Source organism: Nocardiopsis sp. NPDC006938, from assembly GCF_042869555.1.
Lineage (GTDB): Bacteria > Actinomycetota > Actinomycetes > Streptosporangiales > Streptosporangiaceae > Nocardiopsis.
The window spans coordinates 1-57,671 of record NZ_JBIAGA010000021.1 but is presented as its reverse complement, the minus strand read 5'-3'; the positions used below and the strand labels follow the sequence as shown (position 1 = coordinate 57,671).

47 protein-coding genes (1 of these 47 running past the window's edge) are annotated in these 57,671 nt (G+C 71.8%); 7 read left to right on the top strand and 40 right to left on the bottom strand.

All coding sequences use genetic code 11. The features are described 5' to 3' along the window. From ACFYL4_RS24475 to ACFYL4_RS24380, 20 genes are all read right to left on the bottom strand, one after another. Positions 1 to 605, bottom strand: the 5' portion of a protein-coding gene (locus ACFYL4_RS24475) for a bifunctional ornithine acetyltransferase/N-acetylglutamate synthase (protein WP_387521401.1). It extends 199 nt beyond the left edge of the window; only the first 605 of its 804 coding nucleotides appear in the window; its start codon is at positions 603 to 605; its stop codon lies beyond the left edge, outside the window. Between the two features lie 15 nt (positions 606 to 620). After that, positions 621 to 1,649 (bottom strand): N-acetyl-gamma-glutamyl-phosphate reductase, encoded by a 1,029-nt coding sequence (gene argC / locus ACFYL4_RS24470; RefSeq protein ID WP_357766218.1) that lies wholly within the window; start codon positions 1,647 to 1,649, stop codon positions 621 to 623. A gap of 173 nt (positions 1,650 to 1,822) precedes the next feature. Continuing rightward, positions 1,823 to 3,244 (bottom strand): FAD-binding oxidoreductase, encoded by a 1,422-nt coding sequence (locus ACFYL4_RS24465; RefSeq protein ID WP_357766215.1) that lies wholly within the window; start codon positions 3,242 to 3,244, stop codon positions 1,823 to 1,825. Positions 3,245 to 3,441: 197 nt separating this feature from the next. Then, positions 3,442 to 3,954 (bottom strand): MarR family winged helix-turn-helix transcriptional regulator, encoded by a 513-nt coding sequence (locus tag ACFYL4_RS24460; RefSeq protein WP_387521399.1) that lies wholly within the window; start codon positions 3,952 to 3,954, stop codon positions 3,442 to 3,444. 223 nt (positions 3,955 to 4,177) lie between these two features. Further along, positions 4,178 to 5,404 carry an aminotransferase class III-fold pyridoxal phosphate-dependent enzyme gene (locus tag ACFYL4_RS24455; protein WP_357766278.1) on the bottom strand — a complete coding sequence of 409 codons (1,227 nt, stop codon included), beginning with the start codon at positions 5,402 to 5,404 and terminating at the stop codon, positions 4,178 to 4,180. A 478-nt stretch (positions 5,405 to 5,882) separates the two neighbouring features. Continuing rightward, entirely contained in the window at positions 5,883 to 8,372 is a 2,490-nt protein-coding gene (pheT, locus tag ACFYL4_RS24450; RefSeq protein ID WP_357766212.1) for a phenylalanine--tRNA ligase subunit beta, read from the bottom strand. Next, positions 8,372 to 9,490 (bottom strand): phenylalanine--tRNA ligase subunit alpha, encoded by a 1,119-nt coding sequence (gene pheS, locus ACFYL4_RS24445; RefSeq protein ID WP_357766211.1) that lies wholly within the window; start codon positions 9,488 to 9,490, stop codon positions 8,372 to 8,374. The genes pheT and pheS overlap by 1 nt, the downstream gene beginning before the upstream one ends. Positions 9,491 to 9,674: 184 nt before the next feature. Further along, on the bottom strand, positions 9,675 to 10,913 hold the full coding sequence (locus ACFYL4_RS24440; protein ID WP_387521396.1) for an ATP-binding protein: 1,239 nt from the start codon (positions 10,911 to 10,913) through the stop codon (positions 9,675 to 9,677). 667 nt (positions 10,914 to 11,580) lie between these two features. Then, positions 11,581 to 12,429, bottom strand: a complete 849-nt coding sequence (locus ACFYL4_RS24435) for an RNA methyltransferase (RefSeq protein WP_357766208.1) — start codon at positions 12,427 to 12,429, stop codon at positions 11,581 to 11,583. A 30-nt stretch (positions 12,430 to 12,459) separates the two neighbouring features. Further along, complete coding sequence (gene rplT / locus ACFYL4_RS24430) at positions 12,460 to 12,831, bottom strand: 50S ribosomal protein L20 (protein WP_357766205.1); 372 nt, start codon at positions 12,829 to 12,831, stop codon at positions 12,460 to 12,462. Between the two features lie 166 nt (positions 12,832 to 12,997). Further along, positions 12,998 to 13,192 (bottom strand): 50S ribosomal protein L35, encoded by a 195-nt coding sequence (gene rpmI, locus ACFYL4_RS24425; RefSeq protein ID WP_017583949.1) that lies wholly within the window; start codon positions 13,190 to 13,192, stop codon positions 12,998 to 13,000. A 185-nt stretch (positions 13,193 to 13,377) separates the two neighbouring features. Beyond that, complete coding sequence (gene infC, locus ACFYL4_RS24420) at positions 13,378 to 13,944, bottom strand: translation initiation factor IF-3 (RefSeq protein WP_357766274.1); 567 nt, start codon at positions 13,942 to 13,944, stop codon at positions 13,378 to 13,380. Between the two features lie 410 nt (positions 13,945 to 14,354). Next, positions 14,355 to 15,194 carry a shikimate dehydrogenase gene (locus ACFYL4_RS24415; RefSeq protein WP_357766202.1) on the bottom strand — a complete coding sequence of 280 codons (840 nt, stop codon included), beginning with the start codon at positions 15,192 to 15,194 and terminating at the stop codon, positions 14,355 to 14,357. After that, a complete protein-coding gene (gene mltG, locus ACFYL4_RS24410) occupies positions 15,191 to 17,500 on the bottom strand; it encodes an endolytic transglycosylase MltG (protein WP_387521393.1) in 2,310 nt (769 codons plus the stop codon). The genes ACFYL4_RS24415 and mltG overlap by 4 nt, the downstream gene beginning before the upstream one ends. Then, entirely contained in the window at positions 17,497 to 17,985 is a 489-nt protein-coding gene (gene ruvX, locus ACFYL4_RS24405; RefSeq protein WP_357766196.1) for a Holliday junction resolvase RuvX, read from the bottom strand. Before ruvX ends, mltG begins: the two co-directional genes overlap by 4 nt. A 528-nt stretch (positions 17,986 to 18,513) precedes the next feature. Further along, complete coding sequence (gene alaS / locus ACFYL4_RS24400) at positions 18,514 to 21,180, bottom strand: alanine--tRNA ligase (protein WP_387521391.1); 2,667 nt, start codon at positions 21,178 to 21,180, stop codon at positions 18,514 to 18,516. Between the two features lie 317 nt (positions 21,181 to 21,497). Then, positions 21,498 to 22,130 (bottom strand): hypothetical protein, encoded by a 633-nt coding sequence (locus ACFYL4_RS24395; protein WP_387521389.1) that lies wholly within the window; start codon positions 22,128 to 22,130, stop codon positions 21,498 to 21,500. A gap of 123 nt (positions 22,131 to 22,253) precedes the next feature. Continuing rightward, the gene (locus tag ACFYL4_RS24390; RefSeq protein ID WP_357766189.1) at positions 22,254 to 22,811 is read right to left on the bottom strand and encodes a hypothetical protein; all 558 of its coding nucleotides are present in this window, start codon (positions 22,809 to 22,811) and stop codon (positions 22,254 to 22,256) included. A 147-nt stretch (positions 22,812 to 22,958) separates the two neighbouring features. Continuing rightward, positions 22,959 to 23,237 (bottom strand): DUF6167 family protein, encoded by a 279-nt coding sequence (locus tag ACFYL4_RS24385; RefSeq protein ID WP_387521386.1) that lies wholly within the window; start codon positions 23,235 to 23,237, stop codon positions 22,959 to 22,961. After that, on the bottom strand, positions 23,234 to 23,626 hold the full coding sequence (locus tag ACFYL4_RS24380; protein WP_357766184.1) for a DUF948 domain-containing protein: 393 nt from the start codon (positions 23,624 to 23,626) through the stop codon (positions 23,234 to 23,236). The genes ACFYL4_RS24385 and ACFYL4_RS24380 overlap by 4 nt, the downstream gene beginning before the upstream one ends. A gap of 410 nt (positions 23,627 to 24,036) precedes the next feature. On the opposite strand from ACFYL4_RS24380, the gene ACFYL4_RS24375 reads away from it, so the two are divergent. Continuing rightward, the gene (locus tag ACFYL4_RS24375; protein ID WP_357766181.1) at positions 24,037 to 25,608 is read left to right on the top strand and encodes a serine/threonine-protein kinase; all 1,572 of its coding nucleotides are present in this window, start codon (positions 24,037 to 24,039) and stop codon (positions 25,606 to 25,608) included. A gap of 31 nt (positions 25,609 to 25,639) precedes the next feature. Here the strand turns inward: ACFYL4_RS24375 and ACFYL4_RS24370 are convergent, their stop codons facing one another. Continuing rightward, positions 25,640 to 26,977 carry a replication-associated recombination protein A gene (locus ACFYL4_RS24370; protein WP_357766179.1) on the bottom strand — a complete coding sequence of 446 codons (1,338 nt, stop codon included), beginning with the start codon at positions 26,975 to 26,977 and terminating at the stop codon, positions 25,640 to 25,642. 97 nt (positions 26,978 to 27,074) lie between these two features. Further along, positions 27,075 to 29,123 (bottom strand): SpoIIE family protein phosphatase, encoded by a 2,049-nt coding sequence (locus ACFYL4_RS24365; protein ID WP_357766177.1) that lies wholly within the window; start codon positions 29,121 to 29,123, stop codon positions 27,075 to 27,077. Between the two features lie 579 nt (positions 29,124 to 29,702). On the opposite strand from ACFYL4_RS24365, the gene ACFYL4_RS24360 reads away from it, so the two are divergent. Then, complete coding sequence (locus ACFYL4_RS24360) at positions 29,703 to 29,843, top strand: hypothetical protein (protein WP_357766174.1); 141 nt, start codon at positions 29,703 to 29,705, stop codon at positions 29,841 to 29,843. Positions 29,844 to 29,903: 60 nt separating this feature from the next. Here ACFYL4_RS24360 and ACFYL4_RS24355 read toward each other — a convergent pair whose 3' ends face one another. From ACFYL4_RS24355 to ACFYL4_RS24345, 3 genes are all read right to left on the bottom strand, one after another. Continuing rightward, a complete protein-coding gene (locus ACFYL4_RS24355) occupies positions 29,904 to 31,571 on the bottom strand; it encodes an ATP-binding cassette domain-containing protein (protein WP_387521383.1) in 1,668 nt (555 codons plus the stop codon). 308 nt (positions 31,572 to 31,879) lie between these two features. Continuing rightward, entirely contained in the window at positions 31,880 to 33,646 is a 1,767-nt protein-coding gene (gene aspS / locus ACFYL4_RS24350; protein ID WP_387521381.1) for an aspartate--tRNA ligase, read from the bottom strand. A 152-nt stretch (positions 33,647 to 33,798) separates the two neighbouring features. Then, positions 33,799 to 34,476: an MBL fold metallo-hydrolase gene (locus ACFYL4_RS24345; protein WP_387521379.1), complete on the bottom strand. Its 678-nt coding sequence runs from the start codon at positions 34,474 to 34,476 to the stop codon at positions 33,799 to 33,801. A 460-nt stretch (positions 34,477 to 34,936) separates the two neighbouring features. Between ACFYL4_RS24345 and ACFYL4_RS24340 the strand changes: the two genes are divergently transcribed. Beyond that, positions 34,937 to 36,169 carry a DUF349 domain-containing protein gene (locus ACFYL4_RS24340; protein WP_387521377.1) on the top strand — a complete coding sequence of 411 codons (1,233 nt, stop codon included), beginning with the start codon at positions 34,937 to 34,939 and terminating at the stop codon, positions 36,167 to 36,169. Between the two features lie 128 nt (positions 36,170 to 36,297). Next, complete coding sequence (locus tag ACFYL4_RS24335; protein WP_387521375.1) at positions 36,298 to 37,215, top strand: hypothetical protein; 918 nt, start codon at positions 36,298 to 36,300, stop codon at positions 37,213 to 37,215. Between the two features lie 54 nt (positions 37,216 to 37,269). Here ACFYL4_RS24335 and ACFYL4_RS24330 read toward each other — a convergent pair whose 3' ends face one another. From ACFYL4_RS24330 to pyrR, 14 genes are all read right to left on the bottom strand, one after another. Then, entirely contained in the window at positions 37,270 to 37,929 is a 660-nt protein-coding gene (locus tag ACFYL4_RS24330) for a hypothetical protein (RefSeq protein WP_387521373.1), read from the bottom strand. A 153-nt stretch (positions 37,930 to 38,082) separates the two neighbouring features. Next, positions 38,083 to 39,276, bottom strand: a complete 1,194-nt coding sequence (metK, locus tag ACFYL4_RS24325) for a methionine adenosyltransferase (protein WP_357769653.1) — start codon at positions 39,274 to 39,276, stop codon at positions 38,083 to 38,085. Between the two features lie 265 nt (positions 39,277 to 39,541). Then, entirely contained in the window at positions 39,542 to 40,735 is a 1,194-nt protein-coding gene (gene coaBC / locus ACFYL4_RS24320) for a bifunctional phosphopantothenoylcysteine decarboxylase/phosphopantothenate--cysteine ligase CoaBC (protein ID WP_387521425.1), read from the bottom strand. Positions 40,736 to 40,862: 127 nt separating this feature from the next. Continuing rightward, complete coding sequence (gene rpoZ, locus ACFYL4_RS24315; protein WP_017614384.1) at positions 40,863 to 41,129, bottom strand: DNA-directed RNA polymerase subunit omega; 267 nt, start codon at positions 41,127 to 41,129, stop codon at positions 40,863 to 40,865. Between the two features lie 133 nt (positions 41,130 to 41,262). Further along, positions 41,263 to 41,853, bottom strand: a complete 591-nt coding sequence (gene gmk, locus ACFYL4_RS24310; protein ID WP_387521370.1) for a guanylate kinase — start codon at positions 41,851 to 41,853, stop codon at positions 41,263 to 41,265. A gap of 330 nt (positions 41,854 to 42,183) precedes the next feature. Then, positions 42,184 to 42,507 (bottom strand): integration host factor, actinobacterial type, encoded by a 324-nt coding sequence (mihF, locus tag ACFYL4_RS24305; protein ID WP_017546565.1) that lies wholly within the window; start codon positions 42,505 to 42,507, stop codon positions 42,184 to 42,186. Between the two features lie 393 nt (positions 42,508 to 42,900). Beyond that, positions 42,901 to 43,608 (bottom strand): orotidine-5'-phosphate decarboxylase, encoded by a 708-nt coding sequence (gene pyrF, locus ACFYL4_RS24300; protein WP_387521367.1) that lies wholly within the window; start codon positions 43,606 to 43,608, stop codon positions 42,901 to 42,903. Between the two features lie 333 nt (positions 43,609 to 43,941). After that, entirely contained in the window at positions 43,942 to 44,883 is a 942-nt protein-coding gene (locus ACFYL4_RS24295) for a dihydroorotate dehydrogenase (RefSeq protein ID WP_387521364.1), read from the bottom strand. Between the two features lie 65 nt (positions 44,884 to 44,948). Continuing rightward, positions 44,949 to 45,848: a dihydroorotate dehydrogenase electron transfer subunit gene (locus tag ACFYL4_RS24290; RefSeq protein ID WP_387521361.1), complete on the bottom strand. Its 900-nt coding sequence runs from the start codon at positions 45,846 to 45,848 to the stop codon at positions 44,949 to 44,951. Positions 45,849 to 45,933: 85 nt separating this feature from the next. After that, on the bottom strand, positions 45,934 to 49,242 hold the full coding sequence (gene carB / locus ACFYL4_RS24285) for a carbamoyl-phosphate synthase large subunit (RefSeq protein ID WP_387521358.1): 3,309 nt from the start codon (positions 49,240 to 49,242) through the stop codon (positions 45,934 to 45,936). 15 nt (positions 49,243 to 49,257) lie between these two features. Continuing rightward, positions 49,258 to 50,400: a glutamine-hydrolyzing carbamoyl-phosphate synthase small subunit gene (gene carA / locus ACFYL4_RS24280; protein WP_387521423.1), complete on the bottom strand. Its 1,143-nt coding sequence runs from the start codon at positions 50,398 to 50,400 to the stop codon at positions 49,258 to 49,260. Positions 50,401 to 50,456: 56 nt separating this feature from the next. Continuing rightward, positions 50,457 to 51,758 carry a dihydroorotase gene (locus ACFYL4_RS24275; protein ID WP_387521355.1) on the bottom strand — a complete coding sequence of 434 codons (1,302 nt, stop codon included), beginning with the start codon at positions 51,756 to 51,758 and terminating at the stop codon, positions 50,457 to 50,459. A 109-nt stretch (positions 51,759 to 51,867) separates the two neighbouring features. Next, positions 51,868 to 52,776 carry an aspartate carbamoyltransferase catalytic subunit gene (locus ACFYL4_RS24270; protein ID WP_357769638.1) on the bottom strand — a complete coding sequence of 303 codons (909 nt, stop codon included), beginning with the start codon at positions 52,774 to 52,776 and terminating at the stop codon, positions 51,868 to 51,870. Next, the gene (pyrR, locus tag ACFYL4_RS24265; protein WP_387521352.1) at positions 52,776 to 53,447 is read right to left on the bottom strand and encodes a bifunctional pyr operon transcriptional regulator/uracil phosphoribosyltransferase PyrR; all 672 of its coding nucleotides are present in this window, start codon (positions 53,445 to 53,447) and stop codon (positions 52,776 to 52,778) included. The genes ACFYL4_RS24270 and pyrR overlap by 1 nt, the downstream gene beginning before the upstream one ends. 501 nt (positions 53,448 to 53,948) lie before the next feature. Here pyrR and ACFYL4_RS24260 point away from each other — a divergent pair. After that, the gene (locus ACFYL4_RS24260; RefSeq protein WP_013154123.1) at positions 53,949 to 54,443 is read left to right on the top strand and encodes a transcriptional regulator; all 495 of its coding nucleotides are present in this window, start codon (positions 53,949 to 53,951) and stop codon (positions 54,441 to 54,443) included. 280 nt (positions 54,444 to 54,723) lie between these two features. After that, positions 54,724 to 55,332: a GNAT family N-acetyltransferase gene (locus ACFYL4_RS24255; RefSeq protein ID WP_387521347.1), complete on the top strand. Its 609-nt coding sequence runs from the start codon at positions 54,724 to 54,726 to the stop codon at positions 55,330 to 55,332. On the opposite strand, the gene metF is transcribed toward ACFYL4_RS24255, so the two are convergent. Further along, positions 55,250 to 56,113, bottom strand: a complete 864-nt coding sequence (gene metF / locus ACFYL4_RS24250) for a methylenetetrahydrofolate reductase [NAD(P)H] (RefSeq protein WP_387521421.1) — start codon at positions 56,111 to 56,113, stop codon at positions 55,250 to 55,252. The two genes, ACFYL4_RS24255 and metF, sit on opposite strands and share 83 nt — an antisense overlap. Before the next feature lie 322 nt (positions 56,114 to 56,435). Here metF and ACFYL4_RS24245 point away from each other — a divergent pair, with 322 nt between their 5' ends. Further along, the gene (locus tag ACFYL4_RS24245; RefSeq protein ID WP_357770064.1) at positions 56,436 to 57,521 is read left to right on the top strand and encodes a polyprenyl synthetase family protein; all 1,086 of its coding nucleotides are present in this window, start codon (positions 56,436 to 56,438) and stop codon (positions 57,519 to 57,521) included. The last annotated feature ends 150 nt before the right edge of the window (positions 57,522 to 57,671 follow it).

Sequence of the window (57,671 nt, the reverse complement as noted above, 5' to 3'; positions counted from 1 at the left end):
TCGGTAGCGGCGTCGGCGACCAGGCGCTGGCACTGGGCCGCGCTGAGGTCGGCGTCCGTGGTCAGGACGCACAGGGCTCCGCCCACGGAGGTGTCGGGCCCCTTGGCCATGCCGCCGACGGTGACGCCGCCGCCTCTCCGGAAGGCGAACTTGGCGACGGTGTCGTCGGTGCGGATGGCGTCGGCGGCGGAGAGCCCGCCGCCGCGTGCCGCTTCGGCGAGCGCGTTCGCCACGCCGGTGGAGAGCGCTTCGGCCGGTGGGACCGTGCCGGTGGCGCCCGCGGCGCAGAGCACGATCTCGGCGGCGGAGTCGGAGAGCAGGTCGGCGGTGTGCTCGGCCCCGGCGTGGACGGCCAGGAAGTCGGCCGGGCCGGGGGCGGTGTCGGTGTCCCCGGTGGTCAGGACGACGGCGCGGACGCGCCCGCCCGAGACGACCTGCCGGGACCACAGGACGGCGGCGGCGGGTTCGGGGTGGTCGGTGAAGACGGCCCCGGCCGCGCGCGAGGGGCCGTCGTTGACGACGACGGCGGTGTCGCGGACGCGGTCCGCGCCGGTTCCCGCGGTGACTCCGGCGGCGCGGAACCCCTGGGGTGCGGTGACGCTCATGTGGGTCCCCTCCCCCTAGGGCGCGACCGCGGCGAGCGGGAGGCCGGTGGTCTCGGGCAGGCCGAGGGCGAGGTTCGTGCTCTGGACGGCGCCGCCCGCGGTGCCCTTGGTGAGGTTGTCGAGGGCGGCGACCGCGACCATGCGGCCCGCGTCGGCGTCCACGGTGACCTGCACGAGGGTGGTGTTGGCGGCGAGGGTCATGGCGGTGTTGGGCCAGGTGCCCTCGGGGAGCAGGTGGACGAAGGGTTCGTCGGCGTAGGCGGTCTCGTAGGCGGCGCGTACCCGCTCCGCGGTGACTCCCGGCTTCAGGGGCGCGGTGCAGGTGGCGAGGATGCCCCGGGGCAGGGGCGCGAGGACGGGGGTGAAGGAGAGCCGCACGGGTTCGCCGGTGACGGAGGTGAGGTTCTGGATGATCTCGGGGTTGTGCCGGTGGGCGCCGCCGACGCCGTAGGGGCTGAGGGCGCCCATGATCTCGCTGCTGACGAGATGGGGTTTGGCGGCCTTGCCCGCACCCGAGGTGCCGGTGACAGCGACGACGGTGAGGTCGGGCTCGACCAGCTGCTGTGCCAGGCCGGGGAAGAGGCCGAGGGTGGCGACGGTGACGTGGCAGCCGGGAACGGCGACGCGGCGCGCCCCGGTGAGGCGCTCGCGCTGTCCGGGGAGTTCGGGCAGGCCGTAGGGCCAGGTCCCGGCGTGGGGGGTTCCGTAGAAGCGTTCCCAGGCGGCGGCGTCGTCGAGGCGGAAGTCCGCGCCGCAGTCCACGACGAGGACGTCGTCGCCGAGCTGCTGGGCGATGTCGGCGGACTGCCCGTGGGGGAGGGCGAGGAAGACGACGTCGTGGCCGCGCAGCTCCTCGACGGTGGTGGGCGCGAGGACGCGGTCGGCCAGGGGCAGCAGGTGGGGCTGGTGCTGGATCAACGGGGTCCCGGCGTTGCCGCCCGCGGTGACGGCGCCGATCCCGATGTCGGGATGTCCCAGGAGCAGACGCAGCAGCTCGCCCCCGGCGTAGCCGCTGGCTCCGGCGATGGCCGCTGTGTATCCCATGGTGAGACCCTCTCTTCGCGCTTGGACTGAACCATCATGCATGCCAGTGTAATTTTATGCAACTGAGGGCGGAGAGGGAACGGGGCCTCGGCGGCACGGAGGACAGGGGGGAACGGAGCGGGGACGGCGGGGTGCGGGGGCGGCGGGGGCTCGGTCGGAACGCGGTGACCGGGTCAGTTGCCGGGCATACGGGTGGCCAGGTCCGCCAGGCGGGAGGTGTGCCCCTTGCCCTCGGTGCGTGACTCGCGGCGGTCGGCGGTGCGGTAGAGCCCGCGCACGACCTGGGTGCCCATCCAGCGCAGCGGCTCGGGCTCCCAACCGCGCACCTCGTGCCCCACCCACGGCAGACGGGTGAGGTCGGTGGTGCGCCCCAGGACCAGGTCGCGCAGAGTGCGCCCGGCCAGGTTGCTGGTGGAGACCCCGCTGCTGGAGTAGCCGCCCGCCCAGCCCAGGCCGGACTCGGCGTCCAGGTTCACGGTCGGGGACCAGTCCCGGGGCACCCCGAGCACACCCGACCACGCGTGCTCGATCGGCGCGTCCGCGACGTCGGGGAAGAGCCCGGTCAGGGAACGCCAGAGCTCGGCGATGGCCTGCGGCGCGGTGGCGCCCTCGTTGTCCTCGGAGGCACCGAAGCGGTGCGGCGCGCCGCGCCCGCCGATGGCGATGCGGTCGTCGGCGGTGCGCTGGGCGTAGACATAGGAGTGGGCGGAGTCGCGCAGGAGCTCGCGACCCTCCCAGCCGATGCGTTCCCACAGGTCCGCGGGGATCGGCTCGGTGACGATCATGGAGGAGTACATCGGGCGCCAGCGACGCCGCTGTCCGCGCAGGGTGGAGGTGAAGCCCTCGGTGGCGCGCAGGACGTGGTCGGCGCGGACGGTGCCGTGCTCGGTGACCACGGACGGCCGCTCGGAACCGGTGCGCGGCCGGATCTCGGTGACCGGGGTGTCCTCGAACAGGTCCACGCCCATCGCTTCGACCACACGGGCCAGGCCGGTGACCAGTTTGGCGGGCTGGACACGGGCGGCGTGCGGGGAGTAGGCGGCCGCGACGGCGCCGTCCACCGCGATCGGGGGCTCGTGGTCCGGGTCCACCATGTGGATGTCGTCCGGCCAGTACCCCCAGTCCTGGAGGTAGTCGATGTGCGCCTGGAGGCGCTCGCGCTGGGCGGCGTTGCCGGCGACCAGCCGCATGCCGCCCTTGACCACGTCCGCCTCGATGCCCTCGGCCTCGGCGACGGAGACCACCTCGTCGACGGTGCTCATCAACGTGCGTTGGAGCGCGATCATGGCGGGCTTGCCGTGTGACCGAGCGTAGTCCTCCTGGGAGCCGGAGAACTCGGCGGACAACCACCCTCCGTTACGCCCGGAGGCGCCGAACCCGGCGAACTCCCGCTCGACCACACAGACACGCAGGTCGGGCTGGTCCTTCTTGAGGTAGTAGGCGGTCCACAGTCCCGTGTAACCGGCCCCGACCACGCAGACGTCGTAGTCGGCGTCGCCCGGCAGGGGGGATCTGCGCTCCGGCAGACCCTCCTCGCGGAACCAGAAGGAGACTCCGCCGTTGGCGAAGCGGGAGGATCGGGGAATGGGCCTCATCTGGGCAGCAGTGGTGAACAGCCTCATTCATTCCCCCCGGAACCTCGGTGCTCCCGACCCACCCCGCGTTGGGTCCCCGAACTCTGGCCAACCTACATGGGAACGAAGGCGCATGGGATGTTTTCAGCACATTCACGTGGATCGGGCCGACGCCGGAGTGGGGATTCGACTACGCAGAGTCCCCACCGGGGCGCGTATCAGTCGCAAGCACTGTCACGGAGCGTACGCGCGATGGTGGCGAGTTGTCGAACCCCCGCCTCCCCCAGCGGCGCGAGCACGTGCTCCCGCAGCCGTTCGACGTGCCGGACCCGGGCCACGCCGATGAACTCCAGCCCCTGGTCGGTGAGGGTGGCGTAGACGACCCGGCGGTCGGTGGAACAGTTGTGCCGTTCCAGGTAGCCCTCTTTCTCCAGGCGGTCGGCCAGCTTGGTGAACCCGCCCGTGCTGAGACTGACCTCGCGCGCGAGGCGGCTCATCGGCAACTGGTGCCCGGGAGTGCGCTGGAGGCGGATCAACACCTCGAACCAGGGCCCCGCCATGTCCCTGCCGTCCGGGGTGATGCCGTGCAGCAGGCGAGGCTGGATCGCGTTCATCGCCTCGTGCACCAGACCCCAGGCGGTGATCAGGTCGTCGCCGCTGGGTCCGGAGCCACCGGAACCGGCGACCTCGGAGCCGTCCCGTACCGTCGCGTGCTCGTCCCGTGCCGTCATGGTCGTCCCCCGTCGAGTGGTCCGGGGGCACCCACCACACGCACCCCCGAAGAAGTATCTTCCCAGTAAATATTACTGCACGATACCAGCACTCGACAGAGGTTTCCTAGGAAAATAATCAACCCACCGGCGCGTGACGTCCACCGGTGGGTCCTGCCGTACTGCCGTACTGCTGTTGTTCCCTTTTCCGGGGGGAGCCCGGCGGGGCCGGGCTCCCCCCTCGTCAGTGCCGTGCCATGACCGCGTCCAGGGCCCCCCACAGGGTCGAGGTCAGGTGCTCGACCTGCTCCCAGGTGATCACCAGGGGCGGCGACACCAGCAGCGCCCTCGGGATCGGACGGACGATGACACCCCGCATACGGGCCTCGGCGAAGACCTCCGCCGTGGTGACCCCGCGTTCCGCGAGCGCCTCCTCGGTGAGCTCCACCGCGCCCATCACGCCCACCCCGGAGCGGACCTCGGCCACCAGCGGGTGGTCGGCCAACCCCCGCAGCGCGGAGTCCAGGTGGGTCTCCACCTCACGCGAGACCGTGAACAGGTCCTCGCGCTCCAGGATGTCGAGGTTGGCCATGGCCGCGGCGCAGGCCGACGGGTGTCCGGCGTAGGTGGTGCCGTGCAGGAACGGGTTGCCCTCCTGGTTCCAGAAGGGATCGGCCACACGACCGTTGACCATGACCCCGCCCAGCGGCAGGTACCCGCTGGAGACGCCCTTGGCGAACACGATCATGTCCGGGCTCACCCCGAACCGCTCGATCCCGAACCAGTTCCCCAGACGGGCGAACCCGCAGATCACGCTGTCGACGACGAACAGGACTCCGTACTTGCGACAGATCCGTGCCACGTCGGCGAAGTAGTCCTGCTCCGGCAGGAAGACACCGCCCGCCCCGATCACCGGCTCGGCGAAGAAGGCGGCCACCCGGTCCGCCCCGACCCTCAGGATCTCCGCCTCCAGAGCGGCGGCGGAGTCGTGCGGAACCACCGAGGTGTCCTCGATGAGCCTGCCGTAACCGGAGCGGAAGCGCTCCATGCCGATGATGCTCGTGCCGAACCCGTTGAGGCCGTGGTAGCCCCCGGTCCGGCTGATCAGGTGCTGCCGCTCCGGCTGGCCCTGTGTCGCCCAGTACGAGCGCGCCAGCTTCGCGGCGGTGTCGATCGACTCCCCTCCCCCGCAGGTGAGGATGACGCGCGGGTCGTCCATCGGGGCGTGAGCGGCCAGGCGCTCGCTCAGCTCCATCGCGGGTGCGTTGGCGAAGTCCCCGTAGACGGTGTAGGCCTCCAGGGTGCTCATCTGTCGGTGGACCGCGTCCGCGATCTCCGCCCGGCCGTGCCCGACGTTGCAGTACCAGAGACTGGCCGTGCCGTCGAGGTAGCGGTCACCGGACCGGTCCCAGAGCCACACGCCCTCGGCGCGGGCCACCACGAACTCCGGGCCCTTGGCCACGGCGTTCATGTCACAGAAGGTATGCCAGAGGCGGCTGGGCTCCCGGTATTCCTTGGGAGTGAGCGCGGACGAGACAACCGTTTCGGTCATATGGCGACCTCCGAGCCGTGACATGCGCGAGAACGCGCAGCGGAAAACGGATCTGACCCCTCCCTGGGGCGCCCAGGTCGTGGCAGGTACTCGCAGGCTAAGTTCTCAGGCCGCTCCACAGCAAGAGCCAAAACGAGCTTTCATGCCCCGAAACCCAAACTTCATTCCGGCTACCCCCGGCACCTCGCGCTAAAACCCTTACTACGCTGGAAAGACATCCTTCCAATTTTCTTGAAATCCGAACCGTGACACCGCACGTTTCACAACAGCGGTCCTGCCGGCCATGATTCCTGTTCGGCAGTGGTCGGGTTCTCTGCCCCGTGGTAACACACGAAGGCGGGGCGCGTCCTCCCCCTCAGGGAGTACCCGCCCCGCCCTCGCCGTGGCGTCGGCCGGATCAGCCGCGCAGCACCGCGCCCGTGCGCTCGGTCGCCAGGGCGACGGCGGCGTCCCGTGCGGCGCCGGCCTCCTCGGCCGTCAGCGTGCGGTCCTCGGCGCGGAACCGCAGGGCGAAGGCGACGGACCTGCGCCCCTCACCGACCTGCTCGCCCGTGTACACGTCGAACAGCCGCACGCTCTCCAGCAGGGGGCCGGCCCCCTCGGCCAGCGCCTCGGTGATCCGGCCGACCGGCACCGAGGCGTCCACGACCAGGGCGACGTCCTGCGTGGCCACCGGGTAGGTCGACACCGTCGGCGCGGGAACCCCGGTGCGGGCGCGCTCGACGCCGTCGAGGTCGATCTCCATGGCGGCGGTGCGCTCCGGAAGACCGAACGCCTTGACGACCCTGGGGTGCAGTTCGCCCGCGTGGCCGACGAGCACCCGCTCACCCTCCACCTCCACGAACAGGGCCGCGCAGCGACCGGGGTGCCACGGGGCACGGGCGTCGGCCTCGATCCCGAGGTCCACCCCGGCCACCCGGGCCACGTCGCGGGCGGCCTGGATCGCGTCGGCCCAGGTGGCGGCGCGCCCCTCCCCCCACCAGCCCGCACGCTCGGCGTGACCGGTCAGGACCGCGCCGACCCGGCGCGGCTGCTCGGGCAGGGCGGCGTCGACGAGAGCGAGCTCCTCGACGCTCGGCCCGCGGTCGACCGGCAGGATCGGCGCGCGGGTGGCGCCGGGGACCGGCAGGTAGACCAGACCCGACTCGAACAGGGCGACGTCGGTCATGCCCCGGCCCACGTTGCGGGCCAGCGCCTTGAAGAGCCCCGGCAGGAGGGTGGTCCGCAGCAGCGGCTCCTCCTCGTTGAGCGGGTTGGCCAGGCGGAGACCGGCACGGCGCGGGTCGTCGGCGGCCAGCTGGAGGCCGTCGAGGTCGCGCTCGGCCGTGAACGGGTACGACAGCACCTCGTTGAAGCCGGTGTCGGCCAGGACGCGGCCGACCGCGCGGCGCAGACGCTGGCTGGAGGTCAGGCCCCGCCCGGAGCCGCTGGGACGGATCGAGGGGATGTTCTCGTACCCCTCGAAGCGGATGATCTCCTCGGCGAGGTCGTTGGGGTCGGTGATGTCGGGACGCCAGGTGGGCGGTGTGACCCGCAGCAGGTCCCCGTCGGTCTCGACGTCGCAGCCGACGGCGCGCAGCCACCGCTCGCTGGTGCCCTCCGGGTAGTCCACCCCGGCCACGCTCGCGGCGTGGGAGGCCCGGACGACGATCGGCTGACGTGACACGGCGGCGTCGACGACCGTGTAGGCGGTCTCCACCGAGGCTCCTCCGAGCTCGGCGAGCAGGTTCACGGCACGGGTGGCCGCGACCAGCTGGGCGGCGGAGTCGATACCGCGCTCGAAGCGCCGCGAGGCCTCCGAGGACAGCTGGTGGCGGCGGGAGGCGCGGGCCACGCTCATGGCGTCGAAGTGCGCGGCCTCCACCAGCACGTTGGTGGATTCCGGCCCGATCTCGGTGTCGAGGCCACCCATCACTCCGGCGACCGCCTGGGCGCCGGAGTCGTCGGCGATGACGATGTCGTCAGCGTCCAGGGAGCGCTGGACGTGGTCGAGGGTCTCCAGTTTCTCCCCCGCCTCGGCCTGCCGGACACGGATCGCGCCGTTCACGCGGTCGCGGTCCCAGGCGTGCAGCGGCTGACCGAGTTCGAGCATCACGTAGTTGGTGACGTCCACGGCCAGGGAGACGGGGCGGACCCCGCTCTGGTGCAGGCGGCGCCGCATCCACAGCGGCGTGGGAGCCTGCGGGTCGAAGCCGGTGGCGCCGCGCAGCACGAGGCGGTCGCAGCGCTGCGGGTCCTCGATCGAACCGGGGTGACCGGGGCCGGAGGGCGCGGCCACGGCGGCGTCGGCGGGGTCGAGCAGGGCGACCCCATACAGGGCGGCGACGTCGCGTGCCACGCCCCGCATGGACAACGCGTACCCGCGGTCCGGGGTGACGGCGATGTCGAGGACGTCCTCACGCAGGCCGAGCACGCCGATGGCGTCGGTACCGGTCGCTGCGAAGCCCTCCGGGAGCACGACGATTCCGTCGTGGTCCTCCCACAGGCCGAGCTCGGTGGCCGAGCAGATCATGCCCGCCGACATCTTCCCGTAGGTCTTGCGGGCACCGATGCGGAACCCCCCGGGGAGTTCGGCTCCGGGCAGGGAGACGACGACGAGGTCGCCCTCGGAGAAGTTGCGGGCGCCGCAGACGATCTCCTGCGGTTCACCGGTGCCGTTGGCCTCCCCCACGTCCACGCGGCAGTGGCGGATGGGCTTCTTGAAGCCGGTCAGCTCCTCGATCTCCAGCACGCGGCCGAAGACGATGGGGCCGGTCAGGTCGGAGCCGAGCTCGTCGACGGTCTCGACCTCCAGCCCGGCCAGGGTCAGCCGGGAGGCGAGGTCACGGGCGGAGACGTCGGCCGGAAGCTCGACGTACTCACGCAGCCAGGTCAGGGGGACGCGCATCAGTTCTCACTCCCGAAGGCCGAGGTGAAGCGGATGTCGCCCTCGACCATGTCGTGCATGTCGCGCACTCCGTGCGCGAACATCAGTGTCCGTTCGATTCCCAGGCCGAAGGCCCAGCCGCTGTACACCTGCGGGTCCACCCCGGCGGCGGTGAGCACGCGCGGGTTGACCACACCGCAGCCGCCGATCTCGATCCAGCCCTCGCTGGAGCAGGTACGGCAGGGCCGGTCGGGGTCGCCCACCGAGGCGCCCCGGCACACGAAGCACTCGATGTCCACCTCGGCGGAGGGTTCGGTGAACGGGAAGTAGGAGGCCCGGAACCGGGTCCGCAGGCCCTCGCCGAAGACCGACTCGACGAAGGCGTCGATGGCGCCGCGCAGGTGCGCCAGGGTGATCCCCTTGTCGACGACCAGGCCCTCCAACTGGTGGAAGACCGGGCTGTGGGTGGCGTCGAGCTCGTCCGTGCGGAAGGTCTTGCCGGGAGCGACCACGTACACCGGCAGTTCGCGTGAGAGCAGCGCGCGGATCTGGACCGGGGAGGTGTGGGTACGCATGACCAGGCCGGACTCGCCGCCGTCGGGGCCCTCGACGAAGAAGGTGTCCTGCATGCTGCGCGCCGGGTGGTCGGGCTGGAAGTTGAGGGCGTCGAAGTTGAACCACTCCGCCTCCACCTCCGGGCCCTCCGCGACCTCGAAGCCCATGCCGACGAAGACGTCGGTCATGCGCTCGGCGACGGTGGTCAGCGGGTGGCGGGCGCCCCGGGGCGTACGGTCCCAGGGCAGGGTGACGTCCACGCGCTCCTCCACCAGGACGCGCTCGTCGCGCTCGGCCTCCAGGACCGCCTGGCGGGCCTTGAGGGCCTGACCGACGTCGCGCCGGGCGCCGCCGACGCGCTTGCCCGCGTCGGCCTTGGCGGCCGGGGGGAGAGCGCCGATCTCCCGGTTGGCCAGGGCCAGCGGGGAGCGGTCCGAGGCGTGCGCGAGCCGGACCTCCTTGAGTTCGGCGAGGTCGGCGGCGGCCTCGATCGCGGCCAGCGCCTCCTCGCGCATGCGGGCGACCTCGTCGGGGTGCAGGGAGGTCACCTCGACGGGGTCGAAGGAATTGTTCGGTGCAGACATGGTTGGTTGCCTCGCCGTCACCGGTCCCCCGCGGAGCGGGGACCGGCACGGCAGTCACGGTCCGCACAGGGGCGGACGAAGCCGACAGGAAATGCACAGGCGGTGTCGGGCAGCCCGGGAAGGTCCGTCGCGGGGTCCGGGACGTGCCGCGTGCGCCCACCGGAGGGCCGAGGGGTCTGAGGGCTCAGACGAACTCGGGGGTCCCGGCGGGCACGGTAAATCGGAACTCGGCGCCGCCGTTGGGGGCGCGTCCGACGGTGATCGTGCCGCCGTGGGCCTCGACGAGACCCTTGACGATGAACAGTCCGAGGCCGGTTCCGCCACGGCGCTTCCCGCGCCAGAACTGACGGAAGACGCGCGGAACGGTCTCGGGTGCTATGCCCTGGCCCTCGTCGCGCACCGACACCGCTGCTCCTCCTTCACACGGCTCGATCACGACACTGACAGTACCAGCGCCGTGCCGCACCCCGTTTTCCACGAGGTTGCCGAGGATCTGCTCCAGCTTGTCGGCGTCCAGCCACATCTGCGGAAGCTCGCCGCGCGTCTCGACGCGGAAGCGGTCCTCGGCGTAGCCCGAGGCCACCCGGCCCGCGACCATGCGGCGCACCGTGGTGGGCAGGTCGACGACCTGGCGGCGCACCTCCAGCCGTCCGGACTCGATCCGGGAGACGTCCAGGAGGTCGTGGATGAGCCGGGTGACGCGGTCGGCGTCGGCGTTGACGGTCTCCAGCATGAACAGCTTCTGCTTGTCGGTGAGCCGTTCCCACTTGCTGAGGAGGGTGGAGGTGAAGCCCTTGACGCTGGTGAGCGGCGAGCGCAGTTCGTGCGCGACCTCCGAGACGAGGTCGGCCCGGGAACGCTCGGCCCGCGCCGAGGCGTCCCTGAGGGTGAGGACCAGGCGGACGAGGTCGCCGCCGGGGCGGGCGCGCACGTAGCGGGCGGAGACGAGGATCTCCCGGTCGTCGGGCAGGCAGAGCATGCGCTCGGGCTGTCGGGTGCGTTCGCGGTCCCCGCCGTAGGGGTCGCTGGACTCCCACCAGTTGTTGCCGTCGAGCCCGTTCAGCGGAAGGGCGAGGCGGAAGTCGCGGCCGATCGCGGAGGTCGCGGGGACCCCGGTCAGCTGCGCGGCGAGCGAGTTGAACAGGACGACCCTGCCGCCGGCGTCGGCGACGACGACCCCGTCGGGCAGGTCGTCGGCGTGCAGCGGCGGACCGTCCGCCCCGGCCGACGCGGTGTCCACGTCCCTGAGGGCCGACGCGGTGGGGCGCCGTCGCCCGGGACGCGCGTCCGGTTCCGGGGCGGCCTCCCGTCCGACGGTGGAGTCCACGGGTGGTTCGGACCCGGGTACCGGGCCCTCGGGGGGTCGCGCCGCCGCACCGTCGGAGTCCTCCGCCGGTTGGCCCACCTGTCGGCCGCTGCCCACGCCTCTCCCCGCTCCCCTCCGAAGGTCCGCGACCACAGGACTCCTGGGTCGGGATCGCTGTCCGGTCGTGTCCGCTGTCGCGCTCCCCCGGACACCACCGCAGATCTACCCTGCACTCCCACCCGATACGCCTGGTGACCCGGGATACGGCGTCACCCGGAGCCCGCGGGGCGGCGGTCCGTCCGCTTCCGGCACCGTCCGGCGGTCGGCCGGGTGTCGGTCTCGGGGCCGACCGTCGACGTGTCCGAGCCTCGCGTGCTCACACCCTGTCGTCGGACCGACCGTGTCATCGCGGACACGCACACCGCCCCACCCGTGGCACGGGTCGGATGGGGGTGGGCCAGCGGGATGCGCGTGAACCACCGTCGTACTGGCCCGACCCTATCGACACTCGAACCCCGTGCACGTGCATTTCGGGTGGTTGGGAGAACCTGTTACCGAGCGTGTACACCACCGGTCGCTCCACCCCGGGTCAGCCGCCTGATCATGACGCGGAGTGACGACCCGAGGGTGCGGACGCCACGCCGGAGGGCGCCGACGACCCGCGGCAGGGGACGGTCCCGGCCCGGCTCGGCCACCCGAGGGGAGGCCGCTGCGGTCGTGGCCGGATACGGGCTTTCGGGCCCGCCGTAGGAGGCGCGGGCCGTCCGGTCGGCCCGGGACGCGCTCAGGCGCGGCGCTGCTGGCGCGCGGTGGTGTACAGGCACACCGCCGCCGCCGTGGCCAGGTTCAGGCTCTCGGCCGCGCCGTAGATCGGGACGCTGACCGCGCCGTCGGTCAGCTGCACGATCTCCTCCGGCAGGCCCCAGGCCTCGTTGCCGAAGACCCAGCCCACGGGGCCGTCCAGGTCGCCGTCGTCGGCCAGCTGGTGCAGGTCGCGCTCACCGCCGCCGTCCGCGGCCCAGGCCCGGGCCCCGGCGCCGTGCAGGAAGTCCACCGCACGGGCCACCGGCACCCCCACCACCACGGGCAGGTGGAACAGGCTTCCGGCGGAGGCGCGCACGCACTTGCCGTTGTAGGGGTCCACCGAGGCGTCGGTGAAGATGACGACGTCGGCACCGGCCGCGTCGGCGGTGCGCAGGACCGTCCCGGCGTTGCCGGGGTCGCGCACGTGGGAGAGGACGACGGCCAGTCGCACGTCGGAGACGCTCTCCAAGGGGACGTCGACGAACTCGCAGACCGCGATGACCCCCTGCGGGGTGATGGTCTGCGCCAGTTCGGACATCACGTCGAGACTGACCCGGTGGGTGGGCACGCCCGCGGTGTGGGCGGCGTCCATCAGGTCGATGTGGCGCTGCATGGCCTCCGCCGTGGCGTAGACCTCGACGACGCCGTGGGCGGTCCCGTTGTAGGGGGACCGCCCGTCGCCGCCGTTGACGGCGGCCAGGGCCTCCCGTACGGCCTGCGGCCCCTCCGCGAGGAAGCGCCGTTCACGCTGACGGAAGGTGCGCTTGGCGAGCCGCCGAACCCCCTTGATCCTGGGTGACCGGACACTCGTGAACTCGTGGCTCGCCATCGCTACCCGTCTGCTTCTTCCGGCTGCCCGTTAGGCCGCGGCGGTGGCGGGGAGGGCCTGCTTGGCCTTCTCCACGAGCACGGCGAAGGCGGCCTCGTCGTTGACGGCCAGCTCGGCCAGCATGCGACGGTCGACCTCGATCTCGGCCAGCTTCAGACCCTGGATGAGACGGTTGTAGGTCAGGCCGTGCGCGCGGGAGGCGGCGTTGATGCGCTGAATCCACAGACGACGGAACTGCCCCTTGCGGTCCTTGCGGTCCCGGTAGGAGTAGGTCATCGAGTGGAGCATCTGCTCCTTGGCCTTGCGGTACAGGCGCGAGCGCTGCCCGCGGTAACCACTGGCCCGGTCGAGAACGACCTTGCGCTTCTTCTTGGCGTTGAGAGCCCGCTTCACGCGTGCCACAGTGACTCCCTCATTGGTTCTTCCGGCGCGCACGGCGCGCCGACCGGTCCGGCCAGGACGCACCCAGCGACCGTGTTCGCTTCAGGTGGTGGTCCCCCTGGCGCCTCAGCGCGCCGACGGGGTCGGGCGCACGGGCTGGCCGAGGAGGACGGAAGGTGCTCCGGTGCTACATGCCCAGGAGCTTCTTGATGTTCTTGGTGTCGGCCGGAGCGAGCTCGGCCTCCGTGCCCAGCTTGCGCTTGCGCTTGGAGGTCTTGTGCTCAAGGATGTGGTTCTTGTTGGCACGGCGGCGCATGATCTTGCCGGAACCGGTGACCTTGAAACGGTCCTTGGCTCCACTGTGGGACTTGTTCTTCGGCATGTCGCCGTCGTCTCCTACTCCGTCGGCGCGGTACCCGCACAGGATGCGGACACCGCGAATGTTCCGCCACTACGGCGGGGTCCCGTCGCACACCGGTGCATCACGGACTGGTCGGGCGCAGCCCACCCCACCACCCGGTCGTCGCCTTGACGGCGCCCGGGCGGTGGGGGACTTCCCCTGGCGCCTTACGCCTGGTCGCGCTCGTCGCGGCGGGTCTTGTCCCCCGCCGCCGCACGGGCCTCGGCCTTGTGCTCGGAACGCCGCTTGTGCGGACCGATCACCATGACCATGTTGCGGCCGTCCTGCTTGGGCTGGGACTCGACCGTGCCGAGATCCCGGACGTCCTCGGCAAGACGCGCCAGCAGCCTGCGCCCGAGCTCGGGCCTGGACTGCTCGCGGCCACGGAACATGATCGTCACCTTGACCTTGTCCCCGCTCTTGAGGAACCGGACGACGTGACCCTTCTTGGTCTCGTAGTCGTGCGGGTCGATCTTCGGGCGGAGCTTGATCTCCTTGATGATCGTGTTCGACTGGTTCTTGCGCGACTCACGGGCCTTGACCGCGGACTCGTACTTGAACTTGCCGTAGTCCATCAGCTTCGCGACCGGCGGGCGCGCGGTCGGCGCGACCTCGACGAGGTCGAGGTCCGACTCCTGGGCCAGACGCAGCGCGTCCTGCACGGAGACGATTCCGACCTGCTCACCGTTGGGTCCGACGAGTCGGACCTCGGGCACCCGGATACGGTCATTGATGCGGGGCTCTGTGCTGATGAGACCCCTCCCTAGCTTTCTCGGATTACCTGGGACCGGCCGTCCACCCTGGGGTGGTCGGCCTGTTCGACCGGGTCGCCCGTGCTTGTTCAGGCCACCCGCCCGCGTTGGGGTCTCACCAGAAACGAGAAACCCCGCCAGCGTGTGCAAGCGGGGCGATCCGACCGGATGTTCACGACGGAGCCGCACACCGGGCCGCCGGAACCCGTACACGGGTGCCCGACGATCACGGGGCGGTGTGCCCGTCGTCTGACCGGAACCCACACGGACGGAGTCCGGTAGGTGGGAGGATCATCTCCGCTTGCGGCTCCGGTGTGTCGGACACACCGGACCAAGTCGATGGCTCCCACTATACAGGGCCCGGCGACCACACGGCCACCGCGCCCCGTGCGTCAGCTCCCGGGGCGGGCGGAGCGCCGGAGCAGCTCCGCCTCCCCGGCTGCCCGCATGGCCTCCACCGGGGCCTTGTCGACCCCCGTCATCAGCCGGACCTGCGCCGCGGCCTGGTGCAGGAGCATGGGGAACCCGCCGACCACGCGCCCGCCACGGCGGGCGACCGCCGCGGCGACGGCGGTGGGCCAGGGGTCGTAGACCACGTCGAACAGGTCGGCGCGAGAGGCCGCGACGCGCTCGGCCCACCCGTCCGTGGCCCCCGAGGGCAGGGTGGAGACCACCAGGTCGACGTCCAGGTGGCGGTCGATCTCCGCCAGCGGGGCCACACGGACCGGCCTGCGGAGCCGCTCGGCGGCGGACGTGACCTCACCGGTCCGCCCGGTGTCACGGGCCAGGACGGTGACCGGACCGGTCGCACCCAGTTCCCTCAGGGCGGCCAGGGCCGAGGCCGCGGTGGCCCCGGCGCCCAGCACGACCGTGCTCGCGGGGACCGGCACGCCCGCCTCGGTCAGCGCGGTCGCGATCCCTTCGACGTCGGTGTTGGCGGCCGCCCACCCCGCCGCGCTCCGGACCAGCGTGTTGGCTCCGCCGACCTCCCTGGCGAGGGAGGAGACCTCCCCGGCCAGGTCCATGGCCCGGCGCTTGAGCGGCATGGTCAGGGACAGCCCGGCCCACTCGGACCGGTCCAGACCCTTGAGGAAGGGCGCGAGCCCCTCCTCGTCGCACTCGAACCGGCCGTAGGACCACTCCCCGAGGCCCAGGGCCGCGTAGGCGGCCGTGTGCAGGACCGGCGAGAGGGAGTGGGCCACCGGCGAGCCCAGGACCGCGGCGCGTGTCACTCGCCGTCCCCTCCGCTGCCGCCGCCCCAGGTCTCCTGGAAGCGCTCCTTGAGGACCTCGAACTCCGCGTGGGTCTCGGCGAACTCGGTGACGCCGTTGTCCGGGTCGGTGGCCACGAAGTACAGCCACTCGCCCTCCTCCGGGTCCAGGGCCGCCTCGATGGCCTCCTGGCCGGGGGCCACGAACGGTCCGGGGATGAGACCGGTGCTGAAGTAGGTGTCGAACCCGCTGGTGTCGTCCCGGCACCGGGCCAGCTGATCGTTGTTGAGCGCGATGCCGTACTCGCCGATGGCGAAGAAGCAGGTGCTGTCCATCTGGAGCGGCATGTCGATGTCCAGGCGGTTGTGCACCACCCGCGAGATCTTCGGCATGTCCTCGCTGCGGCCGCTCTCGGCCTGCACGATGGACGCGATCGCCATGATCTCGTTCGCGTCGTAGCCGATGTCCGCGGCCCGTTCCTCCAGGTTCGACTCCTCGGCGACCCGCTTGTGCTGGGTGATCATCGTGCGCAGCATCGACAGGGCGTCGGTGTCCGGCTCGAAGCGGTAGGTGGAGGGGAACAGGTACCCGGCCGGTCCCTCGGTCGCGTAGTCGGGGAGGTTGAGGTCCTCGGTACTGCCGTAGGCCTCCTCCAGCTCCTCCAACGGAACGCCCAGTTCCTCGGAGACCATCTGGAGCACCTGTTCGGAACGCAGGCCCTCGCGGATGGTCACCCGCCCGCCGAGCCGGTTGTCCGGGTCGAACAGGGCGGCGACCGCGCTCTCACCGCTCATGCCCTCGGCAAGGGAGTAGGTGCCGGGCACCAGGCCCTCCGAGCCGAGGGCATTGGTGAAGGCCCGCACACTGGCGACCACGCCCTGGTCCACGAGGCTCTGCGCGATGGCGGTACCGCTCTCGCCCTCGGCGATACGGAAGACGACCTCGCCCTCGCCGTCGCCGGAGAAGTCCGGCGGGAAGACGTAGGCGCGCGCGACCCCGTAGCCTCCGCCCGCCACGACGAGCAGCAGGACGAGGGCGAGCACGACCACCATGCCCTTGCTCTTCCGGCGCTTCTTCGGTTTGCCCTTGTTGAGCCGGGCCGCCTGCGCGGCCTTGGCACGTTTGGCGCGCTTGCGGTTGGCGCGGCTGTTGCCGTAGGTGGCGGCGATGTCCTCGAGGCTGTCCTCTTCGTAGAGGTCCTCCTCGGGCTCCTCCTCCACCTCGGGTTCGGGTTCGGGCTCGGCGCGGCGGCCGCGCCTGGACCTGCGGCGGCCGCGACGTCCCTTGGGCTCCTCGTCCTCGGGTTCCTGTGCGAGGAAGGAGCCGGTGTCCGTGAGGTGTTCCTCGTCCTCGTCCAGGTGGGAGAGCTCCGCGAAGGCCCCGGTGTCGGTGACCGGTGCGGTCGCGAACGCGCCGGTGTCCTCGGGCTCTTCCTCGACGCGCGAACGACGGCGGCCCCGACGCCCCGACGGCGCCTCCGGCTCCGGCTCGGGCTCGGGTTCCGGGGCCCGGAAGGCACCGGTGTCCTCCGGCTCCGGCTCCGCCCGACGCGAACGACGGCGGCCGCGACGCCCCGCGGGCTCCTCCGGCTCGGGCTCCCGGGACCGGAACGCACCGGTGTCGCCCTGGGGCTCGGGCGGGGTCTCCTGGGCACGCCGACGCCGGCCCCGACGGCTCTGCGGTTCCTCTACGGGGGGCTCGGCGCCGAAGGCGTCGGACTCCTCGGCGTCGTCGCCCCAGAAGGCGGAACGCGGTTCCTCGGGCTGCTCCGCGCGGGCGCGCCGGGCCCGGCGCGGGGGCTGTTCCCGGGCGGGCGGCTCGGCGTCGGCAGGGGCGCCCGCAGGAGCGCGCGAGGCGCTCTGGGCACCGCCGAGGTTGGCCAGGGCCGCCAGGGCGTCCTGCGTCGCGTCGGGACCCGGGCGCTGCTGGCCTCCGGTGTCGGGCGGTGACGCCTGGGCGGGCCGCCCCGGGGCCTGGCCGCCGCGCGCGGCGCGCCCCCCTCGCAGGGCGTCGGCCGCGCCGAACCGGCGTGGAGGGGCCGCGTGCGGGTCGTCGTTCCACGGGGTCTCGTCGGCGGGCGGCTCGGCCCTGCGTCGGCGTCCCGGGGCGGGCCGCCCCGGGGCCTGGCCGCCGTACCCGCCGGTGTGCCCGAACTCACCCGTCCCCGGCTCCTCGGCCCGGGTGTTGGGTCCGGGTTCGGGGCGTGCGCGGCGACCGCGCGAGGGCGGTTGCGCGGGAAGGGGGTCGGACAACGGGTCGTAGTCGTAGCCGCCCTCGCGGTCGGCGCGTCCACGGCGGGGATCGGGGTAGTCATCCCTGTCGGTCATGAATCTCCCTGGCTTGCACGGACGATCTCGCCCGGGGGATGGCCTGTCGACCGTTCCTGGTCCAAGGCGCTCTGCAAGAGCACGGTGGCGGCCGCCTGGTCGATGACCGAGCGGCGGGCCCGGCCGCCCCTGGCCCCCTTCTTGCCGAAGGAGGCGCCCGAGAGCAACTGCCCCTGCGCGGTCACCGTCGTGAGGCGTTCGTCCACGAGCCGGACGGGGACCGGGTCGAGGAGCCGGGCGAGGGTGTTCGCGAACTCGCGGGCGGAGCGGGCCGCCGGTCCCTCCTGGCCGGACAGGGAGGCGGGGTAGCCCACGACGACCTCGCGGGCCTCCTTCTCCAGCACGAGGAGGGCGATGCGCTGGACGTCGCCCCTGCCCCTCGGAACCGTTTCGACCGGGCTGGCCAGTACGCCGCTCGGGTCGCTGGCGGCGACGCCGATACGCGCGTTGCCCGGATCGATGGCCAGGCGCACACCGTGTCTCACGAGGTCGCCTCCTCCTGTGTGGGGGCGCTGCTCGCACGGGCCGTACCGTCGACGGCACAGCACCGTTGTCGGGAAATCCTCAACACGGTGGTCCTGTTCATCAGCTGGATCGCGGGAATCTCCGCGCAGACAGCCATGTGATCGGCTGTGACGCGCCACAGTATGCCCGATTCGCAGACGGTACGCAGCTTCACCCGGGCAACCCGCACCGGCTCGTCCGGTCCCGGTGTCCGGGGCCCCGCGCGGGTCGCGCCGGTGGGCGGCGGTGGACGCCCCCGCGATCCGAGTCTAGGTCACCGTGGTCGCGCGGGGCGTGTGGACGGACGGTGTCGGGCCCTCGCGCCCACGGTGCGGCGGCGCGCCCCCGCACCGGTCGGCGGCGCGACGTCGGCTTGGTCACACGCGAGGCACCGTCGGAACGGTGCGCCGCAGGGGGCGGACGACGAGGTCCTGTGTGCGGGGGGCGGGCGGACCGCGCTCCGTGTCCACCGGGGGCACGGAGCGCGGTCGTACGGCCGTCGCGGGTGCCTAGGCGCCCGCGACACGCGCCTCCACGGCGCGCAGGGCCTCGTCCACCCTGGTCGCGTCGGTACCGCCGCCCTGGGCGATGTCGGGCTTGCCGCCGCCACCGCCGCCGAGGGCACGGGCCGCGACGCCCACGAGTTCGCCCGCCTTGATCCCGGCCTTCTGCGCCGCCTTGTTCGCGGCGATGACGACGACCGGCCGGTCCTTGGGCACGGCGGTCATCGCGACGACCACGGGCTCGTCCTCGCCGAGGCGCCCGCGCACGTCCAGGACCAGCTTGCGCAGGTCGTCGCCGCTGGCACCCTCGGGCGCCTCGGTCGCGACGACCAGCGCCGAGCCGTGGCGGCGGGCACCGGCCGCGAGGGCGCCCGCGGCCTGGAGTACCTGGGCCGCGCGCAGCTTCTCGATCTCCTTCTCGGCGGCGCGCAGCCGCGAGACCATGGTGTCGATGCGCTCGGGCAGTTCCTCACGCGGGGTCTTGAGCTGCTCCGAGAGCTGGCCGACCAGGGCCGACTCCTTGGACAGGCGCCGGAACGCGTCCACGCCCACGGCGGCCTCGACACGACGCACACCCGAGCCGATGGAGGACTCCCCCAGGAGCTTGACGATGCCGAGCCGAGCGGTGGAGCCGACGTGCGTGCCGCCGCAGAGCTCGACCGAGTAGTCGCTCATCTCCACGACCCGCACGCGGTCGCCGTACTTCTCCCCGAACATGGCCAGGGCACCCATCTTCAGCGCCTCGTCCAGGCTCTTCTCCTCGGTTCGGACCGCGATGTCACCGGCGAGGACGGTGTTGACCTCCTCCTCGACCTCGGCCAGGCGTTCGCCGCCCAGCGCGTTGTCGGCGGTGAAGTCGAACCGCAGCTGGCCGGGGCGGTTCTCCGAACCGGCCTGACCGGCGGAGGGGCCGATCGCGTTGCGCAGCGCCGAGTGGATCAGGTGGGTGGCCGAGTGGGAGCGCTCGATGGCGTGACGACGGCCGGTGTCGATCCGCGCGTGCACGGAGTCGTCCAGGACGACCTCACCGGAACGCACGGTGCCCCGGTGCACGAACAGGCCGGGGAGCGGCTTCTGGACGTCCTCGACGTCCACCACGCCGCGCCCGTCGACGGTGAGGGTGCCGGTGTCGGCGAGCTGGCCGCCGCTCTCCCCGTAGAACGGGGTGCGGTCCAGGACGATCTCGACCTTGTCGCCCGCCCGCGCCGCCGGGACTCCCTCGCCGTCCACCACGATGCCCTTGACGCTGGCGTCGCTCTCGGACTCGGTGTAGCCGAGGAACTCGGTGTTCCCGGCGTTCTCGTGCATACGCGCGTAGAGCGAGATGTCGGCGTTGCCGAGCTTCTTCGCCTTGGCGTCGGCCTTGGCGGTGTCCTTCTGGCGCTGCATGAGCTCCCGGAAGGCACCCTCGTCGACGCTGAGGCCCTGTTCGGCCGCCATCTCCAGGGTGAGGTCGATGGGGAAGCCGTAGGTGTCGTGGAGCTGGAAGGCGTCCACACCCGAGAACACGGTGCCGCCCTCGGCGCGGGTGCGCTCGGCGGCGCGGCCGAACAGGGTGGTGCCCGCGCGGAGGGTGTCCGCGAAGTTGCGCTCCTCGTTGTCGATGACACCGTGGATGACGTCGGCCTTGTCGAGCAGGTCCGGGTAGATGTCCTTCATCGCGTCGATACTGACCCCGGTCAGCTCGTGCAGGAAGAAGGAGTCGGTGCCCGAGAGCAGGCGCAGGTTGCGGATCGAGCGGCGCAGGATACGGCGCAGGACGTACCCGGCCTTCTCGTTGCCGGGCTTGACCCCGTCGCCGACGAGCATGACGGCGCTGCGCACGTGGTCGGCGACGACGCGGAGCATGACGTCCTGGTCGTGGTCGTCGCCGTAGGAGGTACCGGTCAGCTCCGCGGCACGGTGCAGCACGCGGCCGATGATGTCGGTCTCGTAGATGTTGTCGACGCCCTGGAGGACCGCCGCCAGGCGCTCCAGGCCCAGGCCGGTGTCGATGTTCTTCTTGGGCAGTTCACCGAGGATCGGGTACTCCTTGCCGGAGCCCTCACCCCGCTCGTACTGCATGAAGACGAGGTTCCAGATCTCGATGTAGCGGTTCTCGTCCGCCTCGGGGCCGCCCTCGACCCCGTACTCGGGGCCGCGGTCGTAGAAGATCTCGGAGCAGGGGCCGCAGGGACCCGGCACGCCCATGTCCCAGTAGTTCTCCTCCTTGCCCATGCGCTGGATGCGCTCGGGCCGGACCCCGACCACGTCGCGCCAGATGGTCGCGGCCTCGTCGTCGTCCAGGTAGACGGTCACCCACAGCTTCTCGGGGTCGATCCCGAAGCCGCCCTCGGCCACCGGGGTGGTGACGAGCTCCCACGCCAGCGGGATCGCCCGCTCCTTGAAGTAGTCCCCGAAGGAGAAGTTGCCCAGCATCTGGAAGAACGTGGCGTGCCGGGAGGTCTTGCCGACCTCCTCGATGTCCTTGGTGCGGATGCACTTCTGGACGCTGGTGGCCGTGCTGTAGGACGGTGTGCGCTGACCCAGGAAGTAGGGCTTGAAGGGGACCATGCCTGCGGGCACCAGCAGCAGCGTGGGGTCCTCGGCGATCAGGCTTGCCGAGGGCACCACGGTGTGTCCGTTCTTCTCGAAGAAACTGAGGAAGCGGCGCGCGATCTCTGCCGTCTCCATTGATGCCCTCCTGTGCTTGGCTCCGCCGCTGCGTGGCGGCGGGGTTGTCCCTGGGTGGGACCGTGGTCACGCGTGGTCGGTAGGGGCCCATCGTAGAGGGGACCGCCACGTCTGCGCGCATGGTCTGCGGTGGCCGCCGAGGACCCGCGCCATCGATGACGACGGCGTCGGCCCGGCCGTTCCCAGGCTATCGCCGCTGGCCACCGGCGCATCCCCGAACGGGGACGGGAACGCCGAGGGGCCCGGCGGTCTCCCGCCGGGCCCCTCACCGGTCGTTCCGGCTCCGCCGCCGGTGCGACCGGCGGCGACGCGCGCGCCTAGACGCCGTAGAACCGGCGCACGGACGGGGCGAACATCAACCCGGTCATGGTGGCGTGGAACGCCAGCGGAACCACGTTGGACGGGGCGGTCTCCATGGCCAGCGCGGAGATGACGCCGAGCACCAGGAACAGCGAGGCGACGATGTTGAAGGCGACGACGCCCCAGTAGACGCCCTTCTTCTGCTGACCCATCTTCGCGGCGAGCACCGTGGAGATGATGCCGTAGGTGAGCGGGATCAGCGCGAAGAGGAAGCCGAGGGCGCCCAGGGCACCCACCATCCCCATGATGTCGGCGCCGCCCGTCTCGCTGGCGCTGTTGGCCGCCACGCCCACCCCCACGCCGAGCATGACCACCACGGCCAGGATCAGGCCGAGGAGGATGCCCACGGGGCCGCCGATGAACATGAGCACGCGCACGGTGACGCCCGGGCCCGGAAGGGTCGCGGGGGCGCCGGGGGCACCGTTGAAGTGCGGGGGCGGCACGGGGCCGCCGGGGGCGCCGTAGGGCTGGGCGGGGCCGTGACCGTGGGGCACGGGCTGCTGGGGATAGCCGTAGCCGCCCTGCTGGGGCTGGGGCGGCTGCCCCTGGCCGTAGGGCTGCTGGGGGCCTGAGGGAGGCGTGGAATACACCTTGGTCCTCTCTGAGGAATCGTGTGGACAGCGGGAAGATCTCGACAGAGACAGACCCTGGAGGGGAGTCCCGCCGGGGCAGGGGCGGGTGACCGCGCTGTGCGGCTCAGTAAGCTGTGCGGCTCAGTAACCGGGGTGGTGGCCGGTCGGCGCGGGCTTGTAGTAGGCGCGGGTGACCGGGACCACCATCAGCACGATCATGCCGATCGCGAAGAACAGCGGGATGACCGATGCGATCGCTCCGGTGAACAGGTTGACGAGCAGCACGAGCGCGGCCAGGGCCTGGAAGACGACGATCGACCACAGGACACCGCCGCCGCGCCGCCCCATGACCGAGGCCAGGACGGTGGAGGCGATGCCGTACACCAACATGATGCCACCCATGATCGCCATGAAGGCGACGACGTCGGCCGGGTCCATGTAGACGCCCGACTCCCCGACGCCCTCGGCGAAGCCCTGGCTGAACTCGTTGTCACCGCCGGCGAGGAGGGCCATCAGGAGGACGAGACCGCCGAAGAGCAGGCCGAACACACCGCCGATGAACATCAGCACGCGCACCGTGATGGCGGTACCGGGCATCTTGGCCGGACCCTGCGGGACGCCGGGGTAGCCCGGCTGGCCCTGGTTGTAGGGGTCGTGACCACCGGGGTACGGGCCCTGGGGCGGTTGTGGCGGGTACATGGCGCTTCCTCCGTCTTGCACTGGTGCGACAACCCTACAGACGCACGTCACAGGGCTGCGGTTCGCGAACGCGACATAACGATCCGACGGATCGCGCCCCCGCCCGGTTCCCTCGTTGTCCCAGGTTGTTCCCGTGACGGCTGGTGGCTACTCCCGCCCGGGCAGACCCCGGCGGGGAGGATCCTCGGACCGCTCCAGGCGCGGCGAGGGAGCGTAGCGCCGCAGCAGCTGCGCCTCCTCCTCGCGCACGGCCTCCGCGAGATCCTCGTTGAGCTCCTGGAGGGCGCCCCGGTACTCGACCACCCGGTCCTCCACCCGGTCGGCGATGCCCCCGGGTGTCATGGCCCGGCGCGCCCGGTGGGCCCGGTGGACGGCGTAGCCGCCGATCGCGGCCCCCGCGACCAGGTAGAACAGGCGGCCGATCACCGGTTCTCCCTCCTCTTGCGTCCCCGTACGACGGCCAGGGCCTTACGGCGGCCCAGGACCCGGCGGACGGCGTAGGTGAACGAGGCGACCCGCACCAGGGGGCCGGTGAACACCGAACGGGTGAGCGCGGTCATCGTGGACACGTCCTCCGAGGAGGCCTGCACGTTGGCGGTGATCTCCTCGACCCGCTCCAGCGAGGTGTTCGTGCGCTCCACCGTGGAGGCCACGTCGTCCAGCAGGGGCGGGGTCCGCTCCCCGAGGTCGGAGACGACCTTGGTGGTCGCGTTGATGAGCTTGATCAGTTTGACGAGCGCCACGCACAGGAACGTGGCCAGCACCGCCCAGACCACCGCTGCGACCAGCGCGGCGACCTCTCCTCCGGTCAGCATGAAGGCTCCGTAGGGCAGATAGAGGGTTGCTTCGAGGGTGTGTGAACGGTCCCCGCGCGCGCTCGGGCGCGCACCGGACACCGAGGACGGGTCCGGGGGCCAGCGATCGCGCCGGGTCGGGGCACCCGTTCCGCGCCCCGCCGCCGTGGCCTCGGCGGGCCGGGCGGCTGGTTTCGGCTGACCCTATCGCGTCCGGTACCGGGGCGTGTGGGCGCGCCACGGTGTGGCTCGCGACGAGAACGGCCGCACGCCCGACTCGTCCCGGTTCGAGAGGGCCGGTTCCGAGGCGGGATCGACGCGACGGCGGGCTTCGGCGAGAATCCTCGCCGGGACGGTTCTTGACTACGATGTCCGGAACCAGGGCACGCCCCGCAGCCGCTCGCTGGCCCAGAAGCACCGACAGGACACCCATGAGCCCCCGTTCTCCACGCGAGATCTCCGTACTGGTACCCCCGGACCTGGCACCCCTCTACCCGGACGACCCGGCGCGGATCGGTCCCTACCTCGTCCTCGGACGGCTGGGGCAGGGTTCCACCGGCACGGTCTACGCCGCCGTGGACGCCACCTCCGCCACGGCCGGGGACCGCCTGGTCGCCGTCAAGCTCCTCGGTTCGCCCGACCTCGACTCCCCCGACGCCTACCCGGCGCTCGCCCGGAGGCTGCGCAACCTGTCGCAGGTCGACTCCGCGCGGGTGGTCACCCCCCTGGCCTTCGACGCGGACGCCAACCCCCCGTGGATGTCCATGCCCTATCTCGCCGGTCAGCGGCTGTCCCACTACGTGACCAGGCGCGGCGGTATCGGGACGGGCAAGCTGATCGCCCTGTCGACCGCGCTGGCGGAGGGCCTGTCGGCGCTGCACGCCCGGGGGGTGGCCCACGGTTCCCTGCGTCCCAGCGAGGTCCTGCTGGAGTCACACGGACCGCACATCATGGAGTGCGCGCTCGCGCCCAGGGCGGAGCGCCTGCGCGGTTCGGGGGCCACCTGGCTGAGCCCCGAACGGTACTCGGGCGGGGCACCGTCACCCGCCGCGGACGTGTTCGCCTGGGGCGCCGTGGTGGCGTTCGCCGGAACCGGACGTCTGCCGTTCGGCCCGGGGGAGCCCGAGGAGATCGCCGAGCGGGTGGCCTCCGGGGAGTTCGCCCTGGACGGCCTGCCGAAGGGGCTGCGCCCCGTCGTGGGGCGTGCGCTGGACCCCGACCCGGACCGGCGGCCCGGTCTGCGCGAGGTGACCGGAGCGGTGATCGCGGTATGGCAGACGGAGGGCGGCGACGGCACGGGAGGGGAGACGGGCTCGGCCGGGGGCCGCGAGGCGGTGGGGCGCCTGCTCGAACGCGAGTGGCACGCCGTGGAGCCGCCCGCTCGTGTGCCCGAGGTGATCCGGTTGGAAGGGCGGATGGGCCGCCGCCGTCCCGCGCGCGCACTGGTGCTGACGGGCGCGCTGTCGGTGGCGGCGCTCCTGGTGGGCGGAGGCGTGTGGGGGGTCGCGCAGGTGGTCGGCGACGGCGCGGAGGCGGACCCCGTCGCCGACGGGACCTCGGAGGCGCCCGAGGACGAGCCGGTCCCCGACGAGGAGCCGGGTACCCTGCTGGTCCGCATCGATCCCGCCGACCAGGCGGAGCCCGAGCCCGGCCAGGAGGAGCGGACCTGGGTGTACACGCCGGTGACGCGCGACGACGAGATCCCGCGCGGCCAGGGCATCCCGAGCCACGAGGCGTGGGCGGAGCAGTGGCGGGAGGCCGGCGAGCCCGGCGAGGTGGTGATCCGGCCCGACGCCGAGGTCAGGTGCGCGCGGTTCTGCGCCGCCCCCGAACACGTCTTCCTGGACGAGGAGGCGCGCGGCACCTGGGACCAGACCGGTCGTGACCTGATCGACCACCTGGCCTGGGGGCCGGTGATGATCGTGGAGCTGACCTTCGCCGAGGACCACGAGGGCGAGGGGCCCCGGGAGGCGGTGGAGGTCGTGGAGCTGTTCTCCGACTGAGCGGGGCCGGGCCGCGCCGCGGGGACCGCGGTCAGCCCCCGCTCTTGAGGACACTCCTGATCCGCTGGAGGACCTCGGTGAACCGCCGCTCCGCCCCGTGTTGGGTGGGCCGGTAGTACTCGCGTTCGGTGAGCCCTTCGGGGGCGTGCTGCTGCGGGGCCACGCCGCCGGGGTGGTCGTGGGCGTAGCGGTACCCCTTGCCGTGTCCGAGGTCGGCGGCGCCCTTGTAGTGGGCGTCGCGCAGGTGGGACGGGACCGGTCCGGCACGGCCGGCGCGGACGTCGGACAGGGCCTCGTCGATGGCGGTGATCACCGCGTTGGACTTGGGGGCGAGGCTGATGTGGATGACCGCCTGGGCGAGGTTGATCCGGGCTTCGGGAAGCCCGATGAGCTCCACCGCCTGGGCCGCGGCCACGGCGGTCTGGAGGGCGGTGGGGTCGGCCATGCCGACGTCCTCGCTGGCGTGCACGACCAGGCGGCGGGCGATGAAGCGCGGGTCCTCACCGGCCTCGACCATGCGCGCCAGGTAGTGCAGCGCCGCGTCGGGGTCGGAGCCGCGCATGCTCTTGATGAAGGCGCTGATCACGTCGTAGTGCTGGTCGCCGGAGCGGTCGTAGCGCACGGCGTGCCGGTCGACGGCCCTTTCGACGTGCTCGGCGGTGATCTCCACCGGGCCCTCGGCGGAGGGCGGCCCCGCGACGAGGGCGCCCGCCTCCAGGTAGGTGAGGGAGCGCCGACCGTCTCCCCCGGCCAACCGGACCAGGTGCTCGGCCCCCTCCTCGCTGAGGGTGTACCTGCCGTCCAGGCCGCGCTCCTCGGCCAGGGCCCGGTCGACCAGGGCCCGCACGTCGGAGTCGTCCAGGGACTCCAGGGAGAGCAGCAGGGACCGGGAGAGCAGCGGACTGACGACGGAGAAGAAGGGGTTCTCGGTGGTGGCTCCGATGAAGCTCACCCACCGGTTCTCCACGGCGGGCAGCAGCGCGTCCTGCTGGGTCTTGTTGAAGCGGTGCACCTCGTCCACGAACAGCAGGGTGCGGGTGCCGTTCATGCCCATGCGGCGCTTGGCCTCGTCCACGACCGCGCGCACGTCCCGCACTCCGGCGTTGACCGCCGAGAGCTCCACGAACCTGCGCCGCGTGACCCGGCTGACCACGGTCGCCAGGGTGGTCTTGCCGGTCCCCGGCGGGCCCCAAAGGAACACGGACATGGGCGCGTCGTCCTCGACCAGGCGGCGCAGCGGACTGCCCTCGCCCAGGAGGTGGCGCTGTCCCACGACCTCGTCGAGGGTGCGCGGCCGCATACGTACGGCCAGCGGCTCCTGTCCCTTGGCCGCCTCGGCCCCGGCATCGTCGAACAGTGTTTCGGACACGGTCCCAGAGTAGGCGACCCGCGGACGGGCGCGGCCGATGCTCGCGGTGGCGCCCGGGGGGGGCGACCTCGGGTCCGGCCCCTGCGAACGGAGCGGCTCAGCCCTGCTGGACGGAGAGGTTCTCGGGGCTCTCGGCCTGTTCCGGCGGGGCGGAGGCGCGCGGGGTCATGCGGGTGATGAGCAGGGCGATGTCGTCACCACGGCCCGCCGGAGCCATCTCCGCCAGGACCTGGGCGGCGGCGTTGGGGTCCTCCCCGTGCTCGGCGAGCGCCTCCCCCACCTGGGACAGGCCGTCCTGCATGGTGACCTCGGAGCTCTCCACGAGCCCGTCGGAGCACAGCAGCAGGGTCGTGCCGGGCGCCAGGACCCGGGTGGTGACCGTGTACTCGGTGTCGGCGAGCACGCCCAGGGGCGGACCGGTCTCGGGAGACCAGAGCTCGTAGGCGCCGCGGGTGGCGAGCACGGCCGGGGGCTGGCCCGCCCACGCCGCCTGCATGACCCCGCTCCCCCGGTCCACCACGAGGTAGCCGCAGGTGGCGAAGACGATCTCGCCGGTCTCGGTGAGCAGGCGGTTGGTCTCGCCCAGGACGACGCCGGGGTCGGACTGGTTGCTGGCGTAGGCGCGGAAGGCCACACGGATCTGGCCCATGGCCGCGGCCGCCTCCACGCCGTGGCCCTGGACGTCGCCGACCAGGAGTCCCACCTTGTTGTCGGGAAGCTCGATGACGTCGTAGAAGTCGCCGCAGATCCGCCACTCCGCGCGCGAGGGCAGGTACTTGGTGGCGATGTCCATGTCGGGGAAACTGGCCACCTGGCGGGGGAGCATCCGGCGCTGCACGGCGTCGGCGAGCTCCAGCTCCGCCTGCTGCGCCTTGATCCGCTGGAGCGCCTGTCCGGCCAGTCCGGCGAAGGTGAGCATGAGGGCGCGCTCGTCGCGGCTGGCGTGGTGGGGGCGGTCCCACACCATCTGCCAGGCGCCGAGGGCGATCTTGCCGTCGCCGAAGATCGGCACGGTGGCCCAGGCCTGCCCCTGGGCCGAGCGCATGAGGTCGATGGCGGCCGGGAAACGGCTGGCGATCTCGGCCCGGCTCTCGAAGAACCGGGGCTGGCGGTCCTGGATGACGGCGCCCATGGGGAAGTCGGTGTCGTCGGCGCGGCGGCCGTCTATGCGGTGGTTGTGTCCGCGCTTGCGGGCGCTGGGCGAGGTGCGCAGCAGCCCGTCCTCGACGTACAGCGCCAGGGCGTAGACACCGCCGAAGATCGGCAGGAACTCCTCGCTGAGCAGGTCCATCACCTTGTCGACGGTGGTGGCGGAGACGAGCTTGGAGGAGAGTTCGGTGACCAGGCGACCGTGTTCGGCCTCGGTGCGGCGGCGGTCGGCCAGACGGCGCACCAGCTGGACGTGCTCGGTGACGTCGTCGATGATCCCGACGAGCCGGTCGGGCTGGCCGGGTACGAAGCGGGCCCGCACGTGCAGGGACCGTTCGTCGCCGAGGCGATCGAAGATGCGGAAGCGCTGTTCGTAGTCCCGCCCGGCGAAGGAGGAGGCCATCGCGTCGCGCACGCGCGCGTTGTCGTCGGGGTGGACGCGTTCGAGGATGCGCTCCAGGTCGCGGTCGTTCCCGGCCAGGAGCCCTCCCAGCGGGGTGGGACCGAAGAGTTCGCGCAGGCGCCCGTTGCTGAGGTCGAGGCTCCACAGGACGGAGTCGGAGTTGTCGGTGCGCAGGTCGCCGACCACCCGCAGGTCGGTCTCCTCGGTGGAGAGCACGTGCAGGAGCACCACCACCGCGGGCGCGGAGGGGTCCTCGGGGACGGGGGCGTCGTCGACGGGGCGGAGTCTGATCTCGGCCAGGCGGGAGGCCTTGTCGTTCACGGCCAGTCGCAGCCGTGAACGGCGGTGCCAGCTGCCGGAGAGCGCGTCCTCGTGGGCACTGGCCCCGTGGTCGACGTCAGCGGCGTCCAGGAGTTCGAACCAGGCGCTCCCGGTGAGCTCGGCCTCCTCGCGGCCGAAGAGTTCGGTCAGCGCGCGGTTGGCGTGCTGGATCGCGCCGTCGGTCCCGGTGACCGCCATGGGCTCGGGCGCATGCCGGAACGCCTCCGCGAGAGCGTCCTCGGAGCCACCGCCTGAAGCGCGTTTTCCGTTCACGTATGACTCATCCTCATGTCGGCTCGGACGTCACACCCGCGTCAGGCGCGGTCACCCCTGGAACGTACCGATACGGCTCATTGTAGTGTCCGGAAACGGGACCGGCCCGGGCGGGAACCGGGGCGGGTTCACCGGCACCCGTCTCCCGTCGGCTGCGCCGCCTCGTCGGACGCGGACCCTCATGGTCCATCAACGTGGCGGGGTCACGGCCGGTTCCACTCCGGGGGGCCGAACCCTACCGACCCCGGGGCGTGAATCGTTACGCTCGTGTGACTCGGTGGCGCACGAATGCACTCCGCTCCCAGCCGCCCCCCGAAGGGGACGGGCCCCTTCGACGCTACGTGTTCTCTCCCGGACACGTGCGATCCTCGGCGTGGGAGGGTGATTCGCCCCCAACGGTAGGGGATGACGGGCGCGACCGCATCCGTGTGTCGTCGTCTTCCGAAGGACGGGCGGGGTTTTTGACCTGATCATCACCTGATTTCACTTTGTGGCCGGATGTGGCACGTTCAAAGCGGGGGCTTTACGGGCACCGAACAGGTCAGTCGAGAACTCGTCACCCCACCCCGAGGACTCACCATGCACCGAGAACGCGTCCGCGCCCTCACGGGAACGGCCCTCCACGACGCCATCTGCGACTGGACCTGTCGACTGTGCACCCACAGCAACCCCGAGGACGAGGACATCTGCTGCCAGCGCTGCGGCGCGTCCAAGCCCTGAGGACCCAGGCCGGACGGGGCGGGTGCGGTCGGCCGCGCCCGCCCCCTCACGCCCGCTCGCTCACCGCCCCTCCGGCCCGCCCCCGCCGAGGTCGAGCCGGTCCCAACCGGCCGTGTCACGCCGCAACCGACGGTCGTGGGTGGCCAGCACCACCGCGGCCCCGGTCGCGCCCAGCCCCTCGGTGAGCTCGTCCACCAACGGGATCGACAGGTGATTGGTCGGCTCGTCGAGCAACAGCACATGGGGCCGTGACGCCAGGGCCAACGCCAGATCGAGTCTGCGCCGCTGCCCCGTCGACAGCTCGCGCACGGGCCTGCCCGCGTCGGCGGTCGAGAGCAGCCCCAGAGCGCTCAGGGAGACGGTCTCGCCCTCCCCGAGCACGCCCCAGCCGACGAGACGGCCCACGTGTTCGGCGAACACCTCGTGGGCCCGTCCCCTCGCCGAAGGCGCGGACTCCTGTTCCAGGAGCCGCACCCGGGCGGTCGACGCGGTCCGTACGAGGCCGTCGGTCGGCGCGGTCCGACCGGCCAGCACCGACAGCAGGGTCGACTTGCCCGCGCCGTTGGGGCCGGTGACCACCAGCCTGGTCCCCGACTCCAGGGAGAGGGTGACCGGCCGGTCCAACCGCCCCTTCACACGGGCGCCCTCGGCCCGGACCAGGGTCAGCCCCGGGCGTACGGGCAGCTCCGGCAGGCGGAGGACGGTCGGAGGCGGCGGCATGGTGAGCGCGTGCGCCTCCAGGTCCTCGCGGCGACGGTGGACCGAGCGGACCAGGGCGGGCGCCCGTGTCGCCCGCTGGTGCTTGCCGGTGCCCTTGTCCGGGCGCCAACCGCCGACCAGCCGGTTCCGGGCCGCGGACAGGTCCTGGGCGAGCCGGACGTGCTCGGCGCGCTGGCGTTCGTACTCCTGCTCCCAGCGTTCCCGCTCGGCCCGCCGCCCCTCCAGGTACCCGGCCAGGCCTCCCCCGTACACGCGGGGCGCCCCGTCCCGGCTCGGGTCGAGGTCCAGCACGCTCGTGGCCACGTCCGACAACAACGCGCGGTCGTGGCTGACCAGCACCACTCCGCCCGGGTGGGCCCGCAGGCGCTCGGTGAGGAAGTCGAGCCCGGCGGCGTCCAGGTGGTTGGTGGGCTCGTCCAGAAGCAGGAAGTCGCGGGCGGCGCCGAGCAGGCAGGCGAGCCTGACCCGGTAGCGCTGCCCCACGGACAGCTCCGCCAAGGGCCGCGAGCGGTCGGTGACCGCGCCGAGGCGCTCCAGCGCGAGGTCGACACGGCGGTCGGCGTCCCAGGCGTCCAGGGCCTCGGCCGCCTCCAGCGCGGCGGCGTAGCGCTCGGCGGCCCGGGGGTCCCCGGACGCCATTCCGGCGGCGCCGGCGTCCAACCCGGCCAGGGCGGCGCGGGAGTCGGCCAGTTCGGCGTCGACCACGTCACCGACGGTGCGGCCGTCAGCCGAGGCCATCTCCTGGTCGGCCGCGCCGAACGTGCCGATCCGCCGCACGGTACCGCTGTCGGCGTCGAGCGCGCCGGTCAGTACGTGCAGCAGGGTCGACTTGCCCCGGCCGTTCTCACCGACCACCCCCCACCGGGAGCGCGGTGTGACGGTCAGGTCGACGCCGGACAGGACGGCGCGGCCGCCCCGGGCGAGGTGAATGCCCTCAGCGGTGAGCTGGGCCCGCTCTCCGGCGGGAGCCCCGGTCACGGGCAGGGGCGATGGATGGGTGGCGTTCACGGTTCCTCCGAACCGGGCTCCGCCCGGCCGGAACGCGCGCGTTCGACGGCGGGGTGCGGGGAGCTCGGCGAGCAGACGGGATGACCCGGAAGGGGTCAGGGCACACGTCCGGCACCCGCGGCCACTGGAGGGCTGGCGGGCGCCCCGGCTCGTCCTACAGGAAGTAGAGGTGACACATGCGTCGAGGCTAACCGTGGAGGGCGGGCCCGGTCCAGCCCATAACGACGAGGCGTCGGCCACCGGGTCACCCCGGTCACCGACGCCTCGTGTTCGGTCCGTCCGTCCCCGTGTCCGGGACCGGCCGACCGCTACTTCTTCTTCTCCTCCGGGAGCACCGTGCGGATGTGAACGTCACGCAGCTGCTGCTCGGAGACGACCGCGGGGGCGCCCATCATGAGGTCCTGGGCGTTCTGGTTCAACGGGAACGCGATGGTCTCACGGATGTTGGGCTCGTCCGCGAGGAGCATGACGATCCGGTCGACGCCCGGGGCGATGCCGCCGTGGGGCGGGGCGCCGAACTTCAGGGCCTTGAGCATGCCGCCGAACTCGGCCTCGACCGCGTCCTTGTCGTAACCGGCGATCGCGAAGGCCTTGTACATGATCTCGGGCGAGTGGTTCCGGATGGCGCCGGAGGACAGCTCCACACCGTTGCAGACGATGTCGTACTGCCAGGCGAGGATGTCCAGCGGGTCCTGGTTCTCCAGCGCCTCCATCCCGCCCTGGGGCATGGAGAAGGGGTTGTGGCTGAACTCGATGTGGCCGTCGTCGGAGCGCTCGAACATCGGGAAGTCCACGATCCAGCAGAACCGGTAGACCTTCTCCTCGGCCAGGTCGGCGCGGCGGCCGACCTCGACCCGGACCGGGGCCATGATCCGGTTGATCTCCGCCTCGTCCTCGCTGGCGCAGAAGAACAGGCCGTACCCGGGGCCGGCGTCCAGGGTCCGGAGCAGTTCGTCGGAGATCTCGGTGACGAACTTGGCGATGGGGCCGGTCAGCTCGCCGTTCTCCCCGACCTTGAGCCAGGCCAGGCCCTTGGCGCCCTGCTCGACGGCGTAGTCGCCGATCCCGTCGAAGAACTTGCGCGGCTTGTCGCCCACCTGGGGGACGGCCAGCGCCCGGACCCTCTTGCCCGCGAAGGCGCGGAAGTCGGTCTTGTCGAAGAGCTCGGTGACGTCGAGCATCTTCATGGGCACGCGCAGGTCGGGCTTGTCGGTGCCGTACCACTCCAGGGCGTCGCGGTAGGCCACGCGCGGGAAGGGCGAGGTGATCTCCCAGTCCGTGGAGAACTCGCGGAAGACGTCGGTCATGACCTTCTCGATGACCTCGAAGACGTCCTCCTGCTCGACGAAGCTCATCTCGACGTCGAGCTGGTAGAACTCGCCGGGCGAGCGGTCGGCGCGGCTGTCCTCGTCGCGGAAGCACGGCGCGATCTGGAAGTAGCGGTCGAACCCGGCGATCATCAGCAACTGCTTGAACTGCTGGGGGGCCTGCGGGAGGGCGAAGAACTCACCCGGGTGCAGGCGGGAGGGCACCAGGAAGTCGCGGGCGCCCTCGGGGCTGGAGCTGGTGAGGATGGGGGTCTGGAACTCGTTGAAGCCCAGGTCCGTCATCGTCTGGCGGATGAAGGCCACCACCTGGGACCGCAGCATGACGTTGCGGTGCATGCGCTCGCGGCGCAGGTCCAGGAAGCGGTAGGTGAGACGGCGCTCCTCGGAGGTGTTGTCCTCGGGGAAGACCGTCAGCGGCAGCTCCTCGGTGGTGCCGAGGACCTCCACCTCCGACGCCTCGATCTCGATCTCGCCGGTGGGCAGGTTCGGGTTGACGTTCTCCGCGCTGCGGGCGGCCACCGTGCCCGTGACCTGGATGACCGACTCCTTGGAGATGCGGCTGAGCACCTCGAACACCGGGGACTCGGGGCGGGCCATGAGCTGCGTGACACCGTAGTGGTCGCGCAGGTCGACGAAGAGCAGGCCACCGAGATCCCGGCGGTTGTGCACCCAGCCAGAGAGGCGCACCTGCTGCCCGACGTGCTCCTTACGGAGCTGACCACACGAATGAGTCCTGTAACGATGCATGAGTTACCAAGTCCACTAACTACGCGGCTGAGCGAGGATGCCGGGAGGCCCGGGACCGGGTCCGGCGGGGGCGGGGCGTCGCCCCTTGAACAACTGGAATCCTACCGCCAACGGCACCGGCCGGTCCCCTGGACGGCGACGGCGGGCGGCGCCTAACCCGCGACCCCCCGCAGGTACGGGTTGGTGGCGCGCTCGCGCTCCACCGTGGTCGCGGGCCCGTGGCCGGGCAGGATCTGGGTGTGGTCGTCCCGGCCCAGGACGGAGCGGGCCAGGCTGGCGTTCATCGCCTCGCCGTCGCCGCCGGGGAAGTCGGTGCGCCCGATGGAACCCGCGAAAACCAGGTCTCCGGCGAACATCACCTGGACCCCGTCGCCGGTGCGCGTCAGGTAGACGACCGACCCGGGCGTGTGACCGGGGGTGTGCTCGACGGTGAACTCCATGCCGCCGAGGGTGAGGGTCTGGCCGTCGGTCACGCCGGCCAGCAGCTCCGGCTCGGGGTGGGGTCCGGGGCCCAGGAGCATCTGGAGCTGCGCGGCGAATCCCGCGTCGACCCCGGCGGCGGGTTCGGTGAGCAGGCCGCGGTCGGCCTCGTGCAGGTGGACCGGGACGCGGTGCAGCCCGCAGAGCTCGGCCGCCGACCAGACGTGGTCGAAGTGGCCGTGCGTGAGCAGGATCGCCGCAGGGGTGAGGTCGTGTTCGGCCAGGGCCTTGGCGACCTGCGGGGCGGCGCCCTGTCCGGGGTCGACGATGACGCACGCTCCGCCCGGGGCGGGTGCCAGCACGTAGCAGTTCGCGTTGAGGGGCCCGGTGGGAAGCGCGGCGATGAGCACGGGGGCGGTCGTCCTGTCTGGTGGCCTCTGGTGGTCCGGGAACCCTCCGACCTCGGCCGGAGCACGGGTCCCCCAGGCGCAGAGCCTACCGAGCCACCTCGGGGCGGGCGAACCGGCGGGTGCGCGCCGGTACGCGTTTGATCACCATTCGATCACCGCGCGCGCCCCGGCTCTTTGCCTGGGCGCGACGGAGTGCCATATTGGTCAGCGTCGTCGTGTTGATCGAGGCCCTCGACCTGCGCCTCCTCTTCCGAGGCGGGTGACGGGCCCGGCCGACGGCACGGCGGCGGGAGCAGGACTCCCGGACCGCGCGGATCTGAGACACGGCGCGTCGTTGTCCGCCGAAACGTATGGATATCGTGCTGGTGCACGGTGGTTCCCATCACGAACAGGCGCGGTACCGCCGCGACGACCCGAACCCGACCCCGACCGGACGGGTTCACGACAGCAGGAGGACACGGTGACCACGGACCCTTGGGGCCGCGTAGACGATGACGGCACGGTCTACGTGCGCACAGGCGAAGGCGAACGGGTCGTCGGATCGTGGCAGGCGGGCGCCCCGGAGGAGGCCCTGGCCTTCTTCCGGCGCAAGTACGACTCTCTGGTCACCGAGGTGGAGCTGCTGGAGAAGCGCCTCCGCAGCACCGACCTGTCCGCCGCCGCCGCGATGACCGCCATCGAGAAGCTGCGCTCCGCGATCACGGACGCGAACGCCGTCGGTGACCTGGAATCGCTGATCGGCCGCCTGGACGCGCTGTCCGGGCGCGCCGAGGAGCGCAAGGTCGAGCAGAAGCAGGCGCAGGAGGAGGCCCGGGGGCAGGCTCGCGAGGTCAAGGAGCGCATCGTCGCCGAGGCCGAGCGGGTCGCGGCCGAGACCACGCACTGGAAGTCCGGCGGCGAGCGCATGCTCCAGCTCATCGAGGAGTGGAAGAAGGCCCCCCGGGCCGACCGCCCCACCGAGCAGGCCCTGTGGAAGCGCATGTCGGCCGCGCGCAACTCCTTCTCCAAGCGGCGCAAGGCCTACTTCGCCAACCTGGACCAGCAGCGGGAGGGTGTGCGCGCCGACAAGGAGCGCATCGTCGCCGAGGCCGAGGCCCTGTCGAACTCCACGGACTGGGGGCCCACGGCCCGCGCCTACCGGGACCTGATGCAGCGGTGGAAGGCCACCGGTCGCGCCGACCGGGCCAGCGAGGACAAGCTGTGGACGCGTTTCAAGGCCGCGCAGGACACGTTCTTCGACGCCCGGAACGCGACCTTCGCCGAGCGTGACGCGGAGCTGCGGGTGAACGCGGACGCCAAGGAGCGCATCCTGGCGGAGGCCCGGGCCGAGATCCCCGGTATCACCGACCCGCGTCGCGCCCGCGCCCGGCTGCGCGACTTCCAGGAGGCCTGGGAGGAGGCGGGCGACCTGCCGCGCGACGTGCGCGACCAGCTGGAGGGCGCCTTCCGCCAGATCGAGGACGGCGTGCGCCGCGCCGAGGACGCCGAGTGGGAGCGCACCAACCCGGAGGCCCTGGCCCGCGCGAAGGACACGGTGGACCAGTTGTCGGCGGCCATCGCCGGTCTGGAGGCCAAGCTGGAGAAGGCCCGGGCCAACGACGACGCCCGTCGGGTCAAGGAGCACGAGGCCGCCCTGGAGGCCCGCCGCTCCTGGCTGGCCGAGGCCGAGAAGGCGCTTGACGAGCTGAGCTGAGGTTTCTCTCGTTCCACGGGGGTCGTGTCCTTCGGGACACGGCCCTTTCGTGTGGCCGCGTCCGGATTTTCTCTCCTCGATTCGCGCCGTTTTGGACTTTCACCACCCGGGTTGACCACAATGTGTGCATGGATGATTACGCAGAGAAGTCACGACGGCGTGGCGGCGCACGGCGCGGTTCCACCGGCAAGGGCGCGTGGTGCGCGCTGGGGGCCGCGACGGTGGTGGCGGTGCCCCTCGTCTGGGGCGCGGGTACGGCCGTGGCCGCCGACGGGGCCGCCACCTCCCAGGAGACCGGCCTGATCGCCGCCGAGGGGACCGTCACGGAGCACGCGCGGGAGGCGTCGCCTCCGACCGGGGTGTCGGCACCGGCCGGGCCCCAGGTCGGCCCCGAGGCCGACGACGGCTACGGCTACGGCTACGAACCGTCCGACGGGGGAGGAAGCCAGGACGCGGCCTCGGCGGCCACCGGGGGGTACCACGGGTACGGGGGGTACGGCGGGTACGACGGCGGGCACACGGAGGAGGGCGTCCTCCCGGAGACCGTAGAGGACTCCCTTCCGGGCGAGGAGGGGCCCGTCCACGAGGACCCGCATCCCCTCCCTCAGCCCGGGGGCGTCACACCCCCGCACGAGGAGGACCCCCTCCCTGATGAGGGGCCGCTGCCGGGCGGGGCGGAGCTTCCCGAGGAGGCCACCACCCCGCAGGAGGAACACCTTCCCCTGCCCGAACCCGCGGGGGTCGCACCCCCGCGCCCGGACGGGGCGGACAGCGCTCCGGACGAGGACGGGACCGACACGCCACCCGCCCCCGTCGGCCAGACGCCCGCGCCCGGCGCGCCGGAGCCGCCGAGCCCGCCGCCCAGCGGAGGCGACGGCGCACCGGTCAAGGAGACGGCACAGGGCCACTCGGCACGGCCCTCCCAGCCGGAACTGGCCGTCACCGGCATGGTGGCGGCCGTCCCGGCTCTCGCCGGTCTGGCGTCCGTCTCGGCCGGGGCCATGGCCCTGTTCCTGGGGCGGCGCCGCCGGAACGAACGCGACTGACCGAAAGCGCGGAGCGGGGCCGGGGTCGTCTCCCCGGCCCCGCTCCGGCACGGATCACCTTCGCGAGTCCAGGTGGTAGACGGGCGCGCGGCCGGGAAAGGTGCGCAGGTTGGGCACCGACCCCGGGCTGTGGTTGCTCTGCGCCTCCGGCTCCGGCCGGGGCCCCCGCGTGCCCCGGTAGCGCAGGTAGCCGCCCACGGCGATCGCGACCGCGGCGATCGCGAGCAGCGCCGCCACCACCCAGACCACCGGCAGCACGCGCTGGACCTGGTGGACGGCGGAGGCGCAGGAGGCGGGGGCCGCGTCGGCGGCCGGGCTCAGGCACACGGTGGCGACCGGCCGCGCCGCGCCCTCCGGTACCTCGCTGAGCTCGCCGACCACGGTGATGACGGCGCGCTCCCCCGGTTCCAGGGGCCGTTCCCATTCGGCCCGCCCCCGCTCCACACCCTCGGGGGCGCCGGAGACGTAGCGCATGGACGCGGGCAGGAACTGCTCCACTCGCGCGTCCGGCAGCGCCTCGGGTCCGGAGTTGCGCACCCTGATGGTGTACTCCACGCGGTCTCCCGGACGCAGGCGCTCCTCCGACCGCTCCTGGACGGTGACGTGCAGGCTCTCGGCGCCGGGAACCGGCCCCTCGTCCGCCTCGACAGGCTGACCGGGCAGCCAGACCAACGCCGCCAGCCCCAACGCCGACACCGCAGCTGTCACGGCCATGGTGTTCCCCTTCCGCACGGCGGTACGAATAGTGACTTTCTGAGCACAATTAATAACACAGAGTAGTCAAACGGGGCGTAAGGCGTGCGGAGGTGACATGGACAGCACCGAGGGCGGGTGGCCGCGGCCACCCGCCCTCGGTGCGGAAACGTTCTAGGCTCCGACGAACGAACGCAGCGCGGCGGCGCGGTCCGTGCGCTCCCAGGTGAACTCCGGCAGCTCACGGCCGAAGTGACCGTAGGCGGCGGTCCGGGAGTAGATCGGACGCAGCAGGTCCAGGTCGCGCACGATGGCGGCCGGACGCAGGTCGAAGACCTCCTTGACGGCCTTCTCGATCAGCTCCGGCGCGACGCGCTCGGTACCGAAGGTCTCGATGAACACCCCCACCGGGTGGGCCTTGCCGATCGCGTAGGCCACCTGGACCTCGGCGCGCTCGGCCAGCTCGGCGGCGACGATGTTCTTGGCGACCCAACGGGTGGCGTAGGCGCCGGAGCGGTCGACCTTCGACGGGTCCTTGCCCGAGAAGGCGCCACCGCCGTGCCGGGCGTAACCGCCGTAGGTGTCGACGATGATCTTGCGGCCGGTCAGACCGGCGTCACCCATCGGGCCGCCGATCTCGAAGCGGCCGGTCGGGTTGACCAGGAGACGGTAGTCGTCCGAGTCCAGGCCGTAGGCGGCCACCACGGGCTCGATGACGTGCTCCCGGATGTCCGGGGTCAGCATCTCCTCCAGGTTGATGTCCGCGGAGTGCTGGCTGGAGACCACGACGGTGTCGAGGCGGACCGGGGTCTGGCCCTCGTACTCGACCGTGACCTGGGTCTTGCCGTCGGGGCGCAGGTAGGGCACCGTACCGTTGCGGCGGACCTCGGACAGGCGCTCGGAGAGCGAGTGCGCCAGCTTGATCGGCAGCGGCATGAGCTCGGGGGTCTCGCGGTTGGCGTAACCGAACATCAGGCCCTGGTCGCCCGCGCCCTGTCGGTTGAGGACGTCGTCCTCGTGCTCGACGCGCGCCTCGTAGGCGGTGTCGACGCCCTGGGCGATGTCCGGGGACTGCGCGTCGATGGAGACGTTGACCCCACAGGAGTCACCGTCGAAACCCTTGGCGGACGAGTCGTATCCGATCTGGAGGATCTTCTCGCGCACGATCGCGGGGATGTCGACGTAGGTCTGGGTGGTGACCTCGCCCGCGATGTGGACCTGACCCGTGGTGATCAGCGTCTCGACCGCGACCCGGCTGCCGGGGTCGGTGGCGAGCATCGCATCGAGGATCGCGTCACTGATCTGGTCGGCCATCTTGTCGGGATGGCCTTCGGTGACCGACTCGGAGGTGAAAAGGCGGCGGGACACGTTGCGTGACTCCTTGCAGCGGCTGCTGGCTGACGTGTGTCGGTACGGCAATACCGACCGACGCGGTTGGTTATTGGTCCACTGTAACGGGACTGGTGGGGGCGGATGCGCGGCGACGGGCCTCGTCGGCCGTACGCCGGCACCCGAACGAGTGTGTCGTACTCAGCGGTAGGAATCCAGCGCGCCGGGCGGAAGTTTTACCGACCGGACGGTGTCGGTCGCGGGATCGCGCTGTGCGCCGGGGGTTCCCCCGCGAGGGTGACCCTCATCCCGGAAGCCGTTCGACCACCAGGTCCCACACCCGGTCGGCGAGGTCCTCCTTGGGCCCTGTGGGAATGTCCACGACGCTCCCGTCCGCGCCCAGCACGGTGGCCTGGTTGTCGTCGGTGCCGAAGGCGCGGCCTCCGCCGACCTGGTTGACCACCAGCAGGTCGCAGCCCTTGCGCGCCAACTTGGCGCGGCCGTTGTCGATCACGTCGTCGGTCTCGGCCGCGAAACCCACGATGGTCTGCTCGGCGCTCTCCCGCCCGCGGGACACGACCAGCCCGGCGAGGATGTCCGGGTTCTCCACCAGTTCGATCGGTGCCGGGGCGTCGCCGGACTTCTTGATCTTGGACGCGGCACTGGTGACCGGGCGGAAGTCGGCGACCGCCGCGCTCATCACGACGACGTCGGCGCCGGCGCGCTCCGCCTCCATCGCCTCGGCCAGCTCGACGGCCGACTCCACGCGCACCAGGCGGACCCCCGCGGGGTCGGGCAGGGTGACGTTGGCGGTGACCAGGGTCACGTCGGCCCCCCGGGCGGCCGCGGTGCGCGCCAGCGCGTAGCCCTGGCGGCCCGAGGAGTGGTTGCCCAGGTAGCGGACCGGGTCGATGGCCTCGCGGGTGCCTCCGGCGGAGACGACGACCCGGCGTCCCGCCAGGTCGGCGGGGGCGTCACCGCGTCGGAGCACCAGACGGGCCGCCTCGAACAGTTCGGCCGGGTCGGGCAGGCGGCCCCGTCCGGTGTCGGCGCCGGTGAGGCGGCCCACGGCGGGGTCCAGGACGATCGCGCCGCGCGATCGCAGGGTGGCCACGTTGGCCCGGGTGGCGGGGTGCTCCCACATCTCGGTGTGCATCGCGGGCGCGAACACGACCGGGCAGCGCGCCGTGAGCAGGGTGTTGGTCAGGAGGTCGTCGGCGAGCCCGGCGGCGGCCTTCGCGAGGAGGTTGGCGGTGGCCGGTGCGACGAACACGAGGTCCGCCGCCTGGCCGATGCGCACGTGCGGGACCTCGTGCACACCGTCCCACACGCCCGTGACGACGGGCTGACCGGAGAGGGCGGCCCAGGTGGGCTCGCCGACGAAGCGCAGGGCGTCGGCGGTGGGGACCACCCGGACGCGGTGGCCGGACTCGGTCAGTCGGCGCAGCAGTTCGCACGCCTTGTAGGCGGCGATGCCCCCGCCGACGCCGAGGACCACCTGGGGAACGGATTCTGTGTCACTCACACATGGAGTTCTACCAGGACGCGCCCGCCGCACGCCCCGTGCGGGGGTGCGACGGGCGCGGCAGGTGCCCCCGAGGGGGCGTGCCCGTGCGGGGCGTGGTTCAGTTGCCCTCGTACGGCTCGGCGGTGAGCAGGCCGGAGCGGACCTCGCGCAGGGCGATGGACAGGGACTTCTCCTGCACCTGGGTCTCGACCAGCGGACCGACGTACTCGAGCAGGCCCTCGCCCAGCTGCGCGTAGTAGGCGTTGATCTGACGGGCCCGCTTCGAGGCCATGGTGACCAGGCTGTACTTGCTGTCGACGCACTCCAGCAGGTCGTCGATCGGCGGGTTGGTGATGCCTTCGGCGACGGGCTCGGTACCAGCCACTTCGTTACCCCCAGGGACGGTCTCCGGCTCGTCGGAAGCCGTGACGTTGGTTGGACGGAAAGGTTCTAGAGGCCCGGAATGGGGCGGATGCGGCCGCCGCCGGTGGTCGGCGCGGCCCGATTCGCACCCGCTATCACACCTTGGGCGCTGTCATCAACGCTAGCAGCTCGTCGCACACATCCTGCACGGACGTGTTGACGAGGGTGGTGTCGAACTCCTTCTCGGCGGCGAGCTCGACCTTGGCGACCTCCAGGCGGCGCTGGATCACCTCGTCGGACTCGGTGCCGCGACCGGTCAGCCGACGGACCAGCTCCTCCCAGGAGGGCGGGGCGAGGAAGACGTGCAGGGCGTCGTCCATGGACTCGCGCACCTGGCGGGCGCCCTGGAGCTCGATCTCCAGGAGCACGGGCACCCCTTCGCTGAGGCGTTCCTCGACGGGGCCGCGCGGGGTGCCGTAGCGGTTGCCCGCGAACTGGGCCCACTCCAGGAGCTGGTCCTCGGAGACGAGGCGGTCGAACTCCTCGTCGGTGACGAAGTGGTACTGGACCCCGTCGCGCTCCCCCGGGCGGGGCTTGCGTGTGGTCACCGACACCGACAGCCACACGTCGGGGTTGACCCGGCGCAGGTGGGCGACGACCGTGCTCTTTCCCACGCCGGAGGGCCCGGACAGGACGGTCAGCCGTTTCTCGGCCGGTCGGGACTGGTCTGCGGTCTGCGCGGGCATGTGAGTAATCAGGCTTCCATTCGGCTCTCCGCCACGCGGTGGGCCGTGGGCCTCGTGAGCGCTGCCTGGGCCGGACCCGGTAGGTCCGGCGCGCACCGCGCGGGCGGCTCGTGCTGGCGCGCGGGCGCGCAGCGTACGGTCGCGGGAAGCTCCCTTTATATCACCGAGCCACGGTGGGGCGGACGGGGTGTGACCTGGGGTCCACCCGCCCGCCCACCGTGGCGTCGAGCTGTTGCTCACCGCGTGCCGTGTCCACTGGTGCGGCGGCTCCGAGCGACTGTGGGGGACGCGTCGGGGGCGGTGCTGGCCGGTGTCGCCACCGGACCGGTGTTACTTGGTGAGGTCGCCGAACTCGCTCTCCAGGGCGGCACGCTGGTTGGTGCCCAGGCCCCGGACACGGCGCGACTCAGCGATGTTGAGCCGCTCCATGATCTGCTTGGCGCGCACCTTGCCGACACCGGGGAGGGATTCCAGCAGAGCCGAAACCTTCATCTTGCCGATGACGTCGTCCTTGAGGCCGTTGGAGAGGACCTCGGACAGCGAGATGCCGCCGTTCTTGAGCTTGTTCTTGACCTCCGCACGCTCTTTTCTGGCCTTGGCGGCCTTCTCAAGAGCCGCACTGCGCTGCTCGGGTGTGAGGGGAGGAAGGGCCACGCCGGGTCACCTCGGTTTTCTACTCGTTTGTAGAGGGCGGACGCCTGCGCAAGTTAGTAGGTCTGACCCCTGTTAGGCAACGTAAAGTGCCCTTTCAAGGGCTATTTCATCGAAGGAACTACTCAGAGTGACTGCTCAATTGCGGGCGGGCACGAAAATCAGGACTTTGGTCCCGATTGGCGAACTGGGGAAGCGCACCACCTGCGCAGGTCACCCTGCGGTGACTCGGGTCACTCTTCGCCATGGATTCCTAGTTTCGGACACGCCTAATTGGTGACGTTCCGTGACCCACAACTGTGAGTGATGGGGCAGATGCGACAAATGAGACTGTGCCCATCCCCACCCCCGCCGGGTCCGCGCAGCCCACGGGCGCCCGGGCCCGGCATCGGGGTTTCAGACACCGGCACCCGCCCTGCGCACCGCGGCCGCGATGGAGGCCGCCGCCGCGCCCGGGTCGGGGGCACGGGTGATGGGGCGGCCGATGACCAGGAGGTCGGCGCCCGCCTCGATCGCCGCCTCCGGAGTGGCGACCCGCGACTGGTCCCCGAGGTCCGCGCCGGCCGGACGCACGCCCGGGGTGATCAGGGTGACGTCCGGCCCCACCTCGGCACGGACCAACGCGACCTCCTGGGGCGAGCACACCAGCGCGCGGGCGCCCGCGCCCACAGCCAGCACCGCCAGGCGACGCACCGCGTCCCGAGACGGCCCGAGCAGCCCCACCCGCTCCAGGTCCGCCTCGTCCATGGAGGTGAGCACCGTGACCGCGGCGATCTTCGTGTCCGGCGCGGCCTCGACCGCCGCGCGAACCATGTCCGCTCCCCCGGACGCGTGCACGGTCAGGATCGTGGGACGCAGACCCGCGACCGAGCGGGCGGCCCCGGCGACCGTCGCCGGGATGTCGTGCAGCTTCAGGTCGAGGAAGACGCCGACCCGGTTGGCGCCGCGCACGGCGCTGATCACGTCGGGGCCGTACCGCAGGTACAGCTCCAGGCCCACCTTGACCGTGCTCACGTGCGGCGCAACCGCCGAGGCCCAGGTGGCCGCCGTCTCGATCTCGTTGGCGTCGATCGCGACGGCGATGGGCGCTGAGGGCGCGGTCATGTCGGTTTCTCCAATCGTGTGCCACCGGCGCCGGGCCGGTGCCGGAAAGTCATCCGTTCGTGCCTTACGTCCGTACTTACGCCTGTGCTTACACACGCACCGGCCGATGCACGTTCGCTGTCATGTGCACACCACCATGGTGTGCGGTTCCCCGGATCGCGCGCTTCATGCGCCCAACCCGCGTCACTTCCCCGTAACGGCCGCTCAAACGGACGTAGGCGCACGTTCTCCGCGAACCCACCCACGTATCCCCGCCGCACGCGTTCGGCCACACAGAGCCATCTCACGCCCGTTCAGGCCGGTCACGGCCCCTGCGGGTGCGTGAACGGGCGGTCACACACCCGTACCGGGGCGGTGGGCGGCCCCCACCACGTCCGAGGCCCTGGACACTCCCCGCGCCTCCAACGCCTCGGTGAACTCGCGCAACACCCGCGCGCACGCGGACGGGTCGGAGAAGTTCACCGTCCCCACCCCCACCGCGCTGGCCCCCGCCGCCATGAACTCCAGGACGTCGGTTCCGGTGCGTACCCCGCCCACGCCGATGATCGGCACCTCGGGGAAGGCCTCGTGCACGCGGTACACGCACCCCACCGCCAACGGCCGGATCGCGGGGCCGGACAGTCCGCCCATCCCCCCGGCCACCGCCGGTCTCAGCGTCCTGGTGTCCACGCTCATCCCCCGCAGGGTGTTGACCATCGTCAGCCCGTCGGCGCGGGCCGCCACGCAGGCGCCGGCCAGCTCCACCACGTCGGGGACGTCGGCGGCGAGTTTGGCCAGGACGGGCACGTCCGAGCGCGCGTGCGAGCGCACCGTCTGGACCACCGTCGCGGCCTGGGCCGCGTCGTCGGCGAAGTGGCGCCCCGCCGGGTCGGCCGGGTCGGGACAGGACAGGTTCACCTCGATGGCGCCCACCCCCTCCGCCTCGGAGACCCGCCGAGCCAGCTCGCCGAACTCCGCCACGCCCGATCCCGCGATAGACACGATGGCCCGGCCTCCGCGCGAGAGCAGCCACGGCAGGTCGCGCTGGAGGAACACGTCCACCCCCGGGCCCTGCATGCCCGTGGTGCTGAGCATCCCGCTGGGAGTCTCCGCCATGCGCGGCGCGGGACGCCCCGCGCGCGGCTCCAACATCAACGACTTGGTGGTGACCGCGCCGATCTCCCCGATGTCGAAGAACTGCGACAGTTCACGCCCCGAACCCGCGCACCCGGCGGCGGTGACCACCGGGTTCGGGAGTCGCAGGGCGCCCAGCCTGGTCCTGAGGTCTGCGTTCACTGGCCTTCGCTCGCTCGTGGCCCCGGCGGCGGCTCCGCCCCGGGTCCTGTCGTGGCTCTGATGTGTCAGGCGATGTCGCGGGCCGACTCCACCGCGCGGGCGGAGCCGGACCCCTTCCACCCCGGGGCGCCCAGGGCGTCGAAGGGGATGGTGCCGACGTCGTCGAAGCGCACCTGCTCGCCCCGGAACACCGGGCCGTCCACGCAGGAGCGCACCATCCGGGTGATGCCGTCCTCCCCCACCACCGGGATCACGCAGGTCATGCAGATCCCGATCCCGCACGCCATGGTCTCCTCGACCGCGACCTGCACGGGGACCCCGTGGTTGCCGGCCACCTGGGTGACGGCCCTCAGCATCGGCATGGGACCGCAGGCGTACACCGCGTCCGAGCGGGCCTCCTCGATCACGCCGCCCAGGACGTCGGTGACCCTGCCCCGCGTACCGAACGAGCCGTCGTCGGTGGTGAAGGTCGCCGTCTCGGCGACCCGCCGGGCGGTGATGGCGCTGAACACCCGGTCGGAGGAGGCCGCCCCCAGCACGAAGTCGACCCGGCAGCCGCGCCTGCGCAGCGACTGCGCGAGCGGGAACAGCGGCGCGCTCCCGGACCCCCCGCCCACGAGCACGCAGTTGACCGGGTCGCGGGGCAGCGGGAAGGGGCGCCCGAGCGGACCGACCACGTCGAGCAGGTCCCGTGATCTTCGCTCGGCCAGCCAGGCCGTGCCGGTGCCGCGCACCGCGAACAGGAACTCGACGGTCCCCCCGTAGTCGGGCTTGACGTCGTGGATCGCGAACGGTCGGCGCAGCAGTGTGCTGGAGTGGTCCCTGCCGACGGCCACCGACACGAACTGCCCGGAGCGGAACCGTTCGGCGATGCCCGGGGCGACGACGGTGATGGCGTAGTAGGCGTCCACCCTGCGCACGTTCAGCACGGGGCACCTGGTCTGCACCGGTCCGTTGTCGCTCATGTCTGGTGGTGGCCTCTCTGGAACTCGCTGATACCGCCCGGGTGTCGCAGGGAGGACGCCCCCCGCGACACCCGGAAGACACAGCCTAGGAGCTCCGGCGGCTCTCCGTGAGCGACTGGGCGTGCTCCTGGAGGGAGCGCACCCCGACGTCGCCGCGGACGCGGGCCTCGATCGCCTGGACGGCGGCGGCCAGTCCCTGCACGGTGGTCACGCTGGGCACCGCGCGGGCGATGGCGGCGGTCCGGATCTCGTACCCGTCCAGACGGGGGCCGGACTGGCCCGCGCTGCCGAACGGGGTGTTGACGATCAGGTCGACGTCACCGTCGTGGATGAGCTGCACGATCGTGGGCTCCCCGTTGGGGCCGGTGCCCGCGCTGTGCTTGCGCACCACGGTGGCGCGCACGCCGTTGCGGCGCAGCACCACGGCGGTCCCCTCGGTGGCCAGGATCTCGAAGCCGAGGTCGGCCAGCCGCTTCACCGGGAAGATCATCGAGCGCTTGTCCCGGTTGGCGACCGAGACGAACACCCTGCCCTGGGTGGGCACGGAGCCGTTGACCGCCAGCTGGGACTTGGCGTAGGCCGGACCGAACCCGGTGTCCAGGCCCATGACCTCGCCGGTGGAGCGCATCTCGGGGCCGAGGATGGTGTCCACGCCCTCGCCCTCCTTGTTGATGAACCGGTTGAAGGGAAGCACGGCCTCCTTCACCGACACCGGGGCGTCGGCGGGCAGGTCGCCGCCGTCGCCCTTGGCGGGCAGCAGACCCTCGGCCCGCAGGTCCGCGATGCTGCTACCCGCCATGACGCGGGCGGCGGCCTTGGCCAGGGGCACGGCTGTGGCCTTGGAGACGAACGGGACCGTGCGGGAGGCGCGCGGGTTGGCCTCCAGGACGTTGAGGACGCCCGAGGCCAGCGCGTACTGGACGTTGAGCAGGCCCCGGACCCCGGTGCCGCGCGCGATGGCCTCGGTGGAGTAGCGGATGCGCTCGATGTCCTCGCTGCCCAGGGTGATCGAGGGCAGGGTGCACGCCGAGTCACCGGAGTGGATACCGGCCTCCTCGATGTGCTCCATGACGCCGCCCAGGTACAGGTCGGTCCCGTCGTACAGGGCGTCGACGTCGATCTCGATGGCGTCGTCGAGGAAGCGGTCGATCAGGACCGGGTGCTCCGGGCTGACCTCGGCGTTGCGCTCGATGTAGTCGGCGAGCATCCGCTCGCTGTAGACGATCTCCATGCCCCGGCCGCCCAGCACGTAGGACGGGCGGACCATGACGGGGTAGCCGATCTCGTCGGCGGCCGCCTTGGCCTGCTCGAAGGAGTAGGCCGTGCCGTACTTGGGCGCGGGCAGTCCGGCGTCGGCCAGGACCTTGCCGAACTCGCCGCGGTCCTCGGCCAGGTCGATGGCCTCGGGGCTGGTGCCGATGATGGGCACGCCCGCGTCCTTGAGTCGGCGGGCCAGGCCGAGCGGGGTCTGGCCGCCCAGCTGGACGATGACGCCGACGACCGGCCCGGCGGCCTGCTCGGCCCGCACGACCTCCAGGACGTCCTCCAGGGTGAGCGGCTCGAAGTACAGCCGGTCGCTGGTGTCGTAGTCGGTGGAGACGGTCTCGGGGTTGCAGTTGACCATGACGGTCTCGAACCCGGCGTCGGAGAGCGCGAAGGAGGCGTGGACGCAGGAGTAGTCGAACTCCACGCCCTGACCGATCCGGTTGGGTCCCGATCCCAGGATGATGATCTTGGGCCGGTCGCCGGTGGGGACCTCGGTCTCCTCGTCGTAGCTGGAGTACAAGTACGGGGTCTCGGCCTCGAACTCGGCGGCGCAGGTGTCCACGGTCAGGTAGACGGGGTGGATGCCCAGGGCGTGCCGGAGTTCGCGGACGACGTCCTCGTGCCGACCGGTGATCTCACCGATCTGGACGTCGGAGAAGCCGAGTCCCTTGGCCTCGCGGAGCAGGGCGGCGTCGAGCTTGGGGGCACCGGCCAGGACACGGGCCGTCTCCTCCAGGCGCAGCATCTGGTCGAGGAACCAGGGGTCGATCTTCGTGGCCTCGTGCAGCTCCTCGACGGTGGCACCGGCGCGGAAGGCCTGCTGGACCTGGCGGAGGCGGTGCTCGGTGGGCTGGGCGGAGCGGCGCAGGAGGTCGTCCTTGTCACCGGGCTCCCCGGCCCAGGTCAGGCCGACGCCGGCCTTCTCCAGGGAGCGCATGGCCTTCTGGAGCGCCTCGGGGAAGGAGCGGCCGATGGCCATGGCCTCGCCCACCGACTTCATGGTGGTGGTGAGGGTGGGGTCGGCGCCGGGGAACTTCTCGAAGGCGAAGCGGGGGACCTTGACGACCACGTAGTCGAGCGTGGGCTCGAAGCTGGCCGGGGTCTCCTTGGTGATGTCGTTGGGGATCTCGTCCAGCGTGTAGCCGACGGCGAGCTTGGCGGCGATCTTGGCGATCGGGAAGCCGGTGGCCTTGGAGGCCAGCGCCGAGGAACGGGACACGCGCGGGTTCATCTCGATGACGATGACCCGGCCGGTGGTGGGGTGGACGGCGAACTGGATGTTGCAGCCGCCGGTGTCCACACCGACCTCGCGGATGACCGCGATGCCGATGTCGCGGAGCTTTTGGTACTCGCGGTCGGTGAGGGTCATGGCCGGGGCCACGGTGATGGAGTCACCGGTGTGCACGCCCATGGGGTCGAGGTTCTCGATGGAGCACACGACCACGACGTTGTCGTTGGTGTCGCGCATCAGCTCCAGCTCGTACTCCTTCCAGCCGAGGATGGACTCCTCCAGGAGCACCTCGGTGGTCGGGGAGAGCGCCAGGCCCTGACCGGCGATGCGGCGGAGCTCGTGCTCGTCGTGGGCGAAGCCCGAACCGGCGCCGCCCATGGTGAAGGACGGGCGCACGACGACGGGGTACTGGAGCTCCTCGGCCGCGTCCAGGCACTCCTGGAGGGTGTGGCAGATGCGCGAGCGGGCGGACTCGCCGCCGATGCGCTCGACGATCCCCTTGAAGACCTCGCGGTCCTCGCCGGACTGGATGGCGTCGATGTTGGCGCCGATCAGCTCGACGTCGTACTTGGCGAGGATTCCGGCCTCGTGCAGGTCGACGGCGGCGTTCAGGGCGGTCTGCCCGCCCAGCGTCGGCAGGAGCGCGTCGGGGCGCTCCTTGGCGATGATCTTCTCGATCATCTCGGGGGTGATCGGCTCGACGTACGTGGCGTCGGCGATCTCCGGGTCGGTCATGATCGTGGCCGGGTTGGAGTTGACCAGGATGACCCGCAGGCCCTCGGCCCGCAGGACACGGCAGGCCTGGGTACCCGAGTAGTCGAACTCGGCCGCCTGCCCGATCACGATCGGGCCGGAGCCGATCACGAGGACGGATGAAAGGTCACTACGGCGCGGCATGCTCTGTTCCTCTTACTACTTGGCAGCCGGTGCGGGCTGGGCGGACATCAGGTCGACGAACTCGTCGAAGAGCTCGGCCGCGTCGTGGGGGCCCGCGGCGGCCTCCGGGTGGAACTGGACGCTGAACACGGGGCGGTCCAGCAGCCGCAGGCCCTCGACGACCTGGTCGTTGAGGCCGACGTGGCTGACCTCGGCCCGGCCGTAGGGGGTGTCGAAGGGCGTGTCGAGCGGGGCGTCCACGGCGAAGCCGTGGTTCTGGCTGGTGATCGCCACCCTCTTGGTCCGGGTGTCGATGACCGGCTGGTTGACGCCCCGGTGGCCGAAGGGCAGCTTGTAGGTGCCCAGGCCCAGGGAACGGCCCAGGATCTGGTTGCCGAAGCAGATGCCGAAGAGCGGCTTGCCGGCGTCCAGGACTCCGCGCATCGCCTCGACCGAGCGGTCGGCGGTGGCGGGGTCGCCGGGGCCGTTGCTGAAGAAGACGCCGTCGGGGTCGAGCGCGAGGATGTCCTGGGCGGTGGCGCCGGCGGGCAGGACGGTCACCCTGCACCCGCGCTCGGCCAGCCGCTGCGGGGTCATGGCCTTGATCCCGAGGTCGACGGCGGCGACGTGGAACCGGGTCGGGACGCCCTCGGGAGGCAGGACCTCGTAGGCGGAGTCGGTGCTGACCTCGGCGGCCAGGTCGGAACCGGCCATGCGGGGCTGCTCCAGGACGCGGGCGAGCAGCGCCTTCGGGTCGGTCTCGACACTGCTGACCGCCGCGCGCATGGCGCCCCGGTCGCGCAGGTGGCGGGTGAGGGCGCGGGTGCCGGTCAGCGCGATGCCGACCACTCCCTGACGGCGCAGCTCCTCGTCGAGGGTGCGCTCGGCCCGCCAGTTGGAGGGGATGCGCGCGGGCTCGCGGACGACGTAGCCCGCCACCCAGATCCGGCCGGACTCGGGGTCGTCGTCGTTGACCCCGGTGTTGCCGATGTGCGGGGCGGTCATCGCCACGATCTGGCGGTGGTACGAGGGGTCGGTGAGGGTCTCCTGGTATCCGGTCATCCCGGTGTTGAAGACGGCCTCCCCGAAGGTCTCGCCGGTGGCGCCGAAGGAGCGACCGTGGAACACACGACCGTCCTCAAGCACCAGGATCGCCGGACCGCCGGTCTCCTCGGACACGTTCTCCCCCTCTTCCGCTCCAGGTCGGACCTGGGCGCTCACTGCGTTCTGAGTGCTCAATTGATCTTCCCCTCCAGGACCGTGGGCACGCCGCGCAGGAAGGTGGCGCGGACCCGGCCGGGCAGGGTCATGCCCCGGAAGGGGGTGTTGTCGCTCTTGGTGACCATGGCCGCGCCGTCGACCGCGACCGGGGCCGCGGGGTCGTACAGGACGACGTTGGCGGGCTCGCCCTCGGCCAGACCCCGGCCGTGGTCGTCGACCCGGCCGATGCGGGCGGGGGCGGCGGACATGCGGTCGGCGACCTCGGCCCAGGTGAGCAGGCCGGTGTCGACCATGGTCTGCTGCACGACCGCCAACGCGGTCTCCAGGCCGACCATTCCCATGGCGGCGTTGGACCACTCGGTCTCCTTCGCCTCCTTGGGGTGGGGCGCGTGGTCGGTGGCGACGATGTCGATCGTGCCGTCCGCCAGCCCCTCCCGCAGCGCCTGGACGTCCTCGGCGGTGCGCAGCGGCGGGTTGACCTTGTAGATCGGGTCGTAACCCTCCACCAGGTCGTCGGTGAGGAGCAGGTGGTGCGGGGTGACCTCGGCGGTGACGTCGCAGCCGCGCGCCTTGGCCCAGCGGATGATGTCCACCGATCCCCGGGTGGAGACGTGGCACACGTGCAGGCGCGAGCCGACGTGCTGGGCGAGCAGGCAGTCACGGGCGATGATCGCCTCCTCGGCGACCGCGGGCCAGCCGGGCAGGCCGAGTCGGTCGGAGACGCGGCCCTCGTTCATCTGTGCGCCCTCGGTGAGGCGCGGCTCCTGGGCGTGCTGGGCGACGACGCCGTCGAAGGCCTTGACGTACTCCAGGGCGCGGCGCATGAGCAGGGCGTCCGACACGCAGATGCCGTCGTCGGAGAAGACCCGGACCCGGGCGGCGGAGTCGGCCATGGCGCCGATCTCGGAGAGCCGCTCCCCGGCGAGGCCGACGGTGACCGCGCCGACGGGGCGCACGTCGCAGTACCCGGCCTCGCGGCCCAGGCGCCAGACCTGCTCGACGACGCCGGCGGTGTCGGCGACGGGGTCGGTGTTGGCCATGGCGTGCACGGAGGTGTAGCCGCCCATGGCGGCGGAGCGGGAACCCGTGGCGACGGTCTCGGCGTCCTCGCGTCCGGGCTCGCGCAGGTGGGTGTGGAGGTCCACGAGGCCGGGGAGGGCGACCAGGCCGGTGGCGTCCACGACGTGGGCGTCCTCGGGGGCTTCCAGGTCCGGGCCGATCGCGGCGATCCGGCCGTCGGAGAACAGCAGGTCGACGGGGTCGCCACCGAGCGGTCGGGCGCCCCTGATCAGGTACGGTCCGGTGTTTTCGGGCATGAAGGTGTCGGCTTTCTCGTGTTTCGTGAGGTTCGTGGGGCCGCCTGGGCGGGGCCTCGGACGCGGCGGGCTCGCTCGTGCGGCTCTCGCGCGTCCGGGCGCCGTTCCTCTAGGAGCCGCCGAGGAGCAGGTAGAGCACGGCCATGCGCAGGCTGACGCCGTTGGCGACCTGCTCGGTGACGGTGCAGCGCGGGGAGTCGGCGACCTCGGCGGAGATCTCCATGCCCCGGACCATCGGGCCGGGGTGCATGACGATCGCGTCGGAGGGCATCCGCCCCAGGCGCTCGCCGTCGAGCCCGTAGTTGCGGCTGTACTCGCGTACGGAGGGGAAGAACGAGTCGCGCATGCGCTCGGCCTGGACCCGCAGCATCATGACCACGTCGGACTTGGGCAGGACGTCGTCGAGGTCGTAGGAGACCTCGCACGGCCAGGTGTGTACCGAGACCGGCAGCAGGGTGGGCGGCGCGACCAGGGTGACGTGCGCGCCCAGGGTGGTGAGCAGCAGCACGTTGGAGCGGGCGACCCGGCTGTGCAGGATGTCGCCGACCACGGCCACGCGCAGGCCGTCGAGACGGCCCATGCGGTCGCGCATGGTGTAGGCGTCCAGCAGGGCCTGGGTGGGGTGCTCGTGGGTGCCGTCGCCGGCGTTGAGCACGGAGCCGTCGACCCAGTGCGAGAGGCGGTGGGGTGCTCCGGAGGCGCCGTGCCGGATGACGACGGCGTCGGCTCCCATCGCCTGGAGGGTGAGCGCGGTGTCCTTGAGGCTCTCGCCCTTGGAGACGCTGGAGCCCTTGGCCGAGAAGTTGATGACGTCGGCGGACAGGCGCTTGGCGGCCAGTTCGAAGGAGGTGCGGGTGCGGGTGGAGTCCTCGTAGAAGAGGTTGACCACGGTGCGTCCGCGCAGGGTGGGGAGCTTCTTGACGGAGCGGTCCCCCACCTGGGCCAGCTCGGCGGCGGTGTCGAGGACGAGCGTGGCCTCGTCGCGGCTGAGGTCTCCCGCGGAGAGCAGGTGGCGCATCAGGCGTCCCCTTCCTGGGTGTCGGCGGGGGACGCGGTGCCCGAGCGCGGCTTCGAGGGGCCGAGGAGCACGGCGTCCTGGCCGTCGGTCTCGTCGAGCAGGACCGTGACGCTCTCGCGCAGGGAGGTGGGCAGGTTCTTGCCCACGTAGTCGGCGCGGATGGGGAGTTCGCGGTGGCCCCGGTCGACGAGGACGGCGAGCTGCACGGCGCGGGGGCGGCCGAGGTCGCCGAGGGCGTCGAGGGCGGCGCGGACGGTGCGGCCGGAGAAGAGGACGTCGTCGACGAGGACGACCACGCGGTCGTCGAGCCCGCCGGCGGGGATCTCGGTCCGGCCCAGGGCGCGGGCGGGCGCCAGGTGCAGGTCGTCGCGGTACATCGTGATGTCGAGCGAGCCGTGGGGGACGCTGAGGTCCTCGACGCGCTCGATGCGGCGGGCCAGGCGTTCGGCCAGCGGTACGCCGCGTGAGGGGATGCCCAGGAGGGTGACGTGTTCACCGCCCTTGGTGCGTTCGAGCACCTCGTGGGCGATCCGGGTCAGGGCCCGGTTGATCTCGTTGCCGTCCAGGACGGCCCTGGTGCCTTCGGGGACCTCGGGGGTCTCCGGTACCTCGGGTGAGGGAGCCGGAACCGCTGGCCCCGCGTCACCTCTGGTGGGTTTTCGCGCACGCAAAGTAGTGACCCCTTCCCTGCCTCACAGAACAGGTCGTTAAAGGATGTCGATCGGGGCCACGCTACCAGCGCGGACGAAGGGCCCTCCGGGCGCGTTCCACACCCCGAGACCGTCAATGTGATGCTAGTCACAAAGACCCCCGCCAATTGCCCAGCTAAGAGTATCCGTATCATGACACTCCGGATTTGCACACCATTCGGACGAATCACGAAATTCCCTGTAGGGGCGGGCTTTCCGACCTCCGATCGCGCCCCGCTCGCCCGCACTCCTCCCAAAATGAGAGGCGTCTCACCTACGCACGGTTTGGCCACTGATTAGTCGCGTTTCACACCAACGGCTTGACCTGGACACCAGCCCCCCTCTACCGTCACTGTCTGTAACCACTACCGGGTGGGGTTGCACCCCGTGACCATCCGCTGGACCGCTCAGGCGGCCCGCCGAGTACGAGCGGACGTCTCCCCACTCACGCCAGCCACCGTCACGGCCGGGAGCGACAAGAAGATGCCATCCGAATACGCCAAGTCCCTCGGTGCGCGACTGCGTGCCATCCGCACCCAGCAGGGCCTGTCCCTGCACGGGGTGGAGGAGAAGTCCCACGGACGCTGGAAGGCCGTCGTGGTGGGCTCCTACGAGCGCGGTGACCGCGCCGTCACCGTGCAGAAGCTGGCCGAGCTGGCCGACTTCTACGGGGTGCCGATGTCGGAGCTGCTGCCCGGCGGCGCCGCGCCCACGCCCCTGGGTCCCACACCCAAGCTGGTCATCGACCTGGAGCGTATGCAGCAGCTCCCGCAGGAGAAGGCCGGGCCGCTCTCCCGCTACGTCGCCACCATCCAGAGCCAGCGGGGCGACTACAACGGGCGGGTGCTGTCCATCCGCCAGGAGGACCTGCGCTCACTCGCGGTCATCTACGACAAGTCGCCGGGCGACCTGACCGAGGAGCTCATCAACTGGGGCGTCCTCGACCCCGAGGCCCGTCGGGCCGTCGACGCCTTCTAGGAGACGCGACCGGCGGGACCTCCCGAACGGGAGAAGGCCGGGCACCCCCGAGGGGGCGCCCGGCCTTCCGCGTGCCCGGACACCGGGCCGAGACGGACGCGGCCGGGCCGGGGCTTCCCCTCCCCGACCCGGCCGCGCCGTACCCGCCGGCGGACCGGCGGAGCCAGTCGAACGCGTGTTCGACCAAGGACAGTTAACACTCTCTCCGGGGCACGCGTCAAGAAGCGCCGGCCCCGGCCGGGACCAGCGGCGACCCCGGCGCGCGCCCTAGGGTGGGTGCGTGGCAGACCGCACCGAGTTACGCGCCCTCGCACCCCCCGCGTTCACGCACGCCGTGCCCGCACTGCTGGAGATCTACGAGGCGGCCATGCGCCCGCCGACCGAACAGCTGCCCGGGCGGGCGGCGGTGATGGTCTCCCACGCCGGCTACCCCGGGTTCGCCTCGGTGGTGGCCGTGGAGGGCGAACGCCCCCTCGGCTTCGCCTACGCCTTCCACGGCCGCGAGGGGCAGTGGTGGCACGACGTGGTCACCGAGGGGCTGCGCGACCACGGCCGTTCACGCCACGCGCGCCGGTACCTGGCCGACCCGCTGGAGATCGCCGAGGTCCACGTGCTCCCGGAGGCGCAGAACCGGGGCCTGGGCCGCTCGCTCCTGCACGCGCTGTGCGCGGGGCGCCCGGAGCCGACCGCGGTGCTCTCCACCCGCACCGGCCCCTCGCCCGCGCGCCACCTCTACCGCTCGTGCGGGTTCGTCGAGGTGCTGGAGTCCTTCTCGTTCCCCGGCTCCCCCGACCAACCGTTCTCGATCATGGCCGCGCGGCTTCCGCTCCTCGGGCCCGGCACCCGGCGACCTCGTGGTAGATCTCCCTGGTGGCCGTGGACTGGTTGAAGGTGATGAAGTGGATGCCCGGGGCTCCCTCGGAGAGCAACCGCTCGCACATGCGCTGGGCGTGTTCGATCCCGAAGGCGCGCACCGCCGCCTCGTCGTCGCCGAACCGCTGGAAGCGCTCGGCCAGGGCGGGCGGGAACGGCGCTCCGGAGAGCTGCTCCGAGCGCGGGATGGAGGCGAGTTTCACCACGGGGAAGACCTCGGGGATGATCGGCACCTCACAGCCGCGCGCGGCCACCCGGTCGCGCAGGCGCAGGTAGTCCTCCGCGTCGAAGAACATCTGGGTGATGGCGTAGTCGGCCCCGGCCTCGCACTTGCGCACGAAGTGGTCGGTGTCGGTCTCCACGTCCGCCGAGCGCGGGTGCTTGAACGGGAAGGCCGCCACGCCCACGCAGAAGTCGCCGCTCTCCTTGAGGAGCCGGACCAGGTCCTCGGCGTAGGTGAGGCCGTCGGGGTGTCGGACCCACTCGCCGTCGGGGTCGCCGGGCGGGTCGCCGCGTACGGCGAGCATGTTGGACACGCCCGCGTCGGCCAGACGGCCAATGAGGTGGCGGAGCTCGGCGACGGAGTGGTCCACCAGGGTCATGTGCGCGACCGGCATCAGCGTGGTGTCGGTGGCGATGCGCTCGGTGGTCTCCACCGTGAGGTCGCGGGTGCCGCCGCCCGCACCGTAGGTGACCGAGACGAAGGACGGGCCGAGGGCCTCGATCTCGCGGATCGCGCGCCAGAGCCGCTCCTGGGCCCGGGCGTTGCGGGGCGGGAAGAACTCGAAGGAGAACATCGGCTCGCCCGAGTCCAGGAGGTCGCGGATATGACGCGGCCTGGAGGCCGGGGATCGGGACGCCACGGGGCGGGTCGGTGCAGCCAACATGACTCCAACCTTAGGCGAGACCCTCGATCCCCCGGACGGCGTGTCCCACTTCGTGAGACAGAAACCGCCGATTCTCTCCATTTCCCAGAATGCGAGACAACAAAAGGCACACAGGGAACGTTCTTCTCTCATTCTGGACAACACGGGTCTCAGTGAACCCCTGCCCGGGAACCACACCCCGTTCCCCCGATCCGGGGGAAGCGCGCGCGAACCAGCCGCTAATGTGCAGGGTATGGCCCTCTCCTCATCTTCCTCAGCCTCCTCAGCCGTGTCCGTCGTCCGCGCCGACGTGGACCGCGAACTCACCTCCTTCTGCTCCGCCCACCGCGAACGGCTGCTGGAGATCGGAGAGGAGCTGGCCCCGGCCATGGACTCCCTGGAGGCGATGCTCTCCGGGGGCAAGCGCCTGCGCCCCACCTTCGCCTACTGGGGGTGGCGCGGGGCGGGCGGCGCCGCGGGCGACGCGCGCATGGTGCGGGCCGCCGCCTCCCTGGAGTTCCTCCAGGCGTGCGCCCTGGTCCACGACGACGTGATCGACAACAGCGACACCCGGCGCGGACGCCCCGCCACGCACAAGCGCATGGCCAAGCTCCACGCGGACCACGGCTGGAGCGGCGACAGCGACGGGTTCGGCGAGGGGGCCGCGATCCTCATCGGCGACCTGTGCCTGGCCTGGTCCGACGAGATGTACCAGGCCAGCGGGTTCTCCCCCGACACGCTCCAGGGCGGCAGGCCCCCCTTCGACGCGATGCGCACGGAGGTGATGGCCGGGCAGTACCTGGACACCCTGGAGCAGGTCCGCGGCACCGCCACCCGTGAGGCCGCACTGCGCGTGATGCGTTACAAGTCGGCCAAGTACACGGTGGAGCGGCCGCTCCACCTGGGCGCCGCACTGGCCGGGCGGCACACGGAACTGGCCGGTGTCTACACCGACTACGGCATCCCGCTGGGCATCGCCTTCCAGCTGCGGGACGACGTGCTCGGGGTCTTCGGCGACCCGGGCACCACGGGCAAGCCCGCGGGCGACGACCTGCGCGAGGGCAAGCGCACCCTGGTCGTGGCCGAGACGCTGGCCCGCTCCGACGAGGCCGACGCCGAGCGCTTCCGCGGCCTGCTGGGCGCGCCCGACCTCGCCGTGGACGCGGTGGAGTGGATGTGCGCGCTGATCGAGTCCTCGGGGGCGCTGGCCGCCTGTGAGTCGATGGTCGCCGAGTACGCCGACCAGGCCCTGGCCGCCCTGGAGAGCCCCGAGCTGGACGCCTCCGCCCGTGGTCCGCTCGGCGACCTGGTGGTGGCCGCCACCCGGCGCTCGCACTGACCCCGTCCCGGTGCGGGCCCGGCCGGGCCCGCACCGGAGTCCCGCCCCCGAGGCCCCTAGATGAGTAATTCCCAGGGGTGCGTGGTCTGAGCATGAGGCGAGGGAGCCCATGGTCTTGTTGTGACGCAACACCTGAACTCCCTCGCCCAA

Excerpts from the sequence above, each read along its gene's own strand:
- argC (WP_357766218.1), bottom strand. The coding sequence starts at position 1,649 with ATGGGATACACAGCGGCCATCGCCGGAGCCAGCGGCTACGCCGGGGGC.
- ACFYL4_RS24465 (WP_357766215.1), bottom strand. The coding sequence starts at position 3,244 with ATGAGGCCCATTCCCCGATCCTCCCGCTTCGCCAACGGCGGAGTCTCC.
- ACFYL4_RS24460 (WP_387521399.1), bottom strand. The coding sequence starts at position 3,954 with ATGACGGCACGGGACGAGCACGCGACGGTACGGGACGGCTCCGAGGTC.
- ACFYL4_RS24455 (WP_357766278.1), bottom strand. The coding sequence starts at position 5,404 with ATGAACGCCGTGGCCAAGGGCCCGGAGTTCGTGGTGGCCCGCGCCGAG.
- pheT (WP_357766212.1), bottom strand. The coding sequence starts at position 8,372 with ATGCGCGTCCCCCTGACCTGGCTGCGTGAGTACGTCGAGCTTCCGGCC.
- pheS (WP_357766211.1), bottom strand. The coding sequence starts at position 9,490 with ATGTCTGCACCGAACAATTCCTTCGACCCCGTCGAGGTGACCTCCCTG.
- ACFYL4_RS24435 (WP_357766208.1), bottom strand. The coding sequence starts at position 12,429 with ATGGCGAGCCACGAGTTCACGAGTGTCCGGTCACCCAGGATCAAGGGG.
- rpmI (WP_017583949.1), bottom strand. The coding sequence starts at position 13,192 with ATGCCGAAGAACAAGTCCCACAGTGGAGCCAAGGACCGTTTCAAGGTC.
- mltG (WP_387521393.1), bottom strand. The coding sequence starts at position 17,500 with ATGACCGACAGGGATGACTACCCCGATCCCCGCCGTGGACGCGCCGAC.
- alaS (WP_387521391.1), bottom strand. The coding sequence starts at position 21,180 with ATGGAGACGGCAGAGATCGCGCGCCGCTTCCTCAGTTTCTTCGAGAAG.
- ACFYL4_RS24390 (WP_357766189.1), bottom strand. The coding sequence starts at position 22,811 with ATGTACCCGCCACAACCGCCCCAGGGCCCGTACCCCGGTGGTCACGAC.
- ACFYL4_RS24380 (WP_357766184.1), bottom strand. The coding sequence starts at position 23,626 with ATGCTGACCGGAGGAGAGGTCGCCGCGCTGGTCGCAGCGGTGGTCTGG.
- ACFYL4_RS24375 (WP_357766181.1), top strand. The coding sequence starts at position 24,037 with ATGAGCCCCCGTTCTCCACGCGAGATCTCCGTACTGGTACCCCCGGAC.
- ACFYL4_RS24360 (WP_357766174.1), top strand. The coding sequence starts at position 29,703 with ATGCACCGAGAACGCGTCCGCGCCCTCACGGGAACGGCCCTCCACGAC.
- aspS (WP_387521381.1), bottom strand. The coding sequence starts at position 33,646 with ATGCATCGTTACAGGACTCATTCGTGTGGTCAGCTCCGTAAGGAGCAC.
- ACFYL4_RS24335 (WP_387521375.1), top strand. The coding sequence starts at position 36,298 with ATGGATGATTACGCAGAGAAGTCACGACGGCGTGGCGGCGCACGGCGC.
- ACFYL4_RS24330 (WP_387521373.1), bottom strand. The coding sequence starts at position 37,929 with ATGGCCGTGACAGCTGCGGTGTCGGCGTTGGGGCTGGCGGCGTTGGTC.
- gmk (WP_387521370.1), bottom strand. The coding sequence starts at position 41,853 with ATGCCCGCGCAGACCGCAGACCAGTCCCGACCGGCCGAGAAACGGCTG.
- pyrF (WP_387521367.1), bottom strand. The coding sequence starts at position 43,608 with ATGACCGCGCCCTCAGCGCCCATCGCCGTCGCGATCGACGCCAACGAG.
- ACFYL4_RS24290 (WP_387521361.1), bottom strand. The coding sequence starts at position 45,848 with ATGAGCGACAACGGACCGGTGCAGACCAGGTGCCCCGTGCTGAACGTG.
- carB (WP_387521358.1), bottom strand. The coding sequence starts at position 49,242 with ATGCCGCGCCGTAGTGACCTTTCATCCGTCCTCGTGATCGGCTCCGGC.
- ACFYL4_RS24275 (WP_387521355.1), bottom strand. The coding sequence starts at position 51,758 with ATGCCCGAAAACACCGGACCGTACCTGATCAGGGGCGCCCGACCGCTC.
- ACFYL4_RS24270 (WP_357769638.1), bottom strand. The coding sequence starts at position 52,776 with ATGCGCCACCTGCTCTCCGCGGGAGACCTCAGCCGCGACGAGGCCACG.
- ACFYL4_RS24260 (WP_013154123.1), top strand. The coding sequence starts at position 53,949 with ATGCCATCCGAATACGCCAAGTCCCTCGGTGCGCGACTGCGTGCCATC.
- metF (WP_387521421.1), bottom strand. The coding sequence starts at position 56,113 with ATGTTCTCCTTCGAGTTCTTCCCGCCCCGCAACGCCCGGGCCCAGGAG.
- ACFYL4_RS24245 (WP_357770064.1), top strand. The coding sequence starts at position 56,436 with ATGGCCCTCTCCTCATCTTCCTCAGCCTCCTCAGCCGTGTCCGTCGTC.